The organism is Paenibacillus thailandensis, assembly GCF_042685365.1.
Classification (GTDB): Bacteria; Bacillota; Bacilli; order Paenibacillales; family Paenibacillaceae; genus Paenibacillus_AP; species Paenibacillus_AP thailandensis.
On the sequence record NZ_JBHUMY010000014.1, the window covers coordinates 1 to 49,772 of the forward strand.

The window sequence follows — 49,772 nt, forward strand, 5'->3', positions numbered from 1 at the left end:
AGCGTCCCCGCCGGCCGCGCCGCCTTCCACGGGCTGCCCTGCTGCGGCCGGCCCGCTCCCCGGCACCGCCTGGCCGCTCGGCTCCGCTTCCGCTTGCCGCGCAGCGTCCCCGCCGGCCTCGACGCCTTCGGCAGGCTGCCCGCCGGCCGCGTGCTTGCCCCGGTTCGCCGTCATCGGATACGGCTCCTGCGCCATCCGGCGCGCCAACGATTTGATGCGCGCAATCAGCTCGCCCGGGCTGAACGGCTTCTGCACATAATCGTCCGCCCCGAGCTCCAGACCGTATATTTTGTCCTCCTCCTGCGACTTGGCCGTCAGCATAATAATGCCCATCTGCGGATATCGTTCGCGCAGCCGCTCGCACACCTCGAAGCCGCTGATGGTCGGAAGCATGACGTCGAGCAGCGCAATATCGAACGGCCCTTCCTCCTCGGACAGCCGAAGCGCGGTCTCTCCGTCCTCCGCCTCCGTCACTTCCATATCGTTGCGCTTTAAATTGATTCGGACGAAGCCGCGAATGGCTTCCTCGTCCTCGAGCAATAAGATTCTCATCTCCGTCGTCCCACCTGCCTCATTCGTCATCCCGGATCAGCGTCAGCTGACGCTTCGCTTCCTCTTGCGTCATGAGCATCGCCAAATAAGCTTCGCGATCCGCCGCCGCAAGTCCTTCAGGCGCTTCCTCCTTAAGCGAAACCGCGTATACAAGGCCCCCTCCGGTCTCCAAGACGGAAAGCGGACGCCCGCCCGCCTCCTTGCGCCCGGCCTGATAGCCTTCCCAATCCTTTTGCGGAACGACGTATACGGTTGCGAGCTCCGCCCTCGATCCGCTCTCGCCGTTCCAATAATCGAATTGTACGACGGCGTATCCCTCGTCCTTCGCCGGCCGGCTTAACGTATAACGGCCGGACCAGTCATCGGGAACGACAAAACGAAAGCCGTACGCGTAGTCGCTATACTCCTCCCGCACCCGGACATAGCCGTCCTTGCCGTCCCACCGTTTCCATTCGGTAATCCACAGCGTCTCGGCATAGGGGAGACCGCTATTGCCGGGCGGCTCGGCCACGACGGCCAGCTCGATAATACCGTCCCCGTCGATATCCCGGTTTCGGACGGGGGTCCAGCTCATGCCCTGATCCTGCTCTTCGAGCGGAACCCGGCGCAATTTGCCGTTTTCCCAGGCATACAGCTCGGTTACGGAAGAGTGGGCTCCCGCGGAAGCCTCTACGACAATGCCCGATTTTCGTTCGGAAATCCTTCCGATCAACACCCTTTCATAGGTATTGACATCCGGCGACAGCGGCAGGCTTTGCATCTCGGCCAGAGCGCCTTCGGACCATTTATACAAGCTTAAGCGATAGTCCGCCTTCAAGCTCCTTCCGTCGCCGCTGTCGACGCCGACGCCGGCCGTAACGACAGCCAGCTCCTTCTGCCCGTCCCCGTTGACGTCGCCTGCGTCGGCATAAACATATGGCATCGATTCAACCGGCTTCAGCACCGTTTGGCCTTCTTCGTTCATTACCGGATTCTGGCCGAAACGGTATACTTCCAGCAGGCTGGGGCTGTCGAACGAACCGTTGCCGATCCAACCGACGAACATTTCGACCGCGCCGTCCCCGTCCAAATCTTCAATGTCCAGCCAATCCAGCTGACGGGCGAGCGGCTGCTCGATGACGGCTTTCATCCGCCACTCCTCGTCTTCCCGTTCGAACAGCATCATCTCGGGCGCGTTAAACTCGTTATAATAAGACGCAATGGCTTCATCGATGCCGTCCCGGTCGTAATCGACGAGCCGGATGGCCTCGGTCTCATCTCCGCGGAGCGGGATGGCCAGTTTTCCGTAAGCGGGCAGCGCAGCCTCGACGGCCTGCACCAGCTGCTGCTTGTCCGACGCGATTGACGGCTGCTGCAGCAAATCGGCCGGAGCGGCCGTGTAACGGCAGCCGGACGTCCATAAGCAGAGCAGCATCAGCGAGCCTATGCCCGCCGCTTTTCTCCATTTTGGCCCCGACCCGCTTGCCCGTTTCGATTGTCCGTCCATCTCCGAGCCTCCTTTCTCCGCCGGCCGGCATACGCCTGAACCCGCTTGGGTTTCGGCCGATCATACGATACGATTCACTTGGTTAATAATTATCCATACCGAATACCGCAGTGCGTTACAAAAAGGTTACACCCGGCGAAAGCCGCTTGACAATCCTCGGAACGTGGAATATAGTGGAACCAGGAAAATGTAAGTGATCACTTGCAACCTTATCGTTTACGGAAAGGAGCTGATTCCGATCGCAGCAATGCCGAGCAGCAGCGACAAACTATTGCTTGCAGCCATTGATCTTATGGCCGAAAAAGGCTATCACAACACGACCACCAAAGAAATAGCGGCCGCTGCCGGACTAAACGAGGTGACGTTGTTCCGTCATTTCGGCAATAAGCTGAACCTGTTGAAAGCCGCGTTCGAGCGGTATCATTATGCGGGCGTCATGACGAAGCTGTTCGAGGAGAAGCTCGTATACGAGCTGGTGCCCGATCTGCTGCTGGTCAGCAGAACGTATCACGAAACGATGCTGCGCAACAAGAAGCTGATTCAGATCAGCTTTAAGGAAAGCGACGCCTTGCCCGAACTCCATGCGTTTTCGCGCACGCATCCCGAGCAGTTGAAAAAGCTGCTGACGGAATACTTCGCCGCCATGGCGAAGAAGGGCAAAGTGCTCAGCGATCGGCCCGAGCTGCTGGCCGTTACGTTCATGTGGATGAATTACGGCTCGTTTGTTTCCATGCTCAACAACGCCAGCTCTTTCCCGAACATCCGGCTGGACGACTATATCGAGGAAAGCGTGCGCGTTTTTGCTAGGGGACTGACCCCCTAGTTTTTTTGCGGAAGTAAAGCAAGCATGTACTTGCATGCAATGCAGTTTATTCACGATGTTCCATCTCACGATACAGGAGGCATGATCTTCGATGTCCAATCCCGATTACGCGGCAAAAACAAACCAAGCGAGCCCATCGGCCGCGGCGGACGCCCGTACGGCAACATCCGTCCAAACGGCGGAGCGATTGATCCGCGTGCTTGCGTTCACGCTTATATTGTCGTCCATGAGCGCCACAATGTTCAATATCGTATTGCCCGGCATCGCCGCCGATTTCGGCTTGTCGTTCTCCCAGGTTAGCTGGGTTTCCTCCGCTTATACTTTAATTTACGCCATCGGCTCGGTCATCTACGGCAAACTGGCCGATACGTACAAGCTTAAGCATCTCCTTACGTTCGGGCTGTCGTTATTCGCGGTCGGTTCCGTCATGGGGCTGGCCGCGCAATCTTACGCGGTGCTGCTGAGCGGGCGGATCGTTCAGGCGGCCGGCGCCTCCGTCATTCCCGCCACGGCCATGATTATCCCGGTCCGGTACTTTCCGGCGGAAACGAGAGGCCGGGCGCTCGGCATCTCGGCGACGGGTCTTGCGGTCGGCGGCGCGCTGGGGCCGGTTATCGCCGCGTTCGTGACCAGCGCGTTCAACTGGCGGTTTTTGTTCGGCGTGCCGCTGCTCGTCTTGTTTACGCTGCCGTTGTACCGCAAATATATAACCGACGGCCGAGGCGAAGGCAAGCGCATCGATTGGCTGGGCGGCGGTTTGCTGGCCGGTTCGGTTGCCGCGCTTCTGCTCGCCGTAACGCAAGAGCAATGGCCGTACGGCGCAGGCGGCGTTCTACTGCTCGCGGCGTTCGTCTGGCGCATTCGCCGCGCCGCCGAGCCATTTGTACAGCCTCGGTTATTCGCGAACCGCAAATACACCGCCGGACTCGTCCTGGCCATGCTGGTCATGAGCATCGGTTTCTCGCTGCCGTTTCTGACGCCTCAGCTGCTTAGCGCGGTGAACGGCTTGTCCACCGGCTGGATCGGCTTCGCCATGGTGCCCGGGGCCGCCGTCTCGGCGCTGCTCGGGAGAAGCGCGGGCAAGCTGGCCGACCGCAAAGGCAACATCGTGTTGTTTTATATCGCCTCCACAATGATGTTTGCTTGCTTTGCGCTGCTGAGCGTTTTTGTCGGCGTGCCGCCTATTGCGACAGCGCTCTTGCTCGTCCTCGGCAACGTCGGCCAAATGTTCCTACAGATCGCCCTTTCTAGTACGATCTCCCGCACCTTGCCGAAGGAGCAGACCGGCGTCGGCATGGGACTGTTGTCGATGCTGAACTTTCTGGCCGGGGCCGTCTCCACCGGCATATACGGCAAAGTCGCCGACCTCGGGGCCGCCACGGCTTGGAATCCGCTGAACGTATACCCGCATGCCGCCCTGTACAGCAATCTGTATCTGGTGCTGGCTCTGCTGTATATCGTCATCGTCGCCGCCGGCCGCCGCATGTTTCGGTGAATCAGAAAAAAAGGAGTTAACAAGAAAACGGCGATGCAGGCTTGACCCTTGCATCGCCGTTTTTCTTTTATGCTATTTCGCAATGCAAGCTTGCCGTTTTGAGGCAGCCCTATCGCTTTAAGCCGCATGATTACGCTTCATCGTCACTCGTCGCCGCAGCTTCCGCCGTCTCCGAAGCTTCGTCCTTCATTCGCTTGCCGCCGAAGCCGCCTTTCAAGCCCGCCAACTCGCCGTTTACGATAGCGGCGGCCTTCTCTTCCAGCCCGCCAGCAATCGTATCGTATTGGTCTTGCGTAATCTTTCCGGCTTCAAGCTGCTCGTCCAGACGCTCCCGCTGCCCGCTTGCGATCAGCGCGGCAATGTCGTCCGCGTCCACGCCTTGCTCTTCCGCTATGGAAGCAAGCGTCGCTCCTTCTTCCTTCAATGCCGCTTGCAGCTCCTCCGTCGTCAGCCCCAGCGCTTCCGCGACAGCTTCGTTGTTGGCGAAGAAACCGACTTTCCCATGTCCGCCGCCGAAGCCGCCTTTCAGGCCCGTCAACTCGCCGTTCACGAGGGCGGTGGCGTTGTCTTCCAAGCCGGCAACAATCGTGTCGTATTCGTCTTGCGTGATGGTTCCGGCTTCAAGCCGCTCGTCCAGACGCTCCCGCTGCCCGCTTACGATCAGCGCGGCAATGCCGTCCGCGTCCACGCCTTGCTCTTCCGCTATGGAAGCAAGCGTCGCTCCTTCTTCCTTCAATGCCGCTTGCAGCTCCTCCGTCGTCAGCCCCAGCGCATCGGCGATGGCTTCGTTGTTTGCGAAAAAGCCGATTTTCCCATGTCCGCCGCCCGGTCTGCCTAATTCGCCTTGCGCTGCCGTTTCGGTTTCTGCGCTTGTCCCGGTGCCCGCCGCCGCGTTTGCGTAAGAGGTTGTCCATACCGCTCCTAACGTCAGGGACAACGCAAGAGCGCTTGCCGCTATCGTTGTTCTTCTGCTCATCATTCTACCGCCTTTCAGCCATGGTTGTTGGTTTCACAATCATAGCCTAAACCGGCCAGCTTAAATTCCCTTTAGCGGAACCTTAAACGGACATAAAAGATTGGCGGCGGCGCGAAATCCGCCGTCAGGCGATAAACTCCGTAACCCTCGTAACGGTCCAAAAGAGGGCCACCGCCGTCACCGCTCCGGAAGCGGCAAGGTTAACATACCGGTAGCCGGCATGCCGCCTTAAGCAGAACAAAACCGGCAGCAAAACCGCAAGCACGACGAGTTGGCCGAGCTCCACGCCTAGATTAAAGGAAAACAGGCTTAGCAGAAGATGCTCCCCTTGCACGCCTTGCAGCACTTGGGCGAAGCCGAAGCCGTGGATGAGGCCGAACAGCATCGCCACGATCCAGCGGCGGTTGATTTGCTTGCGAATTAAATTTTCGATCGCGACGTAAGCGATGCTTAAGGCAATAACCGGTTCGACGAAGGCGGCCGGCAAATTGACGATGTCGAGAGCCGCCAGCGCGATGGTCAAGCTATGTCCCGCCGTAAAAGCCGTAATGACTTTGACATAGTCCCATTTCTGCTGCCTGGCCATCACCAGCGCCAATATAAACAGCAAATGATCGATGCCGCCCCAAATATGCTCGACCCCGATGACGACATATTCCCACGCCGTTACAAGCCAGCCCGGCACCTCTACCGTTGCCGCCGCAGCTCCTTCTCCCGCCGCGGCCCGGCCGAAAAACTCGCGCCGGTCGTTCGTAAACACGATATTCTGCGACGACTCCCCCGAACGGATCGAAGCGAAATTTTGATGATTGATGTCCATGTCGAAGAAAAAGCCGTAATCGATGGTGTACCCGTCCGCCGTATCGTTTAATTCGTAAGCCAAATCCATATACAGATACGGGATCCCGCTTTTGTCCTCGACGGAAATGCCGTCAATGGATCCAAGCGGGACGGGCCTGCCGCCCTCCTTGACCGTCAAATACTGCTGAACGAGCGGCCTTAGCTCTTCCGCCGTCCATGCCGCCTCTCCTTCGGCAGGGCGCTCGCCGCCGCTGCCGCCAAGAATAAACACGCCGCCCGAATGCACGTCCATCCACTGCGCAACCTCCTGGGCGTCCAGATAGAGGCCGTAATTCAGCTTGCCGGCATCTATCTGAATGCTCGAGTAGCCAAACGTGTTCATATGCGCGCTGGCCGGTTCGACCCGGATGAACGCCGACAGGAGGAGAAGAGCGGCGGCGGCCAGCCACCGAAAACCAAGGGCCGCCTTCCCCCTTTTCGCTTGAAGATTCCCGCCGGCTCCGCTTACGCATTCCGTCCGAACCTTGTTATCGTTCGAATACATGATAGTTTCCTCCGTTCCAAGCATATACGCCGCGCCGTCATAACTCTTATAACACATGAAAGGTACCGGCCGGCGTTAAGTGATTGTAAAACGGCCAAAGCGGGAGGAGCCCATGAACGTTACACGGGCTCCTCCGCTTTTTGCTTCCTTTCGTTCCGTTCCTATCGCTTAAGTCAAGGCAATTGCTCCAGCAAAAGCGCCACGACTTTGGCCGTTTCCGCTCTCGCCGCCAAGCCGGCCGGGTCGAAGCGGTTCGCGCCTTTGCCTTCAATCAGGCCGAGACCGGCCGCTTTATCGACGGCGTCTTTCGCCCATGCGCTGATTTGATCCCCGTCCGAGAACGATGCGCTGCCCGCCGGAATCGTCTCTCCGCCTACGCGCTCCATCGCGCGGACGATCATGACGATCATTTCCTCGCGGGTAATCGGCTTGCCCGGCTCGAACCGGCCTTCGTCGACGCCTTGCACAATGCCCGCTTCATAAGCCGCCTGCACCGCTTCGGCGTACCAGCTTCCCGCCTCCACGTCCGCGAAGGACGCCGATCCGGCGGATGCCTGCAGCCCGAACGCCCTGGCCAGCAGCGTAACGAACTCGGCTCTTGTCGTCGATTTCGAGGCGCCGAACGTGTTGTCGTCGATGCCGTTGGCGATGCCGTAGAACGACAGCAGCTGCACATATTCGTAAGCCCAGTTGGTCTCGGCTACGTCCGTATAGGACTTGCTGTACGCCAGCACCACATACGTGCCCGCTTCCTCCACAGTCGCTTTGTAGCCGCCGCCTGTATACTCGCCGCCGATCCACGTCGCCGTACCGTCTGCCGCAATGCGGTAAATGCCGGCCAATCGCTCGTCCTTGATGCCGCCTGCTTGGAGCTCGATCGTAACCGAAGCCGGAAGCTGCTGCGTCTCTCCGTCTTCATTCGCGGCGCCGATAGCCACTTGGACGGAAGCGCCGGCTGCGGTCAAGGTAGCGTTCAACGTCGATCCGAGCGATCCGGCCGCTTCGTTAACGGTTTGCTCCGACACTTCTTCCGTCGATACGTACAGCTCCTCGCCTTCGCCCAGCTTTGCGGCCAGAGCGGCGAGCTGTTCCGCGCCGATCGTTAGCGCGGCTTCGCTGCCGAACGTTATCGTTACGTCGCGGCCGCCGATCGCCTTCAGCGCTTCGGCCGTAAAGACGAGGCCTGCCGAAGCGTCCTCCGCCTTCAGCCGCACCGCTCCGCTTGCGGCAATATCGCCCGCGTTAACCTCGGTCACGACCCCGGTCGACGGTTTCGCCGAGCCGCCGCCATTGCCGTTTCCGTTTCCGTTGCCATTGCCATTTCCGTTTCCGTTGCCATTGCCGTTATCATGGCCGTCGTTATCGTCATCATCGTCGTTATCGTCGTTATCGTTGCCGTTGCTGCCCTTGCCCGTGCTGAACTTCCAAATACCGGACCGGGTCGTCATGCCGGCCGAATCGGTTGCTTTGGCATACCAGTAGTAGTCCGTATCGGCTTTAAGTCCGTTCCAGCGGGCCGTAGCGACGCCTCCGCTCTCGACGTCCTGCTGCGTTCCGATTACCTGCTTGCCGTACAGATTGACGCCGATATAGTCGGTCGCCACGCGTTTGACCGGATCTTGCGGGACATACGGAACGTAGAAATCGTCCTTGCCGTCCTCGAAGTAGTTCCAATCGTCCATATATGCCGAATAAGTGCTGACGTGAATTTGCTCCTGCGCCGGATCGAACTCCAGGAAACGCATGTAGCCTTGGCCGCCCATCGGGCCGGATTGATAGTCCGCCAGCATCTCGACGACGACGCGGCCGTCCTCCAGATGCTTCACGTTATAGCCGACGCCGTGAATATGGCCGCAAAGCACCAGCTTAACGTTGGCGTTTTTCGCAACGATTTCGTCCCAGATCATTTGGCCTTGGCCCGAATAAGCGCCGCTAGGCGAAATATATTCGTGCGTGCCGATAATGACGTACCGGTCCGGATATTTCTGCAAAATCTCGTTCGCCCATTCGACCGTCTCCTCCTGGATGCTCCAGCCGAGGTACATGATGAGGAAGTCCTGCCCATTCGCCGATATAAGATCGTAGTGGTCGCGGTTGTTGTTCAAGTCGTCGCCGTAGGTCGGCTGGCTTTCAAAACGGTCCCGCCCGAAATATTTCCAATATTCCGTGTAATCGGCATCCGTATGGTTAACGTCATGGTTGCCCGCAACGACGCCGTAAGGAAGGCCCGCTGCCTCGAGGATCGCCATGCTGTCGCTCGCCACCTGCCATTCGTCCGGACGGTCCCAGTCGTCGACAAGGTCGCCGGTATGAATGAGGTATCGGATATCCATCTCTTCCTTCATCGCCGCCACGAATTCCATTTCCTTCTTGAAAATGTCCGGGTAGGAATCCGCGTAATATTGCGTATCCGTGCTGAACGCGAAGGTGAATTTGCCGTCCGGGTCCCCGTTCGCTGCGTCCGCTTCGTTCGCCGCGTCCACGGCCTCCGCAGCCGCTGCCGGTTCCTCTTCCGCAATCATATCCTGAATGAGCACCTGGATCGCTTTATCCTTGACCATATCGGCCGCGTTCACGGTCGCCCTCAGCTCGAAGTCGTCCGCTCCGACGCCGCTCGCGGCCGCTTCCCACTTGCCGGTCGCGTAATTCCAGGTGTACATCGTCACTTGGCGGCCGGCCAGCGAACGGCCTTGCCATACGACTTCAACTTCTTCGATGCCTTCGGCATCCTCGTCGAGCTTGAACTCGTAGCGCTGGTAAGGGAACAAGCCGCTCGCGTCCGTAATGTAATATTGTCCGTCCTTCTCGGCTACTTGCGTCTTCGCTTCCGCGCTAAACGCTTCTTCCCCTTGCGGATTCAGCTCCAGCGGGGGCTCGCGGTCAACGGAATTGGAGTACGCCTTGATGTCGGACTGCTCCTTGAAATCGTAACGGTAGCCTTGGCCGAACGTTACGTCTACCGCTTCGCCGTTAGGGTCGCTTGCCGTTACGCTAAGCCGGGCGCTGCCGCCAACGTTCGCCGCCCCTTCGGCCGGCGACGGATTGCCCAGCACGCCGGGCGCCTCGTTCGCTTGTGTAAACGACGCCGAGCGAACAGTGACGTTGCCCGCTTCGTCGCTGGCCGTCACTTCAAAGACATGCTCGCCTTCCTTCAGCTCGGAGGCGGTCAGAACGGCCGGCAGGCCGATCGTTTTGCCGTCCAGCGTTGCCGTAACCGTCACCTTGCCGGACAAGGCGTCGACAGCCGTCGCGTTCAATTCGACCGTTCCGCTGTATTCGCCGCCGTCCTCGATAGAGAACGTCTCGAATACGGGTGCCGTATTGTCCGTCACGACCCGGACGCTGGCAATGTCGCCGCCTTCGGAGAGCATGATCGTATGCTCGCCGTCGGAAAGCGCCGTCGTATCCAGCTCGGCATACACGCTATGGAACAGCTCTTCCGGCACATGGAACGTAACTTCAATGTATTCGTAATAATTGCTGCTGTCGCCGATTTGCTGACGGGACGCAGGATCGACGGACGTAAAGCTGTCCGAGCCCAGCGCCTTCACCCGCGCCGACACCACCTCTGCGGCGGAGCCGTCCGGCAATAGAACCTCGATGCCTTCGATCCGGTAATCGTCGTTGTTGACCGCCGTCCCGAATTCCAGCGGATCGTTCGCCGTACCCGCCGTAATCATGAGGGTGTTGTTGCCCGGCTTCAGGCTGTTTTTCGGAATTTCAACGTATTTCTGCTCCAGATAGCTGCTGGCCGGAAGAATCGTGACCAGCTTGCCGTTCAGGAAGAAGCCGTTCTTGAAGCTGGACTGCATATCGTCCGCGCGGTAAGTGAGCACCGGAGCCTCATGCATGGCGGGGGCCGTCGAAAGCGCCTCTCCGTCCATCTCCAGGCTGAGCGATTCCCCGGACGCCCCTCCATGGCCGTATAGGCCTGCCGTTCCGCTCAAGAAGCTGCCGCCTTCCACCACGAGCCGCAGCCCGCCGCGATTCTCGAAAGACAAGCTGTAATCGGCGGTACGGACGACATTCTGCCCGTCGGTTGCCTCGATATAGTAGTCGATGGACTCGGCCCCGAGCAGCAGCGCCTTGTCGACCGTATCCGATACGAACCGGCTCGAGTCCCCGGCGATGCGTTTCATATTCACGGCCGTGTAGGCCGGGTCGATCTCCCGTTTAAAATAAAGCGTTACCCGCTTCACCGAGCGGTCGTCGGTTACCGTTGCCTGGAACGATTGCGAACCGAAGGCTGCCGCGCCGGTCGCCGGCTCGTGATCGATAACCGGTTCAGCCATATCCTCCGGCACGTCAACCGGCTGCGCGGGCACCTGGCCTTCCGCCAGCTCGCCCGGCGTAGCCGTCATGCCGGCGGCCCGCTTCGCCATCTTGTTGGAGCCGTCCATCGGATACTCGTACACCACGCTTCTGCCGTCATCGTTAGTCTCGTCGACGCCGACGTTGTACCACGCTTGAACGATGGCATTGCGGGCATGGTCGACGACGCTTGGAGCATCCTCGCCGATAATAATCCGGCCCTCGTTGTTGTTGTGCATGCCGAGCGCATAGATCGGCATCACCCGATCCTCCGGCAGATCGACGCCCCAATGGCTGTTAAAGCTGCTGACCGGCTCGCCTTTGCTCAGGTTCGACTGCAGCCATATAACGGCCGTCTCTCCGGCCGGGAGCATAAGATCGGCCTGAAGATCCCATTTCATCGTCGCTCCGTGGTAGAAGCCGTATTTCATCTGATAATCCTTCAAATTAATCGTGCGGGTCGAGTTGTTGTAAACCTCGACATATTCGTATTTGTCGCTGCCCTTCGCATCCGGCACCAGCTCGGTAATGAGCAGCTCCGGAATGTCGGAAGGAACGGATGCGTAAACGGCGATTTCAAAAGGCTTGCCGGTCGTGTCCATCTTCGCGGTCGTATAACCGGCATCCGACGCCTCGAAATAGTAGTACAGCTTCTGGGCTCCCGCCAACACGGAAGCCGGAATAACGGCTTCATACAAGGAGCCTTCCTTGACCGCCATCGGCAGGGAAACGTAGTCCGGCATCAAATCCGTTTTGTATTTCAGCGCTGCGCTTTTAACCTCTTTATTGTCGGTAATCGTAGCCGCAATCGCCAAATCCTGCTGAGAGGTGACGGAAGCAGCCGCCCGCGTATGTTCGACGGCCGGCGGATTATCCACCTCGAAGGCGAACAGCCCGTTAAAGTCGACGGGACTCTGGGAATATCCGGCCTCGTTTCGTACGACGATGAAATATTCCATTTCATCCATGGCGGCCATGTCTACGGCCGGGATGATGCCCGATACCGCGTATTGGCCGGCTGTCGTTTGTTCAACCGTCATTTCGGCGGTTGTATAAAGAACGTCCTTGTTGCCTCTGTAGTACAGCGTTCCGGATTGCAGAGCCGAGCCGCTCGCAACGGAAGCCTTTACGGCCAGATCGATTGGACTCGTAACCGTCACTGCGGGCTCATGCGTAATGACGGGCGCTTCGGACGGGTTGTCCGCAGCCGGAGCAGGAACTTGTCCGGCAACAAGCGTCCCCGGAGTCGGCTTCTGCAGCGAGCCCATCTTCGTCATCATGATTGAGCTTGAGTTGTATTGATAAATAACGCTTGTATTATCCAGGTTGTCGCCGACCTCGGACGAGCCGATCGTCGCATCGTTATACCGGGCCGACGAGAGCACCCGGTTGTCCGAATTATGACGGATGGAATACGTATAGGTGCCGGTGTTCGGGAAGTTCCCGCCTTTGGTTTGATCCAGCACGCCGGCCTGGCTCTCGTCCAGATTGATGCCGTATCCGGCGTTAAACACGGACAAGTCGGGAGCCATCTTGCTTTTCATGCCTCTGAGCACGATCGTTTGCCATGGCTTAAGCTCTTTATCCGGCATCGGCCATGTGTAGTTTGCGCTGCCGTTCCAGTTCTCGCGGTATACGGAATAATCCTTGAGCCGGACCGGTTGGGCGCTGTTATTGTACACCTCGATGTATTCGAACGCCTCTTCGGACCACTGCGCATTGCTGTTCAGCGCATTAAACACGATTTCCGTAATAAGCAGGCTTGGCGTTTCCGACGGTTCGACAATCGTGAGCCGATAAGCGGTTCCTTCGGCGGCAGGATTGCGGGTAACGCCCGCCTCATTGTGCACTTCAAAATAGTAATCTACCGATTCCGCATCCAGCATGGCTTCCGCCGGAATTTCCCCGGTAATCGTGTAGCTGCCGGCTCCCGACGCGCCGATCGTCATGGGAACGGACTCGTAAGCGGCGGCGCTGCCGCTTTTGTAGTACAACAGAGCCGAAGTTAACGCTTGCTCGCTGTAAACGGAGGCGGTCAGCTGCAAATCCTGCGGGCTGACGGACGTTGCGCCCTCGTTGTAGGTAATGACCGGCGGCTGCGGGTTCCCTGCGGCCGCACCCGGCACTTGCCCCTCCAGCAGCGTGCCGGGGGTAGGCGTTTGCTTCGTCGCCATTCGCGTCATCCGCAGCGAACCGGCTTCATCGGTTTTATAAACAATGCTCTTCGCGTTCGAATTATCGTAGCTGTTATTGGAAGCGATGCTCTTATAAAGCTCGTTCGTTTCGCTATTTGCGGCAACGTCGTTGTATTGGGCGAAGACGACGGTGGAATCGTCCGAGCTTCGCTTGATCGATACGGTATGCGTGCCGTCGTTCGGCAAATTGCCTGCCGGCATCGTCATCGTCACGAGCTGATCCGGCGTTATATTGGAAACTCCGTACGCTTGAATAAATTTCTCGTACGTATTTTGCGCCGAATCGCTATGGGAGCCCCGCAGAACGACCGTCTGCCGGGGAGCGATATAATGGTCCGGCAGCGTCCACTTATAGTTCGCAGAGCCGTTATAGTTTTTGCGGTATACGTAATAATCGCCCAAATTAATCGATTCGGCGCTATTATTGTAGATTTCGATGTATTCCCAAGCTGCGATGTCCGCGCTGGAATAATTCGGGCTGTTAAATACGATTTCGGTAATAAGCAGGCTTGGAACGTCCTGCTCCGGCCGATCGATCTCCACCGCGTAGTCCGGACTGCGCGTCATGCCGTCCTCGTCCGCAACCTCGATATAATAATCGACGGTTTCCTCGCCTTCCATCGCTTCGACCGGCAGCAGCCCCGTCACCTCAGCCGTGCCTTCCGCTGCCGTCCCGACGGTCATATTTTGCGATAAATAGGAAGAATCGCTTCCGCTCTTGTAATAGAGCTTGGCGGACGTTAAAGACGACAGGCTGTAAACGGATGCCGTAACCGTCAAATCTTCCGGCTCCGCCGCCGTCTCCGGGTCATGCGTAATAACCGGCGCGTCGGCTGCAGCTTCCGTCTCGGCCGTTCCTTCCGGGGACGCGGACGGTTCGGCTGCCGGCGTCGCCTCCACGGCGGGCTCTTGGGCCGCAGACGTTTCTCCGGCCGGCGCCGGCTCCTGGGCGGCAGGCGCTTCTTCGCCGGATGCCGCTTCTTCGGCGTAGGCAAGCTGCACGCCCGTCCAAGGCGCTAAGCTTCCCGTCCAGCCCGCGGCAACCATTACGGCTGCCATTGCGCCGGCTGTCAGCCGCTTGACTTGGTTCCATCTTCTCATGCTCGACACTCATCTCCCTTGTTTTCGCTTTCAGCAAGTAGTTTAAACGCGGGCCGTGCCGGCTGACTATTTACACCTTATTCGATTTGTTGCACGATTTGCGATATGTCGACTTCATTCGTAAATTTCGAAAAAAAAGCCCATAATCCGAAAAACGGTCAGTCGTTTTTTTAACATTGCGATAACAGAACGTAAATCCGCGCAAAACATATACCCAATCAATCGTTTCTTGAGCAAATAAAAGCATCGGCAAGCACAAATGAACAATTAACAATGCGATTACACTGCCCGCATATGATTTCAACATTCGTCCGGTAAAGTAGGGACATACATAAGCGGTCTGATCCAAGGTCGTCTCTCGGAAGGAAACCTAATAGGTATTGGGGGCTTGAAAGAATGAAACCTGAGCGGCTCAGCCAAGCGTTGGCGGGAACCCTGGCTATCCTGTCCATGATCTCTCTCTTTTATCTGCTCTCTGTCCACGCTCTCGTCAAAGCGATCAAAGACGAGATGATCCGCAGCCATCGAATCGAATTGGACCATACGGCCGCCTTAATCCGTTTCAGCCGGGGCGAACCGGACAATCTCCCCTCTTTGCTGAAGGACGCTTCCGAAGCGCTTGTTCTTCCGGACAAGCTCGTCGTAACGGGCGCAGATGGCCATGAATTATTCCGCTCCGAAGAAGCGGCCTCTTTGTCCGTTCCGCCCTTAAACGGCGGCCGTACCTACCTGTTCCGGGAAGGCTATCATTATCTGTTCGCGGATGCCGGGGAAGGAATCGGCCTGGTATCGGCGGTGGAGCATGCCGAAGTGCGGCAAGCGTACCGGCCGTATGCCATGACGGCTTTAGCCCTTCCGGCCGCTGCGCTGGCCGTCTTTCTTGCCGCAGCTGCATGGTATGCCCGGCGCATGATTCGTCCGGTTCGGGATATGCTGGCCGTTGCGGCCGGCAACGCCGGCACAGGTATGCCCAACCGGCGAATCGGCCTCAATGAAGCCCGCGATGCGGTAAACGGACTGATACAGGAACGGGAGCTGCTCATCCGGGGTGCGGCAGAGCACCGTGCGGCGCTTGCGACTTTGGACTATATGAACCGGCTGCGCAATCTAAACCCGGATATGAAAGAAAGCGGATCCATTCCGGACGCCGACAGCTATCTGCTTATCGTGCTCGATTTCCGCCGCCGTAACGCCGGCTATTCCGAATGGGAAGCCGATCCGGGCCATCCGTTCGTGAGCGATATGATTGCTGCGGTCAGACGGTTTGCCGAAACGCATGCGCGGGATGCCCATGCGTTCCAGATCGATCCGATGCAGCTTGTCGCCGTTCTTCCGGAAGCGGATCGGGAGCTTGTCATTGCCGCCCTGCGGGAACAGCTGCCGCGGTGGCGGCAAAGCCCTTTCGCCGGTCTGGAGCTTACGGCTGTCGTCAGCGAGCGGATCGAACGGCGTACTCTATTGACGGAGGCGTACCGGCAAGCGTGCCAGATTGCCGAACGGAACGCCGAGCAAGGCGGCTTCGAGCTCATCGAGGCTCATTCGGATGAGGAGTCCGATTCGGGGAATGACGACGGCAAACGGCGGGTGCCGCCGGCCGTTCCGGTGACCGGCGCCGGCGCGGACGAGATGGACTCGCTGGCCGCGTTCGTGCTGGACATGATCCGGAAGCGGTACGACCAGGATTTGTCGCTCCATTACTTGTCCGATCTTCTGAATATGTCCAACACTTATTTATCAACCTATATTAAAGAAAAAACGGGCAAAACGTTTAGCGATCATCTGCATGACGTGCGGGTTCGGAAAGCGCAGGAGCTGCTCGTTACAACCAATCAAACGATTCACGACATCGCCTCGCAGGTCGGCTACGTCAACTTCTCCTCCTTTAACCGGATGTTCAAGAAACATACCGGCCTTACGCCCGGCGAATATCGCAAACGTCAAATTATCCGGATCCATAAAAGCGGATGACGCCAAGCGGAAACGACTTTGTCTCCCTTGTCCCGGGCCCGAACCGTTTCGGCGGCAATTCCGTCGTCCTCGGCACAAAAAAAAAGCGCCGCCCGCCTCATAAAGAGGGGACAGCGCGGTTTACGCCTATGGAGTTGAGCCTGAGCGGATGGGCTTGTTAGCCGCGGAGCGCCTTCATGGCGATGTCCGTGCGGCAATGCATGCCGTCGAAACGGATGACGCTGGCCGCTTCGTACGCGCGGGCGCGCGCTTCCGCGATGTCGCGTCCTCTGCCGACGATGCCAAGCACGCGGCCGCCGTTCGTGACGATCCGGCCGTCCTGCTCCGCCGTGCCGGCGTGGAAGACGAGCGCGCCTTGCGCTTCCGCTTCGTCCAAGCCTTCAATGACGCGGCCTTTCGGATAAGAGCCCGGATAACCTTCCGAAGCGGCAATGACGCATACCGCCGCTTCGTCGCTCCACGCGATGTCGAGCTGGTCGAGCCGTCCGTTCAGCGTGGCGAGCACGATATCGAGCAAGTCCGTCTTCAGGCGCGGGAATACGACTTGCGTTTCCGGATCGCCGAGACGGGCGTTGAATTCGATCGTTTTGGTGCCGCCCTTCGTAATCATGAGGCCGGCGAACAAGACGCCGCGGAACGGACGGCCTTCGCTCACCATCGCTTTGGCCGTCGGCTCGATAATGTTCTTGATCGCGTCGTCCACGATGGATTGAGGAATATGCGGCAGCGGAGAATACGTCCCCATGCCGCCCGTATTCGGGCCTTTGTCATCGTCGAACACCGGCTTGTGGTCCTGCGCCGGCACCATGGCCCGCACCGTCTCGCCGTCAACGAACGAAAGAATCGACATTTCCTGCCCTTCGAGAAACTCCTCAATGACGATCTGGTTGCCCGCTTCGCCGAACACCTTGTCCACCATCGCCTCGCGTAGCGCCTGCTGCGCTTCTTCCATCGAATAAGCGACCGTTACCCCCTTGCCGGCGGCAAGCCCGTCTGCCTTGATAACGACCGGAACGGCTTGCTTGCTCAAGTAATCCGCCGCAGCTTCGTAATCCGTGAACGTCGCGTATTTCGCGGTAGGAATGTTGTATTTATGAAGCAGGTTTTTCATGAAAATTTTGCTGCCTTCGATTTCCGCGGCTGCCTTATTCGGCCCGTAAACCGGAATTCCCGCCGCTTCAAAAGCGTCCACGACGCCGGCCGCAAGCGGATCGTCCGGACCGATAAACACCAGATCGATCGCCGTATCCTTGGCGAACTGCACGAGCTCGTCGAACTGCATCGCCCCGATCGGCACGCATTCGGCCAGCTGCGCGATGCCGGCATTACCCGGCGCGCAATAAATTTCTTTCACTTTCTCGCTTTTTTTCAGCGCCCAGACGATGGCATGCTCGCGGCCGCCCCCGCCCACTACAAGAATACGCACTCGCATCTACCCCCGCTATATGATCATTCGGACGAATCCCTGTATTTCGGTAAAAGCTATTCCCGAACGTGGAGCGCCTGCCGGACGAAACGTCCCTGCGCTCCGCATCGTATTCAAACTCTTAATGCTTGAAGTGACGGACGCCGGTTACGACCATCGCGATGTTGTTGGCATTTGCGACCGCAATCGATTCCTCGTCCTTAATCGAACCGCCCGGCTGAATGACTGCCGTAATGCCGGCTTTCGCCGCAAGCTCCAGCGTATCGCCCATCGGGAAGAACGCATCGGAAGCCAGAACGGCTCCGGCCGCTTTGTCGCCCGCTTGCTCGATCGCAATTTTGGCCGCACCGACGCGGTTCATTTGGCCCGCCCCGACGCCGACCGTCATGCTGTCAGCCGCAAGCAGAATCGCATTCGACTTGACATGCTTCACGACCTTCCAGGCAAACAGCAGCTGCTTCATTTCCTCTTCCGTCGGCTTGCGGTTCGTTACGACCTTCAGATCGTCTTCCGTCAGGCTGTGCACGTCGCTTTCCTGCACGAGCATGCCGCCGGCTACCGACGTCACGAGCCATTCCGGCTTGCGGCCGCCCGCAGCGTTCAGCTCGCCCAGCTTGAGCAGACGGATGTTTTTCTTCTTCGTCAGAATGTCGAGCGCTTCTGGCGTAAAGTCCGGCGCAATAATGATCTCGAGGAAAATCTCGCTCAGCAGCTGCGCCGTATCCGCGCCGATCGTCCGGTTAGCCGCCACGATGCCGCCGAAGATGGACGTCGGGTCGGCCGCGTAAGCTTTTTGGTAAGCCTCGTGAATGTCTTTCCCGATGCCCACGCCGCACGGATTCATATGCTTGACCGCGACGACCGCCGGCTCCGTAAACTCCTTCACGATGGCAAGGGCCGCGTTCGCGTCGTTGATGTTGTTGTACGACAGCTCCTTGCCGTGCAGCTGCTCGGCGGTCGTGATGTTGCCCGCTTCGGCCAGCGGCTTGCGGTAAAACGCCGCCTTCTGATGCGGATTTTCGCCGTAACGGAGATCCTGTACTTTCTCGTACGTTACCGTATACGTTTCGGGAAGCGGCTCGCCGACTTGCTTGGACAAGTATTCCGAGATAAGGGAATCGTAGGAGGCTGTATGACGGAACACTTTGGCCGCCAGACGTTTGCGGGTTGCAAGCGTCGTATCGCCTTCCGCTTTCAGCTCTTCCAGAACGCCGGCGTAATCGCTGCTGTCGACGACGACGGTCACGAAAGCGTGGTTTTTGGCAGCCGAACGAAGCATCGTCGGTCCGCCGATGTCGATATTTTCGATCGCGTCTTCATACGTCACGTCCGGCTTGGCGATCGTTTGCTTGAACGGATACAGGTTGACGACAACCATGTCGATGTAGTCCAGGCCAAGCTCCTTCATCGCCTTCTGATGCTCCTCGTCGTCGCGAACGGCAAGAAGTCCGCTATGCACCGCAGGGTGCAGCGTCTTCACGCGGCCGTCGAGAATTTCCGGGAAACCGGTCACGTCCGAGATGCCGATCACCGGCACGCCTTCCTGCTGCAGCAGGCTGAACGTGCCCCCCGTCGAAATGATTTGCACGCCCAGATTTGCGAGCTCGCGGGAAAATTCCACGATTCCCGACTTGTCCGATACGCTGATTAACGCTCTGCGAATTGCCAACTGAATAACCTCCTAGTTAGTTGTAAAATAAAACCTGAAAGTCATGCCGCCGCCTGAAGCTTATGCCGGCGCGCAACGTTAGCAGCTCATCCGCTCCTGCGGCGCTTTCGCTCTCCGTGTGAAGCAGGGGTGCGGCCGCGGCGATTGCGGCATTTCTTTCGGTTTTAATGTAATAATGCAGTTAAAACTTACAAGTTACGAGTAAAAACGATCGTTAACTGCGAATATACAGTTAATACTGTATATAAATGGCCCGTTCGCTTTTATGGGGACGATTTAACTGTATATTTGCAGTTAAATTTCTAATACAAGGCCGTTTTGCTCTATTTGACTGTATATTTGCAGTTAAGCCCACGCGCTCGCCGCCATCCTGATGCCGTTTCGCTCGCACGGATCCGCACGGCACACGGCGCGCTGCGGCTTCAAGCGCTAGGCGCGGGTTGCTCACCCGGCGCGCTGCTGCTGCGAGCGCTAGGCGCGGATGCTCACCCGCACGCGGCGCTGCGATCACTAGGCGCGGATGCGCACGCGGCGCCCTTCGAGCGATACGCGGCCCTGCGCGATCAGCTGCGCCACATGCGGCAGCAGCGCCTGCTCGGCCGCGTGGATGCGGTCCGTCAGCGACGTCTCCGTGTCGCCGTCCTCGATCTCGACGGCCCGCTGCGCAATAATCGGGCCGCTGTCCATGCCGCCGTCCACGTAATGGACGGTGACGCCCGTCACCTTCACGCCGTACTCAAGCGCCTGCCGGATGCCGTTCATGCCAGGGAACGAAGGCAGCAGCGCCGGATGGATATTGATCATCCGACCGTAGTACGGCTCGACGAGCACCCGCGTCACGATGCGCATGTAGCCGGCCAGCACGACCAGCTCGACGCCGCGGCGCTCGAGCTCGGCCAATATTTCCGTCTCGTACGCTTCGCGCGACGGGTAATCCTTCGGCGAGAACACGAACGTGTCCACGCCTTCGCGGCGCGCCCGCTCCACGACCGGAGCGGCCGGCTTGTCACAAACAAGAAGCTCGATGGTGCCATCGAGCTTCCCTTGCCGTACCGCGTCCGCGAGCGCCTGAAAATTGCTCCCCTGCCCCGACGCGAATACGGCCATCCGAAGCTTGCCCATTACACATCCGCTCCCGTAAAGGTCACGATGCGGCTGCCTTCCGTAACCGTACCGATCCGGTAAGCCTTCTCGCCCTGCTCCGCCAAGACGCGAAGCGCCTCTTCCGCTTGCGCCTCCGGAACGACGATGACAAGCCCGATCCCCATATTGAACGTCGTAAACATGTCGCGGTTCGTAATATTGCCCTTCTGCTGCATCAGGCTGAAAATCGGCAGAACCGGCCACGAGCCGTATTCGATATTGACATTGACGCCATCCGGCAGCATGCGCGGAATATTTTCGATAAAGCCGCCGCCCGTAATATGCGCCATTCCCTTCACCTGAACGCTGTCGATCAGCTTCAGCGCCGGCTTCACGTAGATGCGGGTCGGCTCAAGCAGCACGTCGCCCAGCTTCGCTCCGTCCAGCTCCGGGAGCGCTTCGTCCAGACGATAGCCGCTTTCCTCCAGCAGCAGACGGCGCACGAGCGAAAAGCCGTTGCTGTGTACGCCGCTCGACGCGAGGCCCAGCACAACGTCGCCCGGAGCGATCGCCGAGCCGTCGATCATCTTCTTCTTATCGACCACGCCGACGGTAAAGCCGGCGATGTCGTATTCGCCGTCCTGATACATGCCCGGCATCTCCGCCGTTTCGCCGCCGATCAAGGCGCACCCCGCCTGCAAGCAGCCGTCGGCGATGCCCTTCACGATCGATTCGATTTTCTCCGGAACGACCTTGCCGCAAGCGAGATAATCCAGGAAGAAAAGCGGCTCCGCGCCTTGCACGATAATATCGTTGACGCACATCGCCACCGCGTCGATGCCGATCGTGTCATGCTTGTCCATCGCAAAAGCGAGCTTCAGCTTCGTGCCGACGCCGTCCGTGCCGGATACGAGCACGGGCTCCTCGTATTTGTCCTTGTTCAGGCCGAACAGGCCGCCGAAACCGCCCAGCCCCGCCAGAACCTCCGGACGCATCGTCTTGTTCACGTGCTTTTTCATCCGCTCGACGGCTTCGTTGCCAGCCGCAATATCGACGCCGGCTTTTTTATACGCTTCTGCCACTTTTCGAACACTCCCTCTATTCATATTCCAAAGCCCGTTCGTGCATTGGAAAAATAACTCCTTGCCGATTGTTCAAGCTCTATCGTTTAACAGCTGCAGCTTTTGTCCGATTCCTCGTTGACCGGCGTCGGATAGTCGTTGTCGAAGCAAGCGAGGCACATGCCGCGGTTGTGCGCGCCGTCGTTTCCGCCCACCGAATCGACGAACCCTTGCTCGCTCAGAAAATACAACGAATCCGCGTTGATCGCTTCCCGGATCTCTTCAAGCGTGCGGTACGACGCGATCAGCTCCTTGCGGTCCGGCGTATCGATGCCGTAGTAGCAGGGGTTTTTGAAAGGAGGCGACGTGATCCGCACATGAACCTCCGTCGCGCCGGCTTCGCGCAGCATATTGACGATGCGGCGGGAGGTCGTGCCGCGCACGATCGAGTCGTCGATCATGACGACGCGTTTGCCTTCGACGACCTTGCGCACCGCCGACAGCTTCATCTTGACGCCCCGCTCGCGCAGCTCCTGCGAAGGCTGGATGAACGTCCGGCCGGTATATTTGTTTTTGATGAGGCCAAGCTCGTACGGGATGCCCGTCTGCTCGGCGTAGCCGATGGCGGCGGATATGCTCGAATCCGGCACGCCCGTCACGATATCCGCGTCGACGAAAGCTTCCATCGCCAGCTGCCGGCCCATCCGCTTGCGCGCGGAGTGGATGTTGATCGCGTTAATGTCGCTGTCCGGACGCGCAAAATAAATATATTCCATCGCGCAGGTCGCGCGGCGCTCCACTTCCGCGTAACGGTCCTCGCGGATGCCTTCCGCGTCGAGATACAGCAGCTCGCCCGGCTGGACGTCGCGCACGTATTCGGCGCCGATCGTCTCGAACGCGCACGTCTCGGAGGAGAACACGTAGCCGTCTCCCAGCTTGCCCATGACGAGCGGGCGAAGGCCGTTCGGGTCCGAGGCGACGATCAGCTTGTCGTTCGTCATCAAGAGGAACGCGAAGCCGCCGATCAGCCGCTGCAGCGCCTCCTTGGCCGCCGTCTCGAAATCTTTGTTCGAGCGGGCGATCAGGTGGGCGATCACCTCGGTGTCGCTGGACGTTTGGAAAATCGAGCCTTGGCTTTCGAGCTCCTTGCGGATTTCCGGCGCATTGACGATGTTGCCGTTCGTGGCGACGGCCAGATCGCCGTCCCGATAGCGGAAAATAAGCGGCTGCGCGTTCGCCAGCTTGCTTTCCCCCGCCGTCGAATAACGGACGTGGCCGATAGCCCGGTCGCCCGGCAGCTCCTGGATGCGGCGCTCGTCGAACACTTCCTTCACGAGACCCATGCCGCGGTGATAGCTGAACTTGCGGCCGTTCTCCGTATCGACCGTGCAAATCCCGGCGCTTTCCTCGCCGCGGTGCTGGAGCGCGTGCAGGCCGTAATAGCTCAAGGAAGCGGCGTTCGGGACGCCGAACACCCCGAACACCCCGCATTCCTCGCGCAGCTTGTCGAAAATATCGTCGCGGCCGATGCCTTCGTTATAATGATCGCCTGACCACAGCTGATGAGGCTGTTTTATTTCAACAGACATGGAATCGCATCCTTCCAGACCTTCTCCAGATGTTTGACCTCGGATCCGATCCCGGTTTTGCCGTTAACGGAAATCGTCAGGCTTGTACCTCCTACCTTGCCGATCGCAGCGTTCGCGACCCCTTGTTCCGTCAAATACGCCTGCAGCGCTTCCGCTTGCTCCGGCTTCGCCGACAGCAGAATGCGCGACTGCGTTTCGCTGAACAGCACCTGATCCGGGCGAAGCTCCGTCTTCACGTCCGCCGTTGCGCCGATGCCGCCGCTGATGCACGATTCGGCCAGCGCTACGGCAAGCCCGCCTTCGGACAAGTCGTGCGCCGAAGCGACAAGCCCTTGCTGAATCGCGCCAAGCACGCCCCTCAGCAGCTTTTTCTCCTCGTCCAGATCGATAACCGGCGGACGGCCTTCGGTTGCGCCCAGCACGTATTGCAGCTCGCTGCCGCCGAACTCCGCTTTCGTTTCCGCGCCGGCGAGAATAATGACGTCGCCTTCGCCCTTAAAGGCTTGCGTCGTAATATGGTCGAGATCGTGCACGAGTCCGACCATGCCGATAACCGGCGTCGGATAAATCGCGCCTTTCGCGTTTTCGTTGTACAAGCTGACGTTGCCGCCGATGACCGGCGTATCCAGCGCGCGGCAAGCCTCGGACATGCCGTCCGCCGCTTTCTCCAGCTGCCAGAACACTTCCGGCTTCTCCGGGTTGCCGAAGTTCAGGTTGTCCGTAATGGCCAGCGGCTCGGCGCCGGAGCATACGATGTTGCGCGCCGCTTCCGCCACGGCGATGCGTCCGCCGACTTCCGGATCGAGGAACACGTAACGCCCGTTGCAGTCCGTCGTCATCGCCAGCGCCTTACGCGTTCCATGGATGGTGACAACCGCAGCGTCGGAGCCCGGCTGAACCGCCGTGCTCGTGCGCACCATATAGTCATATTGATTGTAAACCCACTCTTTGCTCGCAACCGTCGGAGAAGCAAGCACCTTCTCCAGCGCGCCGTTCAGATCGGCAATTTCCGGGAATGCGGCGGTATCGACCTTCGCGTATTCCCCGTAATAAGCCGGCTCCTTCGAAGGCTTATGGTAAACCGGACATTCGTCCACCAGAGCTTTGACCGGCATGTTGCCGACTTCTTCGCCTTTGTGGAACAAGCGCAGACGGCCGTCGTCCGTCACTTTGCCGACTTTGGCGCAAATAACGCCCCAACGGTCGAAAATTTCTTTCGCTTGCGCTTCGTGCTCCGGAGCGACGACGAACAGCATCCGCTCCTGCGACTCCGAGAGCATCATTTCGTAAGGCGTCATGTTCTCCTCGCGCTGCGGCACCTCGTCGAGGTACAGCTCGAGGCCGTTGCCCGCCTTCGAAGCCATCTCCGCGCTCGAGCAGGTGAGGCCCGCCGCGCCCATGTCCTGAATGCCAAGCACGATGCCGGAATTGATCAGCTCCAGCGTCGCTTCCATGACGAGCTTCTCCATGAACGGGTCGCCGACCTGCACGGCCGTCTTCTTCTCTTCCGATTCCTCGGACAGCTCGACCGAAGCGAACGTCGCCCCGTGAATGCCGTCGCGGCCGGTCGCCGGACCGACGTAAAAGACCGGGTTGCCGACGCCTTTGGCTACGCCGCGCTGAATTTTGTCATGGTCGATCAGACCGACGCACATCGCGTTGACGAGCGGATTGCCCTCGTAGCTTTCGTCGAACATCACTTCTCCCGCTACCGTTGGGATGCCGATGCAGTTGCCGTATCCGGCGATGCCGCCGACGACGTTCTCGAACAAATATTTCACGCGGTCGTTGTCCAGCTTGCCGAAGCGAAGGCTGTTCAATAGAGCGACCGGACGCGCCCCCATCGAGAAAATGTCGCGGATAATGCCGCCGACGCCCGTCGCCGCGCCTTGGTAAGGCTCAACCGCGGACGGATGGTTATGCGATTCGATTTTGAACACGACCGCCTGATTGTCGCCGATGTCCACGATGCCGGCGCCTTCGCCCGGTCCCATCAGGACGCGCGGGCCGGTGACCGGGAACTTTTTCAGGATCGGCTTGGAGTTTTTATAGGAGCAATGCTCCGACCACATGACGCTGAATACGCCGATTTCCGTATAGTTCGGCTTCCGTCCGAGAAATCCGCAAATAAGCTCGTATTCGTGGTCCGTTACGCCGAATTGGGTATAAATGCGCTGATCCGCGATTTGTTCCGCCGTCGGCTCCTTAGCCGTTAACTGCTGCGCCATGTTGTTCCCTCCATGCATTCAATATCGATGTAAACATCCGTTTGCCGCCTTCGGAGCCGAGAATCTGATTGATCGCGCGCTCCGGGTGAGGCATCATGCCGACGACGTTGCCGCGTTCGTTGCAAATGCCGGCGATGTCGCCAAGCGATCCGTTCGGGTTCGAGCCTTGGGCGTAGCGGAACACGATCTGGTTGTTCGCTTCTAGCTTCGCCAGCGTCTCTTCGTCGCAGTAATAGTTGCCTTCGCCGTGGGCGATCGGAATATTGACGATTTCGCCTTTGGCGTATTGGTTCGTAAACGGCGTCTCGTTGTTGACGACTTCAAGCGGTGACTGATGGCACAGAAACTTCAAGCCGACGTTGCGCAGCAGCGCCCCCGGCAGCAGCCCCGCTTCGGTCAAAATCTGGAAGCCGTTGCAAATGCCCAGCACATATTTGCCCTGCTCCGCCGCTTTCACGACCTCGCTCATTACAGGAGCGAAACGGGCGATTGCGCCGCAGCGCAAATAGTCGCCGTACGAGAAGCCGCCGGGCACGAGAATCGCGTCGTAAGCGGACAGATCCGTCGCCGTATGCCATACGTAATCGACCGGCTGGCCGATCGTTTCCTCTACGGCTTTATAGCAGTCGATGTCACAGTTGGAGCCTGGAAAAACGATTACGGCAAACTTCATCGTCTTAGCCCTCCAATTCAAAGCGGTAATCTTCCACTACCGTATTCGCAAGAAGCTTCTCGCACATCGCCTTCAGGCGAGCTTCCGCTTCGTTTCGGTCGTTCGTGTCGAGCTCGATCTCCATATATTTGCCGATGCGCACTTTTTTGGCTTCGTTGAAGCCAAGCGAGTGGAGCGCTCCTTGTACGGCGGTGCCTTGCGGGTCCAATACGTTTTGCTTGATTGTGACATAGACGGTTGCTTTCATGGGTAACCTCCTGATAATGAGTTTTTCCGGTAAGGCGGCGGAAGAGCGAAAATAGCGGCTTAAGTGCGTGAAGGTATTCCTCTTTCGTCGCTGTTGAAATCGGAAAATTGAATTTATATAAGTTGAACTCATGCTTTGACAGCCATTCCATTCCGAAAAGGATTCCCTTGATGCTTCAGACATCTGGTTTTAAGTTTCTTCATTAATATTTGCCCTTCGGATGGTAGAAACTTAAAGCCCAAACTCGCTCTCAAAGGAATTCCCTTTCTCCATTCCATTTGGCTTAGCCATGAAAAGTTCATTGCTTCAACTTATCTTGTCCGCCGCTCGGACATTGCCCGATTTCAAAGGCGAGCGCTGGCGCTCTCCGAGCGACACCCCCGCTTTACCGCGATAACCGCTCCAACGCCTTGCCGGGTGATGCGTGGAGCATGGGTTAGGCTGCCGCTTAGCTTTACGGGCAGCCTTTTGTTTGCGGCAAATTCCGTGAAGACAGCTTCGCGGGCTTGTCCGATTCGCGGCAGGGTCCCGGCCTTATTCGGCTGTCCCCGCTTGGCGCGGACGACGAATGCCCCAGCTAAATGCGGGCTGACTCGAATAAAGACGCGATCTATTGCACGCCGGTGAGACGGCGGTAAATTTCGAGATAACGCTCGGTCGTCGCCTTGACGACATGATCCGGAAGCGGAGCCGGCTTGCTGTTCCGGTCCCAATCGGACGAGAGCAGGTACGTTCTTACCGGCTCCTTGTCCATGCTGTCGATTTCCACGTCCAGCGCGTATTTGTCCTGCGCCCAGAAACGGGAGGAATCCGGCGTGAAGATTTCGTCTATTAAAATAATTTCGCCGTCGATGAGGCCGAACTCGAATTTGCAATCGGCAAGGATAATGCCCCGCTCCGCGCAATAAGCGTGCGCGAATTCGTACAGCCGGATGCTCCGGTCGCGAAGATCGGCGGCAAGCTGGGCGCCGACAAGCTCCTCCATGCGCGCAAACGGAATGTCTTCGTCATGGCCGACGTCGTTTTTGGTCGCCGGCGTGAAGATCGGTTCCGGGAACCGGTCGTTTTTGCGCATGCCGGGAGGCAGCGCGATTCCGTTGATCGATGACGTTTGCTGGTATTGTCTCCAGCCGCCGCCTGTAATATAGCCGCGGACGACGCATTCGATATCGATGCGCTCCGCTTTGCGCGTCACCATGATCCGGTCCTTCAACAGCTCGGGAGCCGTTACGATGCCTTCCAGCTTTTCGACGTCGGTATGGACGACATGATTGGCGATAATGCCTGCCGTTTGCTCGAACCAGAAAGCCGACAGCCGGTTCAGCACGTTCCCCTTCTCCGGCACCGCCGGGTCCAGCACATAATCGAAGGCCGAGATGCGGTCCGTTACGACGATCAAATAATGCTCGCCGAGGTCGTACAGCTCGCGCACTTTGCCTTTGTACACCAGAGGCGCTTTGACATAATCCACCGCAGTGGACAGCCCCGCCTGCCCTGTAGTCATCCGGTTGCTCCTCCTTCATTTCCGCCCGCAACGGGCGCAGGAATTAGATGTTAGAATGTAAATCGGCCAGCCGTTCGTAGATTAGCCTGCATTTCGTGTTGGATATAGATACGTGTTTCATGCAAAAATGCAGTTATTACGGGCTATATTCGCTCTTCAAGCGACATTTGATGCAAAATTGCAGTAAAAACCCGATCAAAAACGGAGTTTCGCCTAACTTCCGCTCACTTTGCCGCACTTTTGCAGTTAACGTGTTTATCTGATCGACTTCCCAGAAAAATGACTGCACATTTGCAGTTATCGGGCGCTTGGGCTGGATGGGTCACGGCGGATCCGCTCCCTAACGGCCTCTCAATTCCACGCTTACTGCACAGCTGCAGCCGCGAGCGGCGGATTCGCCCGCTATCTGGCCCTCGTTTATGCGCTTGTCCTCGCGCTTTTTTGCCCTGCGGCCGAAAAGCGCGAGGCTCTAGATCAGCCCGAGCTTCTTGAATATCGTATCGACATGCTTCAGATGCCATGCCGGGTTGAAGGCGTCGTCGATATCTTCCGGCAACAGGACGCTCGTAATTTCCGGCGTCGCTTCGATAATGTCGCGGAACTTGCGCTGCTCTTCCCAAGCTTGCATCGCGCGCGGCTGAACCGTGTCGTACGCCTGCTCGCGGCTGAAGCCTTTGTCGATCAGCTTCGTCATGACGCGGCCGGAGAACGGCACGCCGTACGTCGCTTGCATGTTGCGCTTCATGTTTTCCGGGAATACCGTCAGATTGGCGATAATGTTGCCGAGACGATTCAGCATGTAGTTCAGCAGCATCGTCGCGTCCGGCAGGATGACGCGCTCGACGGACGAATGCGAGATGTCGCGCTCATGCCAGAGCGGCACGTTCTCGTACGCCGAAACCATATGGCCGCGGATGACGCGCGCGAGGCCCGAGATGTTCTCGCAGCCGATCGGATTGCGCTTGTGCGGCATGGCCGAAGAGCCTTTTTGCCCTTTGGCGAACGGCTCCTCGACTTCGCGGAACTCGCTTTTTTGCAGGGCGCGGATTTCGGTCGCGAACTTGTCGAGCGACGTTGCGATCAGCGCCAGCGTCGCCATGTATTCCGCGTGGCGGTCGCGCTGCAGCGTTTGCGTCGAGATCGGCGCCGCCGTAATGCCCAGCTTCTCGCACACGTATTGCTCGACGAACGGGTCGATGTTCGCATATGTGCCGACGGCACCCGAAATTTTGCCGAACTGCACGCCGTTAGCCGCATGGTCGAACCGCTCCAGGTTCCGCTTCATTTCTTCGTACCACAGGGCCATCTTCAGGCCGAACGTCGTCGGCTCGGCGTGAACGCCGTGCGTGCGTCCCATCATCGGCGTATCCTTGTATTGAACCGCCTTCTCGCGCAAAATGCCGATGAAACGTTCAATGTCTTTGCGCAAAATCGCGTTCGCTTGAAGCAGCAAATAACCGTTGGCCGTATCGACGACGTCCGTCGACGTCAAGCCGTAATGCACCCATTTGCGTTCCGGGCCGACCGTCTCGGAGACGGCGCGTGTAAACGCGATGACGTCGTGGCGCGTCTCCTGCTCGATCTCGTAGATCCGGTCGATGTTAAAGCTTGCGTTTTTCCGGAGCGCTTCGACATCCTCCTTCGGAATGACGCCAAGCTCCGCCCAAGCTTCGCAGGAGCACAGCTCGACTTCGAGCCAAGCTTTGAATTTGTTTTCTTCCGTCCAGATTGCTCTCATTTCGGGTCTGCTGTAACGCTCTAACATCGTTCGTTCACACCTTCCAAATATTCGTCTCTTCGATCCATTGCAATGCCGCGTCCACGCCGGACGCAAGCACGTTGACATGTCCCATCTTGCGCTGCGCAACCGCATCCTTCTTGCCGTACAGATGCACCTTCGGCTCGACGCCAAGACGCGGCGCGGCTTCGTCGATCAGCGCCATCCGCTTAAGCAGCGGCTCGACATGCTGGCCAAGCACGTTGACCATGACGACCGGCGTAAGCAGCGAGGTATCGCCAAGCGGCAAGTTGCATACCGCGCGCACATGCTGCTCGAATTGCGACGTCCGGCACGCTTCCATCGCATAATGCCCGCTGTTGTGCGGACGGGGCGCCAGCTCGTTGACGAACAGCTCGCCATCCGGCGTCAAGAACATCTCGACCGCGATAAGCCCGACGACGCCAAGCCCTTCGGCGATCCGTACGGCAAGCCGCTCGGCCTCGCGCCGGACATCCTCGGATATGCGCGCCGGAACGATGGACTGATGCAATATATTGTTGACATGAATGTTTTCCGCAACCGGAAACGTTTTGATCTCTCCCCGCGGGCTTCGGGCCGCAATGACGGACAGCTCCTTGTCGAAGCGGACGAACCGCTCCAGCACGAGCTGCGTGCCGGCACGGCTTAACGTCTCGTACGCTTCCGGCACCTCGTCCATGCCGCGGAGCACCCATTGCCCTTTGCCGTCGTAGCCGCCGGTCGCCGTCTTCAGAACGCAAGGGAAGCCAAACGCCTCCGCCGCTTCCCGAAGCTCCTCCGCGCTGCGGATTTCGCGATACGGAGCGACTTGAACGCCGGCCGCCTCGATCGCCCGCTTCTCGCGCAGCCGGTGCTGCGTCGTGTACAGCAGCTCGCTGCCTTGCGGCACGTACGATTCTTCCATCAGCATCGCGGCGACGCCGGCGTCGACGTTCTCGAATTCGTACGTGATGACGTCCGCGCGGAGCGCCAGCTCGCGGGCCGCCTCGCGGTCGTCGTAAGCGGCGACGATCTGGTCGGCCACCTGTCCGCACGGCGACTCAGGCGTAGGATCCAGCGTTACGAACCGGTATCCCATCGCGCTGCCCGCGAGCGCCATCATGCGTCCGAGCTGGCCTCCGCCCAGAATGCCGACGGTGCTGCCGGGCAGCAAAGTACGGGCCTTCTTGCCGAGCATATCCGTCATAACGTCTCACTGCTTTCCAGCACGTCCCGCTTGATCCGCTCCCTGCGGGCGGCGACGCGCTCCTGCACGGCCGGGTCGAAAGCGCCGATCATCTGGGCCGCGAGCAGTCCGGCATTAGTGGCGCCCGCGTTGCCGATCGCGACGGTCGCGACCGGGATGCCGCCCGGCATCTGGACGATGGACAGGAGCGAATCCAATCCGTTCAAATTCGACGATTTAACGGGCACGCCGATGACCGGCAAAGCCGTCTTGGCGGCGACCATTCCGGGCAAATGAGCGGCGCCTCCCGCTCCGGCGATGATGACTTTAAGCCCGCGTTCGGCGGCCGTTTCCGCATATTCAAACATTAAATCGGGGGTACGATGCGCGGAGACGACTTTTTTCTCATACGGAATTTGAAGCTCCTCCAGAACGTCGCAAGCCAGCTTCATGGTATCCCAATCCGACTTGCTGCCCATAATGACGCCCACTATCGCAGACATGAGATCAAACCTTCTTTCGTTAGACTTGTATGCTTGTTTCGTTTCTAGCCGAAACGCTCGTCCAACCATTCCGGGAGAACGGGCGTCTCGGCGAAAAATATAAGGCAAGCGCATGGAAATCTTCATCCTTATATTTCCTCAAATATTTCAAAAAAAGGCCCTGCAGCCAATCGCCGACGAACATTCGTCGCGTCAGTGGCCGCCGGACCCGAGCAAGCGGGACTTGTCCCGCGTTCGCGAACGAACGCGCGCCAATCCGCCGTTGGCGGGAGCAATGTTCGGCTTTTCAGGGAGGCATTCCGGAAATTTCAATCCGTTTCCAAGCCTTCGCCGAAAAGACGAGTAAAGGCTGCCTCCGCAAGAGGCAACCTGACAAATTGTTCCACCAAGCTCGTAGTCCGAAAATTGTGGTTCTCGGGTAGAAACTTTCGGGCCGATTCCCGAAGATATACGAGTTTATTAATCTATTTAGTTAAGCGGAAATTAACGCCGCCACGAACTCCTTTAGTTTATCCAATCGCCTGCATACTGTCAATGAAAATACGAAAAAATACGAACATTAAATATAACATGATTTATTAAAGTTCGCTTTTATCTGAAAGTCCGCGGTTGTTCCCGCCGCACCGCTTCGCCTCTATATTGTATTGTGCCCTCTTCACGCAAGCCATGCACATGAAAAAAAGCATGAGATTGCCGAGCGGATGAATACATATATAAAGGATAGAAAGGTTATCCGGGCAAAGGAGGGGCAGCCGAGGTGCGAATCGTTGTCGTGCGGAAAGGAGATACGTTGTGGCGCTTGGCCCGGCGGTACGGCACTACGGCCGAGCGGCTGGCGGACGTCAATGGCTTGACGGACCCGGACGCGCTTGCGGTCGGCCAAGCGATCGTCATTCCCGGAACGGACGATCGCTTAGCCGCAAGAAACGAGCCGCATCAGGTGGCCGGAGGCGAAAGCATGTCGTCGATCGCCAACCAATACGGCGTTTCTTTAAAAAGTTTAATGCAGCAAAACGGCATTTTTAATCCGGCGCTGGCTTCCGCCGGTTCGATGCTGAGCATCCCCGCCGAAACGAAACCGACGATCGAAGCGAACGGGTATGTCCAGCCCGGCTCTGCCGGCGAAGCGGAAGTCCGGAACAATGCCGCTTCCCTTACATATGTGAGTCCGTTCAGCTATGCGGTCTCGTCCGACGGCTCGCTTGCCGCCCTGGACGATGCCGCTTTGATCCAAGCGGCTCTGGACGGCGGCGCCGCCCCGATGATGGTCATCTCCAATTTCGTCGGCGGCACCTTCGATTCGGATATCGTCAGCCGGCTGCTGAACGACGCGAACGCCGGAAGCAGGCTTATCGCAAACGTCGTATCCGTTATGCAAGCCAAAGGTTATACCGCGCTGAACGTCGATTTCGAATATGTGCCGGCGGCCGACAAGGAACGGTATCACGCGCTGCTGCGGCAGCTGACCGATACGCTTCACCATTACGGCTATCTGGTGTCTTCGGCGCTGGCTCCCAAAACAAGCTCCGCCCAGCAAGGGCTTCTATACGAAGGGCACGATTACGCGGCGCAGGGAAAAATCGTCGATTTTGTCATCCTGATGACGTACGAATGGGGCTGGTTCGGCGGCAAGCCGATGGCCGTCGCTCCGCTGAACGAGGTCAACAAAGTGGTCCGTTACGCCGTATCCGTCATACCTCCGGACAAAATCTTGATGGGCATGCCGCTCTACGGCTACGACTGGACGCTTCCGTACGCGGAAGGAACGACCGCCGAGACGCTCAGCCATAAGGAGGCGGTCGACCGGGCCGTGCGCATGGGAGCCGCCATCCAATACGACGAGCAGGCGGAGTCGCCTTACTATACGTATTACGACGGCAGCGGCAAGGAGCACATCGTCTGGTTTGAAGACGCGCGAAGCGTGCAGGCGAAATACAATCTGGTCAAAACGTACGGCCTTCGCGGCGTCAGCTTCTGGGTGCTGGGCGTTTCGTTCGCCCAGAATTGGTACGTGTTAAACGCCAACTTTCATATCGCGAAACGATCCGCCGGCTCCTGACCGCAAAAAAAAGCGGGACGCTTCCTTCGCAAGGCCAAATGCCTTCCGAAGGAAGCGTCCCGTTTCGTTTAGGTCCCTTCATGGAGAAATCGAATGGATTAATCAGTCCAACGCATCGGCGATCAGCGCCGCATACGCGATCGATCCGGTTTTGTTCAAATGAACGCCGTCTTTGGCGAAATACTCGTCTTTCCCTTTGCTAGCGGCGTACCAATCAACCACCTTGACGTTATCGTAATCGCCCTCCGCCTCGTCCAGCATCTCATTGACTTTATCCTGCCAGTCGCGCGGAACGCGGGTGTTCACGAGCAGCACCTGCTTGACGTCCTTTAACGTAGCCATCAGCGTGTCGAGCTGCTTCTGGCTGAAAGCTCCGTTCGAGCCAAGCGCGATAACGACATAATCCCCCAGCTTGCCTTTGGCTGCCAGCTCGGCCGCGATATCGTTCGCTTCGCGGAATTGGCGGCCGATTTTGCCGTCTATCGCGATGCCGGGCAGCAGCTCCGACAAATACGGCTCGATGTCGAGCATAATCGAATCCCCCAGCGCCGTCATATGCTCCCCGGAGCGAACCGCCTCCAGCGCGCCGTCCGTTGCGCCGGGCGACGGCTTCTCGGCTCCGTCCGCATCGCCGTACGGCGGCGCGGTTGCTCCCGGCGATGCGGACGCCGCAGGGCTTTCGGCAGCCGGCGGCGGCGTGCCCTCTCCCTCCGGACCGCCTCCCGCCGAGCTTCCGGGGACGCCCCCCTCGCCCGCAGGCGTTGCCGAAGGAGACGGCCCGGCCGGCGGCTCGGGCGTCCCAGCCGGGCCCGCCTCGCCGCCCGCCTTGCCGGCTCCCGTGCCGGGATCCGGCTCCTTCGCTCCCGCCGCATCGCCTCCCGGCTTCGCGACAGAAGCCGCACCGCCGGCGGGGCCTTTCACTCCGGCCTCCGGTGGCACGGTGGCGGTGCCGTGGGCGTCATCCGATAAGCCGCCCGCGCCGTTATGGAGCGCCGCCGTATGACCGGATACCGTGTCGAACTCCTCCTCCGCTTGCGAAGAAGCAGCCTTCGTAATTTCCGGCACCAGCTTCTCGACGCTGACGAACAATCCGAGCACCATAGCCGTTAGTCCGGCTGCGGAAGCGAAGGCAAGCCGCACCGTCCTCCTTCCCGGCTTCGCCAGCCGCTGCCGCATCTTGCCGATGCCGCCTTGACGGATCGGCTCTTCGATGAATCTCCAAGACAAAGCCGACAGCGCCAGCGTCGCCAGCAGCTGCAGCAGGCTGCGAACCGGATGTGCGTCGCCCGTATCGACAGCCGGCGTCGACAACACAATGACCGGATAATGCCAGAGGTAGATGCCGTAGGAGCGAACGCCAAGCCATCGCAGCGGCTTCCAGCCGAGCAAAGCGCCAACCTTGCCGGCCGGATGGACGATAACGGCCACGACCGCCGCCGTCGCAACCGACAGCAGCACCATGCCGCCTTGGTACAGGAACGGATCGTATTCCCCGACGGTCGCCATCATGACGGCAAGGGCGGCAAGGGCAGCCGCTCCGACTCCGTCGAGCGCAAGACGGGTGCCGCGGCCGACCGCTGTCCGGCCCGCCAGCTTCCGGCTCGGCCAGACGAATGCGAGGGCGGCGCCCAGCAGCATCCCGAACGCCCTTGTATCCGTTCCGTAATAGACCCGGCTCGGGTCGCTATCCGGATCGTACAGATAAGCCATCGCGGCTGCCGAAGCCGCAGCCAGCACAAGCGCGAAACCGGCCATCGTGCCGCGCCTTGGCTTGAAACGAAGCAGGAGAAGCACAAGCAGAGGCCATAACAAATAAAATTGCTCTTCCACCGCAAGCGACCAAAGATGGCCGATCGGGGACGGCGGACCGAAGCTTTCGAAATACGATACTTCATGAAAAATTTGCCGCCAGTTGGTTATGTATAAAAGCGAAGCGGCAATCTCGCCTTGCAAGGAAGCAAGCCTTGATGGATCGGTAACGAGCAAGAAGCCCGATAAGGCCGCGAGCATAAGCAGCATCGCCGGCAGCAGCCGGCGAGCCCGTCTGATCCAGAACCGCTTCATATCGATCGTTCCCGTTCGGCTTCGCTCCCCAAGCATCAAATCCGTTATCAAATAACCCGACAGCGTAAAAAACACGCTGACGCCAAGCAATCCGCCCGGCAGCCCCTTCAACCCCAAATGATACGCAATGACCGCCAAAACCGCCAACGCCCGCAGCCCGTCAAGGCCCGGGATGTAGTTCCCGCTATTGTTCACCGGCCTTGGCATACGTAACGCTCTCCTCTGAATGTGCCCCTGTTGTCGTTCATTTCTTGCACGGCCTCTTTCCTGAATAATGATTCACTTTACCTTAAAAGTTCTTGTACATCCAGTATAGGACCGCGTGCCCGTCCATTTCGTTACAAATGAGTTACAGAAGACCGGATACCTTACCCCCCTAAATAACGAAAACAAGCGAGCGCTGCGCCTTGCAAAAAAAGAAACGACCCGCTAATAAACAGGCCGTTTCCCTCGCAACTTATCTATTCGCATGCGTTTCTATCGTTAAGCTTTGTCGGTAGCCATTGCCGCCGCGGGACTGCCTTCTCCGCCGCCTCCCTGCGCCCCGGCTTCCTGGTTGGACGAACGGAGCGGAATCTCCTTCAGGAAGAAAGCGAGGATTAGGGCCACGACCGTAACCAAAGTACCCGTCAGGAACACGAGAGACAACGTGTCGCCCAGCGCGTCGCGAATGTTTTGGATCATTTGCTGGAACAGCGGCAGCGCGTCCGCCGGCAGGCTCGCTTCGGTTTGCTCGATCAACGGCTTGTTCATAAGCGTCTGCGGATTGGCGAAAGCGACCATTTGCTCGGCCATCTTCGGATCCAGCTGACTGAAATCCGGAGCGTCCTGCGAAGTCATCGCTTCCTTCAGGTTTTTGGCCAGGCTGTTCGACATGACCGTCCCCATCACCGCAATCCCGATCGTGCCGCCCAAGTTCCGGAACAGCTGGGAGGATGCCGTTACGACGCCAAGCTCCTTATGCGAAACCGCGTTTTGCGTCGCCAGCGAGAACGCCGGCATGCCCAGGCCGAGACCGACGCCGAATATAACCATGCTCAATACGGCGAGCACGATGTTGTCCATAATGACCATAAGCGCCATACCTACGATCATGATCGGCATGCCGATCAGCGTAAACCGTTTGTATTTGCCGCTCTTTGCGATAAGCTGACCCGTAACGGCCGACGTCACGACCATGAAGATCGACATCGGCATCGTCACGTAACCGGCGTAGGTGGCCGAAATGCCAAGCACGCCCTGCACGAAAAACGAAATGTAAATCATCGCGCCCATCATGCCAAAGTTCATAATAAAGCCGATGACGTTCGAAATCGTCACGATGCCGTTTTTGAACAGATGCAGCGGAAGAACCGGGTTCTTCACCTTCGATTCAACGAAAACGAAAATCAAGGCGGACACGACGGTTGCAGCCAATAGGCCGATAATTTGCGCCGAATCCCAATCGTATTCCGTTCCCGCCCAGGAGAACGCAAGCAGAAGGGGCACGACCGTCGTCGTCAGGAACAACGAGCCGATATAGTCGATGCTTTCGCCTCTCCGGCGCTCCACTTTCGGGAACAGGAGCATAATCATGACAAAAGCGATAATGCCGAGCGGAAGGAAAATCCAGAACAGCCAATGCCAATCCAGATGGTCGATCAGATAACCGCCAAGCGTCGGCCCAAGGACGCTGGAAAATCCGAATACGGCGGTCATAAGCCCCATCCACTTGCCGCGTTCGCGCGGCGGGAACAAGTCGCCTACGGCCGTAAATGCCGTTGACTGGATAATGCCGGCGCCAACCCCTTGTATCCCTCGATAAATAATAAATTGATATACGTTATCCGATGTGCCCGTTAAAAAAGCGCCGATCATAAACAAAAGAATGCCGGTCAATATGAACGGCTTGCGGCCGAACATGTCGGACAGCTTTCCGACCAGAATGGTCGCAATCGTGGACGTAAGCAAATAAATATTAATCGTCCATGTATAGTAGTCCATGCCGTCGAGTATCGCGATAATGCGCGGCATCGCCGTACTTGTAATCGTCTGGTTGATGGCGGCAAAAAACATGGCGGCCATGATGCCGATCATAACCGTAAGCTTACGCTTGTTGGATAAATGCTCCATAACGAGTAAGTTCACCTCTCATGACTGTCTTGTTTGTTCTCTATGTTCGAAAGCATCCGGCCGAAAATCCGCTTCAGATGCTGAATGTCCTCTTCCGGAAGCAAATGGAAGAATGTGTTCAGCGCTTCCTTCTGGCTTTCGTACACTTGGTCGAGGACGCGCTTGCCGCTGTCGGTAAGCGTAATATAGACGACTCTGCGGTCCGTTTCCCCGCGTTCCCGAAGCACGAAGCCTTCGGCAAGCAGCTTGTCGGAAATGCCCGTTATCGCGGCCGGCGTAATCGTCATGGCTTCCGCAAGCTGGGATACGCTTTGCGGTCCGCTTTTATCCAGAATGTAAAGCATCTTAAACTGCGGGAGCGTTAAATTGTACTCATTCCCGCGTTTGTTCCACTCTTGCGTGATGCTTCTCAAAAGCGTCCGGAACATCGTCGTCACTTGAAACAGGTCTTCTTTATCCGTCATCCCAGGAGCTCCTCCTTTCCGCATGTCCGTTTATCGGCTGTTGAACTTTCAAGCAGTCGTCTGAATGGATCGATTTATTTAACTTCTAATTGTTTTAGAACTAAATTAATTAGAAATTAAACATTAACTACTATACCTCTTGGACAATAGGCAAGTCAAGCGCGCATGACCAACGTCACCGTGCATAGAGTTAATACGTCTTTGGATTGACTTATCCACATGTTTGCCCACAATCCGTTCACAATTGTCCACATTTGTCCCCAATGCATAGTGGATATCCACAAGGATATCCACATATCCCTTCCGTTATGTTGGTATTTACCCAATTATGCCCTATTGTCCGTTATTTTTTGTTCACAGGCATCCCGTACCGATGCGCCAAGCCGTTTCCGCTTTTCCGCAAAAATAAAAAACCGGCCCTTGCGGCAAGGGCCGGTTGCGCTACTTCCTTCGATCCGGACGATGAAGTCGTCTGGCTGCGCCTATGCTATTGTTCGATCCACACCGTTTTATCCGATGCCGGCTTGCGCGTAACGTTCGGCGGATCCATGTCCGGATAACCGACATAGATCAAGCCGACAAGCTGCTCCCGCTCGGATAACCCGAAAGGCCGCTTCATGGCCGGATCGTACATCGGATCGCCGGAGCGCCAGATGGCGGCAAGCCCTTCCGCGTGAAGCGCCAAGAGCAGGTTTTGAACGGCGGCATGACTCGCCGCGAGCTCCTCCGCAAACAGCGCGCGCTTATCGTCCGACGGAGAGCAGACCGCCGCGATGACGACCGGCGACCGGAACGCCTTCGCACGCTCCTTCGCCAGCTTCTCTTCCCGCTCCTCGGCGCTTAAGCCTTCGAACGAAGGAGCGGCGACAAGGGCGTAGCCCTCGCCCAGCTTGGCCCGGCCTTCCCCGGTCATCACAATAAATTTCCACGGCTGCGTATTAAAGTGGCTTGGCGCCCAAGAAGCCGCCTCCAGCGCCCGTTCAACCGCCTCGCGCGGAACCGGGTCCTTCTTCACGCGCCCGATCGATCGGCGAGTCCGAATCGCTTCGTATACGTTCATCGCTTCATCTCTCCCATGTTTTCAATATGTATAAGCTGAACTTAAGGATCGAAGCCTCTTCGTTCAACTTATATAGAATCGTTTAGCCCGTCTTTAATACAATATCTTCGCCGGAAGCGTCGATCGTCAAATCCCGGCCCTCCAGAAACCAGACATCGTTGGTTTCCATATAGAAGCGCAGCCCGCCTTCGCTCGTCGACAACGCGGCGTTGATCGGGTCGTCGCGCGTAATGCCAAGCGCATAAGGCTCGCGGCCGCCGCTGACGTACCGGACGAAGATGCGAATGTTCTCGCCTTCGCCGAAGCCCCATTCCTTCTTAAAACAATCGACAGCCGCAGCCGTTACCGTAAGTGCCATTATGTCTCACTCCCCGCGTTCAAACAAGCTTCGATAGGCGCCGTAGCCTTCCTTCTCCAAATCGTCTTTCGGAATAAAGCGCAAAGCCGCCGAGTTGATGCAGTAGCGCAAGCCCCCGCGGTCGGCCGGCCCGTCGTCGAAGACGTGGCCGAGATGCGAGTCCCCTTCGCTGCTGCGCACTTCGGTCCGAACCATGAAATGGCTCGTATCGAGATGTTCGGTGACGGAAGACGGGGCGATCGGCTTCGTAAAGCTGGGCCAGCCGCAGCCGGAATCGAATTTGTCCTTCGAGCTGAACAGCGGCTCGCCGGAGACGATGTCGACGTACAGCCCCTCCTCCTTGTGATCCCAATATTCTCCCGTAAACGGACGCTCCGTCGCGTTGTTTTGCGTCACCTCGTATTGCAGGTCGGTCAAGCGGCGGCGAAGCTCGGCTTCGTCCTTTTTCATTTTCCAGTGCTTCGCGATAAAAGCGTCGCGCCCCGAGCCTTTGCGGTACATTTTATAGCGGAACGGATTTTTCTTGTGATAGTCCTGGTGGTATTCCTCCGCCGGATAAAAAGGACCCGCCTTTACGATCTCGGTGACGATCGGCTTGTCGAAGCGGCCGCTCTCCTCCAGCTCCCGCTTGGACCGCTCGGCCTGCTCCCGCTGCTCCTCCGTCGTATAAAAAATCGCCGTCCGGTAAGAATCGCCCCGATCGTGGAACTGCCCGCCGGCATCGGTCGGGTCGATCTGTCTCCAGAAGATGTCGAGCAGCTTCTCGTAAGGGAACACGGCGGGATCGAACGTAATCTCCACCGCTTCCGTATGCCCGGTCGTATGGGAGCATACTTCCTCGTAAGTCGGGTTCGGCTTATCGCCCCCCGTATACCCGGAGACGACCGATACGATGCCCGGCATCTCCTCGAACGGCTGCACCATGCACCAGAAGCAGCCTCCGGCGAATATCGCGCGTTCGGTGTGGCTCATCTATGCTCATCCTCCTGTCCTGTTATCGCGTTTGAACAACGTTAAACGTTAGCAAGCTTATTATACATGATTGTTCGTTATCTCCCTAATGGCGGCAGCCAACTTTTTTTTCCCGCCGGCCTTTTTGGCCGTTAGGGAGCCGGAACGGAGAAACGGCGTTCCCGGAATTTCCACATGTCGGCAAAGCCGCTCGCCGTTCTTTTCTGCTACAATAAGGGACGTCCTGCAACTTTTTGTCCGCCGCTTCGTCTTTTTTAAACGTAACCGGGCCAAGCATCAACGATTGAACGACGGTCTTATCGGGACGAACCGTTTCACGGTGAATAAGCATCCAACAAATATCCGCACAGCAACAGCGCGTTCAGCCTTCCTGTACGTTCGGCTATTCGTGCGAGGAGAGGTGAACGATACACATGAACGATCTTCCGATCGAAACGACAGCTCCCGGCATGTCCGGGCGCAAGCCGCGCAAAAGGCGGGAGAACAGAGCATTCCTGGCGTTTCTTGCCGTATGGATGTTTCTGCTTGGGGCCGGCATAAGCGGGGCCGTCCTCTATTCCAATCATATGAAACGCCAAATTACGGCGGAGCTGGAGAAGCAGACCGCAAGCCAAATCGCCGCCCTGCAGGCGGATTACGAAGCCCGGATGACGACGCTGCAGCAAAGCTATGAGGCGCAGCTGGCGGAGCTTCAGACGAAGGTAGACGCATTAAACGAGCTGCTAACCTTTACAAAGGATAATGTCGATACCAAGACCGACAACAGCAACAAGCTGTATACCCAGCTGAACGAAGTGAAGAAGCAACTGGCCGCGCTGCAAAAAAATTTGGAAGTGCTGAAATGAATCCCGTAAAACAACTTAACCGAATGATGCTGCTCGCGGTTACCCCGTTCCTTGGCATCCTGTTCTGGCTGCTGATGTCCAGCAGCACGATCGAGCTGTCGGAGGCGGCTTTTCCCGAGGAAAGCGTTGGCGCCGCCGCGCAAGCCGAATCGCCGGAAGGCGAGTCTTCGACGGCGGAGAAGCTGCTCGCAAGCCTCGGGGAGGCGGAAGCGTCCGCCAAGCAAACAAGCGCCTCCCTCAAGAAGCAGGTCGAGCTGTACAACAAAACGAACGCCAGCATCGCGTCGATCGTCAAGACGGCGGCGGCGCAAGCGGAGAGGCCGTTAATCATTTACGACAACAACGTGACGGCGAAGCTGGGCAAACCGGCAGCCACCATCAATTCAAGCAACTTGAGGGCGCAGCTGTTCTACATAAATGCGCAGAACTTCAGCGGCTATGCCATGAAGGTCAAGCTGAAAACGGACAAAGCGATGGACATGGCGCTCGGCAAGGACAAATTCGGCGGCGCGGAAACGACCTTGAGCGCCGTTCAGAGACTTGGCGCCGCCGCAGGCGTCAATGCCGGCGGCTTCGCCGACGGCGGCGGCAAACGTTATCCGCTCAGCACGACGATCGTAGACGGCGAATACGTTAACGGTTTTGAAGCTTCGTATGCCGATCTCTTTTTTGTCGGCTTAAACGAGGACAACGAGCTGGTGGGCGGGAAATTCACCAGCAAGGAAGAGCTGGACGCGGAGCATGTCCGTTTCGGCGCGTCGTTCGTGCCCGTGCTGCTCAAAAACGGCGTCAAGCAGCCGATCCCGGTCAAATGGCAGACAAGCCCGGCCCGGGCGCCAAGAACGGTTGTCGCCAATTACAAAGACGATCAGCTGCTCTTTCTCGTCGTCGACGGCTACGACGAGAACGGCAGCTCCGGCGCCACGCTCGAGGAGATGCAGATCCTGCTTCAGCGCTACGGCGCGGTCGACGGCTATAACCTCGACGGGGGCGGCTCCTCCACCCTCGTATTTAACGGCAAGCTGATCAACAAGCCGTCGGACGGGCAGATGCGGGCGCTGCCTACTCATTTTTTGTTTTTTAGATAACCGCTTGCCGTCCAAGCCCTGTCTTCCCCGTGCGAAATACGCCAGGGAGAGGACAGGGCTTCCTTATGGCTTATAACTGCCCCCTGCCGGCGGCCGGACTAACCGGCAAAAATGAATGACTATTAATGGAAGCGCAACCATGCGTACGATTACGGCGATTCGGCACTTCCCCCTTGGAACGGCGCCATCTATCCAGCCAAAAAAGCGTTTGACTTATACAAGTAACTGTTTCTATAATATGTGTCATCGAAATAGTTTAGCGCTAAACTATTTTCCGGGGGAAGATACCTATTGAAGAGGGCAGCCGTACATAGACGCCAGTACAGTCCCGCGAAACTAACCGCGCTTTGTTCCATTCGATGCAATAATCCGCACTGTTTCTTCAAAACGATATTACACAATAATGAAAGAGGTAATCGAACATGACTCAATCAGCTATTAGAAGGGGACCGATCGTAGCGTCCCTGCTGATCGCCGCGTTCGTCGCGCTGCTCAGCCAGACGCTTCTGAACGTCGCGCTCCCCAGCATTATGGACGATCTGGGCATCGGAGCCAACACGGTGCAATGGCTGTCGACCGGCTATTTGCTGGTCAACGGCATCCTGATTCCGATCAGCGCTTACCTGATCGACCGTTTTACGACCCGGCAGCTGTTCATCTGGGCCACCGGCTTGTTCACCTTGGGTACGATCGTCAGCGCCGTCGCGCCGAACTTTGGACTGCTCCTGACGGGCCGTCTCGTTCAGGCGGCCGGCGCAGGCATTCTGATGCCGCTGATGTCGCTTGTTTTTCTGACTATCTTCCCGGTCGAGCAGCGCGGCAAAGCGATGGGCACGATGGGGCTTGCGATGATATTCGCCCCTGCTGTCGGCCCAACGCTGTCCGGCTGGATCGTGGAGCATCAATCGTGGCGGGTATTGTTCTATATCGTCCTGCCGCTGTCCGTCCTGGCGCTCGTATTCGGCGCCTTCTCGATGAAGAACGTAACCCGCAAGTCCGATCCGAAGCTGGACGTACTCGGCGTCGCCTTGTCGACGCTGGGCTTCGGCGGTCTGCTGTACGGGTTCAGCGACGCGGCCAACGACGGATGGGGCAATATTCGCGTCATCGTCAGCCTGGCGGTCGGCGTCGTGGCGCTGGCGATGTTCATCTGGCGCGAGCTTACGGCCGAGAAGCCGATACTGGAGTTCCGCGTATTTCAATACGGCATGTTCTCGCTTACGACCGTCATTAACGTCATCGTGACGATGGCGATGTTCTCGGGCATGATTCTGCTGCCGATCTATTTGCAGCAAATCCGCGGCTTCACGCCGCTTGAATCGGGCCTGCTTCTTCTCCCGGGCGCTATTCTGATGGGCATCATGTCGCCGATTACCGGCATTATTTTCGACAAAATCGGGGCTCGCTGGCTTGCAGTGATCGGTCTTCTGATTACGACGGTCACGTCTTACGAATTCAGTAAATTGACGACCGAAACGACTTATGCGCACATTATGCTCATGTATACGCTGCGCATGTTCGGGATGTCGATGCTGATGATGCCGATCCAGACGGCCGGCATGAACCAGCTGCCGCAGCGGCTTAACGCGCACGGTTCGGCCATGCAGCAGACGCTCCGGAACGTGGCCGGCGCTCTCGGCACCGCGTTCCTCGTTACCGTCATGAGCAACGAAACGGCGGCCCGCGTCAAGGAAGTGCTGGCAACGGGAGGCGTCAACCCCGACGATAAGCTGCAAATGGCGGAAGTGACCCGGAATGCGATGGTGCACGGCATTAACTATTCGTTTGTCGTCGCCACCTGGATGATCGCCGTCTCGCTTGTTCTCGCATTCTTTATTAAGCGGGTCAAACCTGCAGAGCAAGCAGAAACGACTTCGTCGTCCTTGCTCAAAGGACGAACCGTTTCGGCGAGAAATATAAAGCAATGAAATGTGAAAAACTCATAAATCCTTATATTTGAGCGCAAGCATGCGCCTGCAACGGCTGCAGATGCGGCAGCGTCCGCGAAATAAATAGCGCTGATAAACATTCAAAAACGGCCGTTAGTCCCGAACTCGGGGCTAACGGCCGTTTTTTTGTATGGCTCCAACGCATCCGATGTTCACGGACTTAAATCAAACAAAGGATTTGACGATTTATAGGAATACGAGGATAACAGAATGAACCCGCGAGGTGACGTGATGAAATTAGATGCCCCAATCATATCCGCTATTATTGCCGCTGCAGTTGCCGTGATCAGTTTGTTTATTCAATCATTCATCAACATTTCGAAAAACAGATCCGATAAACAAGCGAACTTTCACAAGACCATCAATGAGAAGCTTGAAAAAATCTATTCCCCGCTTAACCTTGAATTGGGTCTGAGGTCGGCGGAAAGAGACCTTATCACGCCTGAAATAAAAGAACTGCTTCGAAAATACAATCATCTTATTTCTACGGACCTGCATGCCGATTTTACCGATTTGATTCGAATGGAGGAAAGCCAAAAAGCCGTACTAGCCGGTCAAAAATGGGACAAAGGAAAAGAACAAGAATATGAAGCATTGAGAAATAAAGTAAAAGCTTTGACAAGAAAGGAGTTCACGGAGCTTCAAACGATCGATGACCGTTATTTCAGTCACTTTAAAAGCCGGATCGCAAGCCGCAGCGGCCGGATATGGATTAACATCGGCAATATCATATTTGCTTTAACGATTGCTTTTTGGGCCAGTCTTCTCCTCTTTACATACGGAAAACCGGAAGTTATCCTTATTGCCATTTTGGTTGTGTGCAGTCTTGTCTCTATCGTGATTGCCCCCCGGTATGTCATAAAACTGGTGGAATACATCTTAGGCCGAGTACGTCAGAAAACAGATAATAGACATTACAAAGCCGACGATTATGTTCCCGAAACGGGGGTATATCTGTGCCGATATTGCAAAACCGAGCATCGAAAAACAAAATATAAATCATTTGAACACTGTCCGGAAAACCATAAAGGAATGAGTTTCTTCCGGCTGTTCATGTATACGCCCTTTCAGTGGAAAAAGAAAAAGCCGATGAAGGGAAACGGGAAAGCAGCCTCCCTCGACTGAAAAAAATGCCCGCCTGCGGTCCCACAGACGGGCTTTTTTTTATATCGTCTAAGCCTTACTCTCCGCCCATAAAGATGTAACGGGCCAAAATGAGAACGGCCAATATCCACATGAGCCAATGAATCTTGTATTTGCCTTTGCCGGACAGATTGGCGAGCGCCGCCAGCACGACGAACGTTACGATGCCGAACGAAATTCCGTTCGCGATGTTGTACGTAAACGGCATGAACGTAATCGTCAGGAACGACGGAATCGCATATACGAGATCCGCCCATTCGATTTCTTTAACGGCCTGCATCATAATGACGCCGACGATGATCAGAGCCGCGTTCGTGGCCGAAGCCGGAATAAGCGCTACGATCGGCGAGAGGAACAGCGAGAGCAGGAAGCAAATCCCCGTCGTCACCGCGGTCAGGCCGGAACGTCCGCCTTGCGCGACGCCCGCGGAGCTTTCGACGAAAGCCGTTACCGTAGACGTGCCGAGAGCCGCGCCGCCGCTGACCGCAATGGCGTCGACGAACATCGCTTTGCCGACTTTTTTGCGGCCGGCTTCCTTGTCTTTCATAAGACCCGCGCGGTTAGCCGTGCCGACGAGCGTGCCGAACGAATCGAACAGCTCCACGAACGTAAAGGTCAAAATAACGGTAATGAGGCCCACCTCGAACATGCCTTGGAAGTCGAAATGGAGGAAGTTCAGCTGGCTGAAATCGGGCACCCAAGACTTGCCGGAAAGCGTCGCTTGGAAATCGACTTGGCCGGCCAGCATCGCGATGACGGTCGTGCCGAGAATGCCCCACAGAATCGCGCCGGGCACGTTCAGCACCATCAGAATTGCGATAAGCAGAAGGCCGACAAGCGTCATGACGACCGTAGGGTCCGTCAGGCTGCCGATGCCGAGAATCGTCTCGTTCGATGTGACATGCGTATACGCGCCTTGTTCAATTGCGTTGAAAGGCTGCACGGCGATCGACATAATACCGCTGCCCTTCAGGCCGATGACGGTAATAAAGAGGCCGATGCCGACCGTGATCGCGTTTTTTAGGCTGTCGGGAACGGCCGTAATCAGCATTTGGCGAATTTGCGTGACCGTCAAAATAATGAAAATGATGCCGGATACGAATACCGCGGTCAGGCCGATGGCCGGATCGATCGGTTTGCCGGTCGCCTGCGAAGCGATGACCGTCGATGCGAAGTAGGCATTAAGACCCATCCCCGGAGCGAGCGCAACGGGAAAGTTCACGAACAAGCCCATGCATATCGTAAAAATGCCGGCCGCAAGCGCGGTCGCGAGAAACACGCTGTCCCAGCTCAAGCCGGACGGCGTAAGCACAAGCGGATTGACGGCCAAGATATAGGCCATTGTCATGAAGGTGGTCAGACCGGCCATAATTTCCGTTCTGATGTTGGTGCCGAGTTCTTTTAGGCGAAACAATCGTTCCATACCTGTTTTTTACCCTCCCAAGTTCTGATCGAATCGGTTCAAAACCAAAAAAAGCCTGAGGCATATGCGGGACGCATGTTCACCTAGGCTTTGCAAAAACGGGAAAAGTATACCGCCCGGACCAATGCGGACTTTTCCTTTTTTTCGTAGCCAGATCATTTACGGTGATCTCGTAGAAACTCCGGGGCCGATTCCCCGGATTATACGAAGAGTATATGCTATTGATTTCCGTTACTCATTTTATAGGTATTTTGGACGAGCTGTCAATACAAAAAGCGAACATTTTCGACATCTCCTGCCGTTATCATTCGCATTAATGGCAGTTTGAGGGAACGGCGGGATTTGAAGGCAAAGCCCCGAAGAGCCGTATTCACAAACCAAGTAGACTCCCGCAGGTATGATGCCGAAGCGGCGCACGTAGTGCATAAGTGCACCATATCGGCGCGGACACCGCATCGGACACCTTATTGTGGTGCATTTGTGCACCTCATTCGTGCGGAAACGCTCACGGACACCTTATTGTGGTGCAAATGTGCACTTCATTGATGCGGAACGGCTCCGGATACCTTACTGTAGTGCAACAGTGCACCTCCTTGACGCGGATACAGCCACGCACGTCTCACTCTAGTGCAAATGTGCACCTCATTGCGCGGAAGCGGCTCCGGACACCCCAATGTGGTGCATTTGTGCGCCCGATCCGCCCGAATATGCCGCCGAGCATAAAAAAGCCCGCGAGGAAAACGGCCATACAACCGTCCCTAGCGGGGCTTGTTCATTGCTTCAGCTTATTGTTATTCCCATTCGATCGTCGCCGGCGGCTTCGACGTAATGTCGTAAACGACGCGGTTGACGTTGTCGACCTCGTTGACGATCCGAACCGAAATTTTCTCCAGCACGTCCCACGGAATACGCGCCCAGTCCGCCGTCATGCCGTCGATCGACGTAACGGCGCGAATGCCGACGGTATAAGAGTAGGTTCGAGCGTCGCCCATTACCCCTACGCTCTTCATGCCCGGAAGCGCGGTGAAATATTGCCAAATCTCACGGTCGAGACCCGCTTTGGCGATTTCGTCGCGAAGGATCGCGTCGGATTCGCGCACGATGTGCAGCTTCTCTTCCGTCACTTCGCCCAATACGCGAATCGCCAGGCCCGGACCCGGGAACGGCTGGCGCCATACGATTTCGCTCGGCAGGCCGCATTCTTCGCCGACTTTGCGCACTTCGTCCTTGAACAATGCTTTAAGCGGCTCGACCAGTTTGAATTTCATGTCCTTCGGCAAACCGCCCACGTTGTGGTGGGACTTGATCGTATGCGCGGTCGCCGTGCCGCTTTCGACAATGTCCGTGTACAGCGTGCCTTGCGCCAGGAACGCGAAGTCGTCGAACTTGGCGGACTCTTCGTCGAACACGTAAATGAACTCGTTGCCGATGATTTTCCGCTTTTGCTCGGGATCGTCCACGCCTTTAAGCTTGCCCAGGAAGCGCTCGCGCGCGTCGATCTTAACGACCTTCATGTCGAACTTGCCGGCGAACGTCTCCATCACGCTTTCGGCTTCGCCTTTGCGGAGCAAGCCGTGGTCGATAAACATGCACGTCAGCTGATCGCCGATCGCCTTGTGCAACAGGACGGCCACGACGGAAGAATCCACGCCGCCGGACAAGGCGCACAGCACCTTCTGATCGCCCACCTGCTCGCGAATTTCGCGGATCGTATCCTCGATGAACGATTCCATCGTCCAGTTGCCTTCGCATTGGCACACGTTGTACAAGAAGTTGCGGATCATATCGTTGCCGTAAACCGAGTGGCGCACTTCCGGGTGGAATTGCACCGCGTAAAAGCGGCGTTCCGGATGACTCATCGCCGCAATCGGCGCATGCTCCGTGCTGGCGTCGAGACGGAAGCCTTCCGGCAGCTCCACGACAAGGTCGCCGTGGCTCATCCATACCGTTTGACGCTTGTCCAATCCTTGCGTCAGCGCGCAGCTTTCCTCGAAGTCCACTTCCGCTTTTCCGTACTCGCGCTTGCCCGCGCGCTCCACTTTGCCGCTCAGCTGGTGCGACATCATCTGCATGCCGTAGCAGATGCCCAAGATCGGCACGCCGATGTCGTAAATCGCCGGATCGACGAGCGGGGAATTTTCCTCGTAAACGCTGGCCGGTCCTCCCGAGAACACGATGCCTTTCGGCTGCAGTTCGCGGATCCGTTCCACCGGCGTGTTGAACGGCAGCAGCTCGCTGTATACGCCCAAGTCGCGGATGCGTCTAGCGATCAGCTGATTGTATTGTCCCCCGAAGTCGAGAACAACGATGATTTCTTGTGGTTTCGTCATTAACCGAGCCTCCCTCAATTCATGTAGTTCATTATATATAACGCGATTTAAGCGAGTCAAGGAGCCTGAAGCTGGATAGATATGCCCTTTGCGGAGAATGGGAGGGGCCGTGCGCCCGAGCCGTAACGGCTCCGTTGTCTCCACCCGGGGAAGAGCCGTCGGGCGGGGAGTTCAGGCTGCTTGATCGAGCGTATTTCCATGAAAACCGGCCGCTTCGGGCGGCGGATTTTCATATAGACCGGAAGACCCTTTCGATAAGCCGGAAAACGATACGCAGGAAAAGCATTCCGAACCGGCGCGAAACGGAATTTATGCTTACCGAACCGAAAAAAAGGCTAACGGCTCCGCTGCCATGCTTTGGCACGGAGCCATTAGGCCCGCTAAATTCGTTATTTGCCCGTCAGCTCGCGGGCGACCGCCTCCAGCTCGGCCGGGCTTGGCGCTTCCCATCGGTCTTTGCGCCCGAATTTGGCTGCGTCATCCCAAACGACGAACCGGCGCAGCGCTTCGGCACGCGGCTTAGGCAGACGAGCGGCGACAAGCTCGGCGTATTCGCGCGACGTCTGCTGAGTGCTGCGGGCGTTCACCCGCCGGGATAGCTGCCGCCAGATAACGGCGGAGACCCGAGCGTACCTGCGGTGCAGCCCGCCCGGCAGGCTGCCGCCCCGCCCCCGCGGCGGCGCCGCCTTGCGCCAGCGCCCCGGGCGTAGCCCGCGGGCACCGCCCGGCGTCGCCTCCGGCTCGCC

At 57.6% G+C, this 49,772-nt stretch carries 34 protein-coding genes and 2 riboswitches; of the genes, 8 read left to right on the plus strand and 26 right to left on the minus strand.

Annotated features, from left to right (window positions below; genetic code table 11):
• Both ACFSW5_RS14655 and ACFSW5_RS14660 read right to left on the minus strand, forming a co-directional pair.
• The coding region (locus ACFSW5_RS14655) for a response regulator transcription factor (RefSeq protein WP_379274419.1) at positions 1–552 on the minus strand (552 nt) is incomplete at its 3' end.
• 19 nt (positions 553–571) lie between these two features.
• Complete coding sequence (locus ACFSW5_RS14660) at positions 572–2,038, minus strand: FG-GAP repeat domain-containing protein (protein ID WP_379274421.1); 1,467 nt, start codon at positions 2,036–2,038, stop codon at positions 572–574.
• A 193-nt stretch (positions 2,039–2,231) separates the two neighbouring features.
• Between ACFSW5_RS14660 and ACFSW5_RS14665 the strand changes: the two genes are divergently transcribed.
• Both ACFSW5_RS14665 and ACFSW5_RS14670 read left to right on the plus strand, forming a co-directional pair.
• Positions 2,232–2,861: a TetR/AcrR family transcriptional regulator gene (locus ACFSW5_RS14665; protein WP_379274424.1), complete on the plus strand. Its 630-nt coding sequence runs from the start codon at positions 2,232–2,234 to the stop codon at positions 2,859–2,861.
• A gap of 91 nt (positions 2,862–2,952) precedes the next feature.
• On the plus strand, positions 2,953–4,356 hold the full coding sequence (locus ACFSW5_RS14670) for an MFS transporter (protein WP_379274426.1): 1,404 nt from the start codon (positions 2,953–2,955) through the stop codon (positions 4,354–4,356).
• 130 nt (positions 4,357–4,486) lie between these two features.
• On the opposite strand, the gene ACFSW5_RS14675 is transcribed toward ACFSW5_RS14670, so the two are convergent.
• From ACFSW5_RS14675 to ACFSW5_RS14685, 3 genes are all read right to left on the minus strand, one after another.
• Entirely contained in the window at positions 4,487–5,332 is an 846-nt protein-coding gene (locus tag ACFSW5_RS14675) for a hypothetical protein (protein WP_379274428.1), read from the minus strand.
• A 124-nt stretch (positions 5,333–5,456) separates the two neighbouring features.
• Complete coding sequence (locus ACFSW5_RS14680) at positions 5,457–6,677, minus strand: HupE/UreJ family protein (RefSeq protein WP_379274430.1); 1,221 nt, start codon at positions 6,675–6,677, stop codon at positions 5,457–5,459.
• A 173-nt stretch (positions 6,678–6,850) separates the two neighbouring features.
• Positions 6,851–14,284 (minus strand): lamin tail domain-containing protein, encoded by a 7,434-nt coding sequence (locus tag ACFSW5_RS14685; RefSeq protein WP_379274433.1) that lies wholly within the window; start codon positions 14,282–14,284, stop codon positions 6,851–6,853.
• 396 nt (positions 14,285–14,680) lie between these two features.
• Between ACFSW5_RS14685 and ACFSW5_RS14690 the strand changes: the two genes are divergently transcribed.
• On the plus strand, positions 14,681–16,252 hold the full coding sequence (locus ACFSW5_RS14690; RefSeq protein WP_379274435.1) for a helix-turn-helix domain-containing protein: 1,572 nt from the start codon (positions 14,681–14,683) through the stop codon (positions 16,250–16,252).
• 157 nt (positions 16,253–16,409) lie between these two features.
• Here ACFSW5_RS14690 and purD read toward each other — a convergent pair whose 3' ends face one another.
• The 12 genes from purD to purE form a co-directional block, all read right to left on the minus strand.
• On the minus strand, positions 16,410–17,678 hold the full coding sequence (gene purD / locus ACFSW5_RS14695) for a phosphoribosylamine--glycine ligase (protein WP_379274438.1): 1,269 nt from the start codon (positions 17,676–17,678) through the stop codon (positions 16,410–16,412).
• A gap of 121 nt (positions 17,679–17,799) precedes the next feature.
• Positions 17,800–19,347 (minus strand): bifunctional phosphoribosylaminoimidazolecarboxamide formyltransferase/IMP cyclohydrolase, encoded by a 1,548-nt coding sequence (purH, locus tag ACFSW5_RS14700; RefSeq protein WP_379274440.1) that lies wholly within the window; start codon positions 19,345–19,347, stop codon positions 17,800–17,802.
• 510 nt (positions 19,348–19,857) lie between these two features.
• A complete protein-coding gene (gene purN, locus ACFSW5_RS14705) occupies positions 19,858–20,469 on the minus strand; it encodes a phosphoribosylglycinamide formyltransferase (protein ID WP_379274442.1) in 612 nt (203 codons plus the stop codon).
• Positions 20,469–21,512, minus strand: a complete 1,044-nt coding sequence (gene purM, locus ACFSW5_RS14710; RefSeq protein ID WP_379274444.1) for a phosphoribosylformylglycinamidine cyclo-ligase — start codon at positions 21,510–21,512, stop codon at positions 20,469–20,471. The genes purN and purM overlap by 1 nt, the downstream gene beginning before the upstream one ends.
• An 86-nt stretch (positions 21,513–21,598) precedes the next feature.
• The gene (gene purF / locus ACFSW5_RS14715; RefSeq protein ID WP_379274446.1) at positions 21,599–23,080 is read right to left on the minus strand and encodes an amidophosphoribosyltransferase; all 1,482 of its coding nucleotides are present in this window, start codon (positions 23,078–23,080) and stop codon (positions 21,599–21,601) included.
• Complete coding sequence (gene purL, locus ACFSW5_RS14720; RefSeq protein WP_379274448.1) at positions 23,065–25,308, minus strand: phosphoribosylformylglycinamidine synthase subunit PurL; 2,244 nt, start codon at positions 25,306–25,308, stop codon at positions 23,065–23,067. The genes purF and purL overlap by 16 nt, the downstream gene beginning before the upstream one ends.
• A complete protein-coding gene (gene purQ, locus ACFSW5_RS14725) occupies positions 25,286–25,981 on the minus strand; it encodes a phosphoribosylformylglycinamidine synthase subunit PurQ (protein WP_379274450.1) in 696 nt (231 codons plus the stop codon). Before purQ ends, purL begins: the two co-directional genes overlap by 23 nt.
• Positions 25,982–25,985: 4 nt before the next feature.
• A complete protein-coding gene (gene purS, locus ACFSW5_RS14730; protein ID WP_379274453.1) occupies positions 25,986–26,228 on the minus strand; it encodes a phosphoribosylformylglycinamidine synthase subunit PurS in 243 nt (80 codons plus the stop codon).
• 610 nt (positions 26,229–26,838) lie between these two features.
• Positions 26,839–27,732 carry a phosphoribosylaminoimidazolesuccinocarboxamide synthase gene (locus ACFSW5_RS14735; protein WP_379274455.1) on the minus strand — a complete coding sequence of 298 codons (894 nt, stop codon included), beginning with the start codon at positions 27,730–27,732 and terminating at the stop codon, positions 26,839–26,841.
• 469 nt (positions 27,733–28,201) lie between these two features.
• Positions 28,202–29,497 carry an adenylosuccinate lyase gene (purB, locus tag ACFSW5_RS14740; RefSeq protein WP_379274457.1) on the minus strand — a complete coding sequence of 432 codons (1,296 nt, stop codon included), beginning with the start codon at positions 29,495–29,497 and terminating at the stop codon, positions 28,202–28,204.
• A 7-nt stretch (positions 29,498–29,504) separates the two neighbouring features.
• Positions 29,505–30,677, minus strand: coding sequence for a 5-(carboxyamino)imidazole ribonucleotide synthase (gene purK, locus ACFSW5_RS14745; RefSeq protein WP_379274459.1), 1,173 nt, complete (start codon positions 30,675–30,677; stop codon positions 29,505–29,507).
• Positions 30,674–31,159: a 5-(carboxyamino)imidazole ribonucleotide mutase gene (purE, locus tag ACFSW5_RS14750; protein WP_379274461.1), complete on the minus strand. Its 486-nt coding sequence runs from the start codon at positions 31,157–31,159 to the stop codon at positions 30,674–30,676. Before purE ends, purK begins: the two co-directional genes overlap by 4 nt.
• A gap of 374 nt (positions 31,160–31,533) precedes the next feature.
• Positions 31,534–31,633, minus strand: a riboswitch (purine riboswitch).
• Positions 31,634–31,916: 283 nt separating this feature from the next.
• On the opposite strand from purE, the gene ACFSW5_RS14755 reads away from it, so the two are divergent.
• Positions 31,917–33,218, plus strand: a complete 1,302-nt coding sequence (locus ACFSW5_RS14755; protein WP_379274463.1) for a glycosyl hydrolase family 18 protein — start codon at positions 31,917–31,919, stop codon at positions 33,216–33,218.
• A 102-nt stretch (positions 33,219–33,320) separates the two neighbouring features.
• Here the strand turns inward: ACFSW5_RS14755 and ACFSW5_RS14760 are convergent, their stop codons facing one another.
• The 6 genes from ACFSW5_RS14760 to msrA form a co-directional block, all read right to left on the minus strand.
• Positions 33,321–35,489 (minus strand): acyltransferase family protein, encoded by a 2,169-nt coding sequence (locus tag ACFSW5_RS14760; protein ID WP_379274466.1) that lies wholly within the window; start codon positions 35,487–35,489, stop codon positions 33,321–33,323.
• Positions 35,490–35,765: 276 nt separating this feature from the next.
• Positions 35,766–37,394 (minus strand): MDR family MFS transporter, encoded by a 1,629-nt coding sequence (locus ACFSW5_RS14765; protein ID WP_379274469.1) that lies wholly within the window; start codon positions 37,392–37,394, stop codon positions 35,766–35,768.
• Between the two features lie 11 nt (positions 37,395–37,405).
• Positions 37,406–37,858, minus strand: a complete 453-nt coding sequence (locus tag ACFSW5_RS14770; RefSeq protein ID WP_379274471.1) for a MarR family winged helix-turn-helix transcriptional regulator — start codon at positions 37,856–37,858, stop codon at positions 37,406–37,408.
• A gap of 487 nt (positions 37,859–38,345) precedes the next feature.
• Positions 38,346–38,918, minus strand: a complete 573-nt coding sequence (locus ACFSW5_RS14775) for a nitroreductase family protein (protein ID WP_379274473.1) — start codon at positions 38,916–38,918, stop codon at positions 38,346–38,348.
• Positions 38,919–39,000: 82 nt separating this feature from the next.
• Complete coding sequence (locus tag ACFSW5_RS14780) at positions 39,001–39,276, minus strand: Fe-S cluster assembly protein HesB (protein WP_379274475.1); 276 nt, start codon at positions 39,274–39,276, stop codon at positions 39,001–39,003.
• Between the two features lie 6 nt (positions 39,277–39,282).
• Positions 39,283–40,248 carry a peptide-methionine (S)-S-oxide reductase MsrA gene (msrA, locus tag ACFSW5_RS14785; protein WP_379274477.1) on the minus strand — a complete coding sequence of 322 codons (966 nt, stop codon included), beginning with the start codon at positions 40,246–40,248 and terminating at the stop codon, positions 39,283–39,285.
• Positions 40,249–40,661: 413 nt separating this feature from the next.
• On the opposite strand from msrA, the gene ACFSW5_RS14790 reads away from it, so the two are divergent.
• From ACFSW5_RS14790 to ACFSW5_RS14805, 4 genes are all read left to right on the plus strand, one after another.
• The gene (locus ACFSW5_RS14790; protein WP_379274479.1) at positions 40,662–41,093 is read left to right on the plus strand and encodes a hypothetical protein; all 432 of its coding nucleotides are present in this window, start codon (positions 40,662–40,664) and stop codon (positions 41,091–41,093) included.
• Entirely contained in the window at positions 41,090–42,181 is a 1,092-nt protein-coding gene (locus tag ACFSW5_RS14795; protein ID WP_379274482.1) for a phosphodiester glycosidase family protein, read from the plus strand. The genes ACFSW5_RS14790 and ACFSW5_RS14795 overlap by 4 nt, the downstream gene beginning before the upstream one ends.
• 422 nt (positions 42,182–42,603) lie before the next feature.
• Positions 42,604–44,109, plus strand: a complete 1,506-nt coding sequence (locus ACFSW5_RS14800; protein ID WP_379274484.1) for a DHA2 family efflux MFS transporter permease subunit — start codon at positions 42,604–42,606, stop codon at positions 44,107–44,109.
• A 252-nt stretch (positions 44,110–44,361) separates the two neighbouring features.
• Positions 44,362–45,255, plus strand: a complete 894-nt coding sequence (locus ACFSW5_RS14805; RefSeq protein WP_379274486.1) for a hypothetical protein — start codon at positions 44,362–44,364, stop codon at positions 45,253–45,255.
• A gap of 55 nt (positions 45,256–45,310) precedes the next feature.
• Here the strand turns inward: ACFSW5_RS14805 and ACFSW5_RS14810 are convergent, their stop codons facing one another.
• The 3 genes from ACFSW5_RS14810 to ACFSW5_RS14820 form a co-directional block, all read right to left on the minus strand.
• Positions 45,311–46,696: an NCS2 family permease gene (locus tag ACFSW5_RS14810; RefSeq protein ID WP_379274489.1), complete on the minus strand. Its 1,386-nt coding sequence runs from the start codon at positions 46,694–46,696 to the stop codon at positions 45,311–45,313.
• A 127-nt stretch (positions 46,697–46,823) separates the two neighbouring features.
• Positions 46,824–46,924, minus strand: a riboswitch (purine riboswitch).
• Positions 46,925–47,487: 563 nt separating this feature from the next.
• Positions 47,488–49,026, minus strand: coding sequence for a glutamine-hydrolyzing GMP synthase (gene guaA, locus ACFSW5_RS14815; RefSeq protein ID WP_379274491.1), 1,539 nt, complete (start codon positions 49,024–49,026; stop codon positions 47,488–47,490).
• A gap of 389 nt (positions 49,027–49,415) precedes the next feature.
• A complete protein-coding gene (locus tag ACFSW5_RS14820; protein WP_379274493.1) occupies positions 49,416–49,613 on the minus strand; it encodes a hypothetical protein in 198 nt (65 codons plus the stop codon).
• Positions 49,614–49,772: the final 159 nt, after the last annotated feature.

What these genes read in the sequence shown, in the direction of transcription:
- ACFSW5_RS14660 (WP_379274421.1), bottom strand. Translation starts at nt 2,038, where the DNA reads ATGGACGGACAATCGAAACGGGCAAGCGGGTCGGGGCCAAAATGGAGA.
- ACFSW5_RS14670 (WP_379274426.1), top strand. Translation starts at nt 2,953, where the DNA reads ATGTCCAATCCCGATTACGCGGCAAAAACAAACCAAGCGAGCCCATCG.
- ACFSW5_RS14675 (WP_379274428.1), bottom strand. Translation starts at nt 5,332, where the DNA reads ATGAGCAGAAGAACAACGATAGCGGCAAGCGCTCTTGCGTTGTCCCTG.
- ACFSW5_RS14680 (WP_379274430.1), bottom strand. Translation starts at nt 6,677, where the DNA reads ATGTATTCGAACGATAACAAGGTTCGGACGGAATGCGTAAGCGGAGCC.
- ACFSW5_RS14685 (WP_379274433.1), bottom strand. Translation starts at nt 14,284, where the DNA reads ATGAGAAGATGGAACCAAGTCAAGCGGCTGACAGCCGGCGCAATGGCA.
- ACFSW5_RS14690 (WP_379274435.1), top strand. Translation starts at nt 14,681, where the DNA reads ATGAAACCTGAGCGGCTCAGCCAAGCGTTGGCGGGAACCCTGGCTATC.
- purN (WP_379274442.1), bottom strand. Translation starts at nt 20,469, where the DNA reads ATGGGCAAGCTTCGGATGGCCGTATTCGCGTCGGGGCAGGGGAGCAAT.
- purF (WP_379274446.1), bottom strand. Translation starts at nt 23,080, where the DNA reads ATGTCTGTTGAAATAAAACAGCCTCATCAGCTGTGGTCAGGCGATCAT.
- purL (WP_379274448.1), bottom strand. Translation starts at nt 25,308, where the DNA reads ATGGCGCAGCAGTTAACGGCTAAGGAGCCGACGGCGGAACAAATCGCG.
- purQ (WP_379274450.1), bottom strand. Translation starts at nt 25,981, where the DNA reads ATGAAGTTTGCCGTAATCGTTTTTCCAGGCTCCAACTGTGACATCGAC.
- purS (WP_379274453.1), bottom strand. Translation starts at nt 26,228, where the DNA reads ATGAAAGCAACCGTCTATGTCACAATCAAGCAAAACGTATTGGACCCG.
- ACFSW5_RS14735 (WP_379274455.1), bottom strand. Translation starts at nt 27,732, where the DNA reads ATGACTACAGGGCAGGCGGGGCTGTCCACTGCGGTGGATTATGTCAAA.
- purB (WP_379274457.1), bottom strand. Translation starts at nt 29,497, where the DNA reads ATGTTAGAGCGTTACAGCAGACCCGAAATGAGAGCAATCTGGACGGAA.
- purK (WP_379274459.1), bottom strand. Translation starts at nt 30,677, where the DNA reads ATGACGGATATGCTCGGCAAGAAGGCCCGTACTTTGCTGCCCGGCAGC.
- purE (WP_379274461.1), bottom strand. Translation starts at nt 31,159, where the DNA reads ATGTCTGCGATAGTGGGCGTCATTATGGGCAGCAAGTCGGATTGGGAT.
- ACFSW5_RS14760 (WP_379274466.1), bottom strand. Translation starts at nt 35,489, where the DNA reads ATGCCAAGGCCGGTGAACAATAGCGGGAACTACATCCCGGGCCTTGAC.
- ACFSW5_RS14765 (WP_379274469.1), bottom strand. Translation starts at nt 37,394, where the DNA reads ATGGAGCATTTATCCAACAAGCGTAAGCTTACGGTTATGATCGGCATC.
- ACFSW5_RS14770 (WP_379274471.1), bottom strand. Translation starts at nt 37,858, where the DNA reads ATGACGGATAAAGAAGACCTGTTTCAAGTGACGACGATGTTCCGGACG.
- ACFSW5_RS14775 (WP_379274473.1), bottom strand. Translation starts at nt 38,918, where the DNA reads ATGAACGTATACGAAGCGATTCGGACTCGCCGATCGATCGGGCGCGTG.
- ACFSW5_RS14780 (WP_379274475.1), bottom strand. Translation starts at nt 39,276, where the DNA reads ATGGCACTTACGGTAACGGCTGCGGCTGTCGATTGTTTTAAGAAGGAA.
- msrA (WP_379274477.1), bottom strand. Translation starts at nt 40,248, where the DNA reads ATGAGCCACACCGAACGCGCGATATTCGCCGGAGGCTGCTTCTGGTGC.
- ACFSW5_RS14790 (WP_379274479.1), top strand. Translation starts at nt 40,662, where the DNA reads ATGAACGATCTTCCGATCGAAACGACAGCTCCCGGCATGTCCGGGCGC.
- ACFSW5_RS14795 (WP_379274482.1), top strand. Translation starts at nt 41,090, where the DNA reads ATGAATCCCGTAAAACAACTTAACCGAATGATGCTGCTCGCGGTTACC.
- ACFSW5_RS14800 (WP_379274484.1), top strand. Translation starts at nt 42,604, where the DNA reads ATGACTCAATCAGCTATTAGAAGGGGACCGATCGTAGCGTCCCTGCTG.
- ACFSW5_RS14805 (WP_379274486.1), top strand. Translation starts at nt 44,362, where the DNA reads ATGAAATTAGATGCCCCAATCATATCCGCTATTATTGCCGCTGCAGTT.
- ACFSW5_RS14810 (WP_379274489.1), bottom strand. Translation starts at nt 46,696, where the DNA reads ATGGAACGATTGTTTCGCCTAAAAGAACTCGGCACCAACATCAGAACG.
- guaA (WP_379274491.1), bottom strand. Translation starts at nt 49,026, where the DNA reads ATGACGAAACCACAAGAAATCATCGTTGTTCTCGACTTCGGGGGACAA.